This is a genomic window from uncultured Campylobacter sp., from assembly GCF_905372745.1.
Classification (GTDB): Bacteria; Campylobacterota; Campylobacteria; order Campylobacterales; family Campylobacteraceae; genus Campylobacter_A.
Genome location: NZ_CAJPQR010000006.1, coordinates 1 through 57,671, shown reverse-complemented (window position 1 = coordinate 57,671; position 57,671 = coordinate 1). Strand labels below are relative to the sequence as shown.

General features: G+C 48.3%; 54 protein-coding genes and 1 pseudogene (1 of these 55 running past the window's edge). 30 read left to right on the top strand and 25 right to left on the bottom strand.

Annotated elements, in window-relative coordinates; translation table 11 throughout:
- Both miaB and QZ157_RS02940 read right to left on the bottom strand, forming a co-directional pair.
- Positions 1-1,127: the 5' portion of a tRNA (N6-isopentenyl adenosine(37)-C2)-methylthiotransferase MiaB gene (miaB, locus tag QZ157_RS02945; RefSeq protein WP_295141657.1), read on the bottom strand. Its footprint begins 187 nt before the window's first position; only the first 1,127 of its 1,314 coding nucleotides appear in the window; the start codon lies at positions 1,125-1,127; its stop codon lies beyond the left edge, outside the window.
- On the bottom strand, positions 1,124-1,366 hold the full coding sequence (locus QZ157_RS02940; protein ID WP_122873392.1) for an HP0268 family nuclease: 243 nt from the start codon (positions 1,364-1,366) through the stop codon (positions 1,124-1,126). Before QZ157_RS02940 ends, miaB begins: the two co-directional genes overlap by 4 nt.
- Before the next feature lie 148 nt (positions 1,367-1,514).
- Here QZ157_RS02940 and nusA point away from each other — a divergent pair, with 148 nt between their 5' ends.
- The 5 genes from nusA to QZ157_RS02915 all read left to right on the top strand — a co-directional run bounded on the left by nusA (position 1,515) and on the right by QZ157_RS02915 (position 8,755).
- A complete protein-coding gene (nusA, locus tag QZ157_RS02935; RefSeq protein ID WP_295141576.1) occupies positions 1,515-2,615 on the top strand; it encodes a transcription termination factor NusA in 1,101 nt (366 codons plus the stop codon).
- Between the two features lie 338 nt (positions 2,616-2,953).
- Positions 2,954-3,928, top strand: coding sequence for a hypothetical protein (locus QZ157_RS02930; RefSeq protein ID WP_295141573.1), 975 nt, complete (start codon positions 2,954-2,956; stop codon positions 3,926-3,928).
- A gap of 526 nt (positions 3,929-4,454) precedes the next feature.
- Positions 4,455-7,055: a DNA polymerase III subunit gamma/tau gene (locus QZ157_RS02925; RefSeq protein ID WP_295141571.1), complete on the top strand. Its 2,601-nt coding sequence runs from the start codon at positions 4,455-4,457 to the stop codon at positions 7,053-7,055.
- Between the two features lie 343 nt (positions 7,056-7,398).
- Positions 7,399-7,941, top strand: coding sequence for a hypothetical protein (locus QZ157_RS02920; protein ID WP_295141568.1), 543 nt, complete (start codon positions 7,399-7,401; stop codon positions 7,939-7,941).
- Positions 7,942-8,380: 439 nt separating this feature from the next.
- The gene (locus tag QZ157_RS02915; protein WP_295141566.1) at positions 8,381-8,755 is read left to right on the top strand and encodes a hypothetical protein; all 375 of its coding nucleotides are present in this window, start codon (positions 8,381-8,383) and stop codon (positions 8,753-8,755) included.
- A 296-nt stretch (positions 8,756-9,051) separates the two neighbouring features.
- On the opposite strand, the gene rho is transcribed toward QZ157_RS02915, so the two are convergent.
- Entirely contained in the window at positions 9,052-10,401 is a 1,350-nt protein-coding gene (rho, locus tag QZ157_RS02910; RefSeq protein ID WP_295141563.1) for a transcription termination factor Rho, read from the bottom strand.
- Between the two features lie 122 nt (positions 10,402-10,523).
- On the opposite strand from rho, the pseudogene QZ157_RS10610 reads away from it, so the two are divergent.
- The 6 genes and pseudogenes from QZ157_RS10610 to QZ157_RS02880 form a co-directional block, all read left to right on the top strand.
- Positions 10,524-10,694 (top strand): annotated as a pseudogene (locus tag QZ157_RS10610) (cation transporter); the annotation flags it as partial.
- Positions 10,695-10,794: 100 nt separating this feature from the next.
- Positions 10,795-11,652 carry a cation diffusion facilitator family transporter gene (locus QZ157_RS02900; protein WP_315107341.1) on the top strand — a complete coding sequence of 286 codons (858 nt, stop codon included), beginning with the start codon at positions 10,795-10,797 and terminating at the stop codon, positions 11,650-11,652.
- Positions 11,653-11,812: 160 nt separating this feature from the next.
- Positions 11,813-12,205 carry a hypothetical protein gene (locus QZ157_RS02895; protein ID WP_295141560.1) on the top strand — a complete coding sequence of 131 codons (393 nt, stop codon included), beginning with the start codon at positions 11,813-11,815 and terminating at the stop codon, positions 12,203-12,205.
- Positions 12,206-12,532: 327 nt separating this feature from the next.
- Positions 12,533-14,935, top strand: coding sequence for a heavy metal translocating P-type ATPase (locus tag QZ157_RS02890; RefSeq protein WP_295141557.1), 2,403 nt, complete (start codon positions 12,533-12,535; stop codon positions 14,933-14,935).
- Positions 14,932-15,144: a cbb3-type cytochrome oxidase assembly protein CcoS gene (gene ccoS / locus QZ157_RS02885; RefSeq protein ID WP_002949952.1), complete on the top strand. Its 213-nt coding sequence runs from the start codon at positions 14,932-14,934 to the stop codon at positions 15,142-15,144. The genes QZ157_RS02890 and ccoS overlap by 4 nt, the downstream gene beginning before the upstream one ends.
- Before the next feature lie 879 nt (positions 15,145-16,023).
- The gene (locus QZ157_RS02880) at positions 16,024-16,572 is read left to right on the top strand and encodes an NAD(P)H-dependent oxidoreductase (protein WP_295141553.1); all 549 of its coding nucleotides are present in this window, start codon (positions 16,024-16,026) and stop codon (positions 16,570-16,572) included.
- Positions 16,573-16,979: 407 nt separating this feature from the next.
- On the opposite strand, the gene QZ157_RS02875 is transcribed toward QZ157_RS02880, so the two are convergent.
- On the bottom strand, positions 16,980-17,282 hold the full coding sequence (locus QZ157_RS02875; RefSeq protein WP_295141550.1) for a c-type cytochrome: 303 nt from the start codon (positions 17,280-17,282) through the stop codon (positions 16,980-16,982).
- A gap of 128 nt (positions 17,283-17,410) precedes the next feature.
- A complete protein-coding gene (locus tag QZ157_RS02870) occupies positions 17,411-17,716 on the bottom strand; it encodes a c-type cytochrome (protein WP_295141547.1) in 306 nt (101 codons plus the stop codon).
- Positions 17,717-17,856: 140 nt separating this feature from the next.
- On the opposite strand from QZ157_RS02870, the gene gmhB reads away from it, so the two are divergent.
- The 6 genes from gmhB (at position 17,857) to QZ157_RS02840 (ending at position 22,974) form a co-directional block, all read left to right on the top strand.
- Positions 17,857-18,381 (top strand): D-glycero-beta-D-manno-heptose 1,7-bisphosphate 7-phosphatase, encoded by a 525-nt coding sequence (gene gmhB / locus QZ157_RS02865; protein ID WP_295141545.1) that lies wholly within the window; start codon positions 17,857-17,859, stop codon positions 18,379-18,381.
- A complete protein-coding gene (gene rfaD, locus QZ157_RS02860; protein ID WP_295141542.1) occupies positions 18,378-19,364 on the top strand; it encodes an ADP-glyceromanno-heptose 6-epimerase in 987 nt (328 codons plus the stop codon). Before gmhB ends, rfaD begins: the two co-directional genes overlap by 4 nt.
- Complete coding sequence (gene rfaE1, locus QZ157_RS02855) at positions 19,357-20,763, top strand: D-glycero-beta-D-manno-heptose-7-phosphate kinase (protein ID WP_295141539.1); 1,407 nt, start codon at positions 19,357-19,359, stop codon at positions 20,761-20,763. The genes rfaD and rfaE1 overlap by 8 nt, the downstream gene beginning before the upstream one ends.
- Positions 20,750-21,316: a D-sedoheptulose 7-phosphate isomerase gene (gene gmhA, locus QZ157_RS02850; protein ID WP_295141536.1), complete on the top strand. Its 567-nt coding sequence runs from the start codon at positions 20,750-20,752 to the stop codon at positions 21,314-21,316. The genes rfaE1 and gmhA overlap by 14 nt, the downstream gene beginning before the upstream one ends.
- A 94-nt stretch (positions 21,317-21,410) precedes the next feature.
- Positions 21,411-22,673, top strand: a complete 1,263-nt coding sequence (locus QZ157_RS02845; protein ID WP_295141533.1) for a DNA repair protein — start codon at positions 21,411-21,413, stop codon at positions 22,671-22,673.
- Positions 22,666-22,974, top strand: coding sequence for a YolD-like family protein (locus QZ157_RS02840; RefSeq protein ID WP_295141531.1), 309 nt, complete (start codon positions 22,666-22,668; stop codon positions 22,972-22,974). Before QZ157_RS02845 ends, QZ157_RS02840 begins: the two co-directional genes overlap by 8 nt.
- A gap of 765 nt (positions 22,975-23,739) precedes the next feature.
- Here QZ157_RS02840 and QZ157_RS02835 read toward each other — a convergent pair.
- From QZ157_RS02835 to QZ157_RS02800, 8 genes are all read right to left on the bottom strand, one after another.
- A complete protein-coding gene (locus QZ157_RS02835; protein ID WP_295141528.1) occupies positions 23,740-24,423 on the bottom strand; it encodes an SMI1/KNR4 family protein in 684 nt (227 codons plus the stop codon).
- Positions 24,424-24,826: 403 nt separating this feature from the next.
- Positions 24,827-25,285 (bottom strand): DIP1984 family protein, encoded by a 459-nt coding sequence (locus QZ157_RS02830; RefSeq protein ID WP_295141525.1) that lies wholly within the window; start codon positions 25,283-25,285, stop codon positions 24,827-24,829.
- Positions 25,286-25,303: 18 nt separating this feature from the next.
- On the bottom strand, positions 25,304-25,984 hold the full coding sequence (locus QZ157_RS02825; RefSeq protein ID WP_295141523.1) for a GNA1162 family protein: 681 nt from the start codon (positions 25,982-25,984) through the stop codon (positions 25,304-25,306).
- Positions 25,974-26,528 (bottom strand): DUF4810 domain-containing protein, encoded by a 555-nt coding sequence (locus QZ157_RS02820; RefSeq protein WP_295141520.1) that lies wholly within the window; start codon positions 26,526-26,528, stop codon positions 25,974-25,976. Before QZ157_RS02820 ends, QZ157_RS02825 begins: the two co-directional genes overlap by 11 nt.
- A 9-nt stretch (positions 26,529-26,537) precedes the next feature.
- Positions 26,538-27,206 carry a CsgG/HfaB family protein gene (locus QZ157_RS02815; protein ID WP_295141518.1) on the bottom strand — a complete coding sequence of 223 codons (669 nt, stop codon included), beginning with the start codon at positions 27,204-27,206 and terminating at the stop codon, positions 26,538-26,540.
- 107 nt (positions 27,207-27,313) lie between these two features.
- Positions 27,314-28,477, bottom strand: coding sequence for an exodeoxyribonuclease VII large subunit (xseA, locus tag QZ157_RS02810; RefSeq protein ID WP_295141515.1), 1,164 nt, complete (start codon positions 28,475-28,477; stop codon positions 27,314-27,316).
- Positions 28,471-29,187, bottom strand: a complete 717-nt coding sequence (ubiE, locus tag QZ157_RS02805; RefSeq protein WP_295141513.1) for a bifunctional demethylmenaquinone methyltransferase/2-methoxy-6-polyprenyl-1,4-benzoquinol methylase UbiE — start codon at positions 29,185-29,187, stop codon at positions 28,471-28,473. Before ubiE ends, xseA begins: the two co-directional genes overlap by 7 nt.
- Positions 29,188-29,197: 10 nt before the next feature.
- The gene (locus QZ157_RS02800) at positions 29,198-30,616 is read right to left on the bottom strand and encodes a CHAD domain-containing protein (RefSeq protein ID WP_295141510.1); all 1,419 of its coding nucleotides are present in this window, start codon (positions 30,614-30,616) and stop codon (positions 29,198-29,200) included.
- Positions 30,617-30,759: 143 nt separating this feature from the next.
- On the opposite strand from QZ157_RS02800, the gene serC reads away from it, so the two are divergent.
- The 4 genes from serC to QZ157_RS02780 all read left to right on the top strand — a co-directional run bounded on the left by serC (position 30,760) and on the right by QZ157_RS02780 (position 34,039).
- Positions 30,760-31,836, top strand: a complete 1,077-nt coding sequence (serC, locus tag QZ157_RS02795; RefSeq protein ID WP_295141508.1) for a 3-phosphoserine/phosphohydroxythreonine transaminase — start codon at positions 30,760-30,762, stop codon at positions 31,834-31,836.
- A 245-nt stretch (positions 31,837-32,081) separates the two neighbouring features.
- Positions 32,082-32,879, top strand: coding sequence for a hypothetical protein (locus QZ157_RS02790; protein ID WP_295141506.1), 798 nt, complete (start codon positions 32,082-32,084; stop codon positions 32,877-32,879).
- A 201-nt stretch (positions 32,880-33,080) separates the two neighbouring features.
- Entirely contained in the window at positions 33,081-33,620 is a 540-nt protein-coding gene (locus QZ157_RS02785; RefSeq protein ID WP_295141503.1) for a hypothetical protein, read from the top strand.
- A 14-nt stretch (positions 33,621-33,634) separates the two neighbouring features.
- Positions 33,635-34,039: a hypothetical protein gene (locus tag QZ157_RS02780; protein WP_295141501.1), complete on the top strand. Its 405-nt coding sequence runs from the start codon at positions 33,635-33,637 to the stop codon at positions 34,037-34,039.
- 133 nt (positions 34,040-34,172) lie between these two features.
- On the opposite strand, the gene QZ157_RS02775 is transcribed toward QZ157_RS02780, so the two are convergent.
- From QZ157_RS02775 to dnaG, 3 genes are all read right to left on the bottom strand, one after another.
- Positions 34,173-34,769, bottom strand: coding sequence for a restriction endonuclease (locus QZ157_RS02775; protein WP_295141500.1), 597 nt, complete (start codon positions 34,767-34,769; stop codon positions 34,173-34,175).
- A gap of 1,163 nt (positions 34,770-35,932) precedes the next feature.
- Positions 35,933-36,919 carry an argininosuccinate synthase domain-containing protein gene (locus tag QZ157_RS02770; protein WP_295141498.1) on the bottom strand — a complete coding sequence of 329 codons (987 nt, stop codon included), beginning with the start codon at positions 36,917-36,919 and terminating at the stop codon, positions 35,933-35,935.
- Positions 36,916-38,589, bottom strand: coding sequence for a DNA primase (dnaG, locus tag QZ157_RS02765; protein WP_295141496.1), 1,674 nt, complete (start codon positions 38,587-38,589; stop codon positions 36,916-36,918). Before dnaG ends, QZ157_RS02770 begins: the two co-directional genes overlap by 4 nt.
- Positions 38,590-38,652: 63 nt before the next feature.
- On the opposite strand from dnaG, the gene QZ157_RS02760 reads away from it, so the two are divergent.
- From QZ157_RS02760 to QZ157_RS02720, 9 genes are all read left to right on the top strand, one after another.
- A complete protein-coding gene (locus QZ157_RS02760; RefSeq protein ID WP_295141493.1) occupies positions 38,653-39,678 on the top strand; it encodes a hypothetical protein in 1,026 nt (341 codons plus the stop codon).
- On the top strand, positions 39,656-40,093 hold the full coding sequence (gene rnhA / locus QZ157_RS02755) for a ribonuclease HI (RefSeq protein WP_295141490.1): 438 nt from the start codon (positions 39,656-39,658) through the stop codon (positions 40,091-40,093). Before QZ157_RS02760 ends, rnhA begins: the two co-directional genes overlap by 23 nt.
- Complete coding sequence (gene rnc / locus QZ157_RS02750) at positions 40,093-40,761, top strand: ribonuclease III (protein ID WP_002946070.1); 669 nt, start codon at positions 40,093-40,095, stop codon at positions 40,759-40,761. Before rnhA ends, rnc begins: the two co-directional genes overlap by 1 nt.
- Entirely contained in the window at positions 40,758-41,960 is a 1,203-nt protein-coding gene (aroC, locus tag QZ157_RS02745) for a chorismate synthase (protein ID WP_295141485.1), read from the top strand. Before rnc ends, aroC begins: the two co-directional genes overlap by 4 nt.
- Positions 41,961-42,011: 51 nt before the next feature.
- Entirely contained in the window at positions 42,012-42,179 is a 168-nt protein-coding gene (locus QZ157_RS02740; RefSeq protein WP_295141483.1) for a hypothetical protein, read from the top strand.
- A 488-nt stretch (positions 42,180-42,667) separates the two neighbouring features.
- Complete coding sequence (polA, locus tag QZ157_RS02735; protein ID WP_295141481.1) at positions 42,668-45,322, top strand: DNA polymerase I; 2,655 nt, start codon at positions 42,668-42,670, stop codon at positions 45,320-45,322.
- Between the two features lie 229 nt (positions 45,323-45,551).
- Positions 45,552-46,721: a sugar transporter gene (locus QZ157_RS02730; protein ID WP_295141479.1), complete on the top strand. Its 1,170-nt coding sequence runs from the start codon at positions 45,552-45,554 to the stop codon at positions 46,719-46,721.
- 602 nt (positions 46,722-47,323) lie between these two features.
- Positions 47,324-48,694 carry a GntP family permease gene (locus QZ157_RS02725; RefSeq protein ID WP_295141477.1) on the top strand — a complete coding sequence of 457 codons (1,371 nt, stop codon included), beginning with the start codon at positions 47,324-47,326 and terminating at the stop codon, positions 48,692-48,694.
- A 492-nt stretch (positions 48,695-49,186) separates the two neighbouring features.
- A complete protein-coding gene (locus QZ157_RS02720) occupies positions 49,187-50,329 on the top strand; it encodes a glycerate kinase (RefSeq protein WP_295141475.1) in 1,143 nt (380 codons plus the stop codon).
- A gap of 316 nt (positions 50,330-50,645) precedes the next feature.
- Here QZ157_RS02720 and QZ157_RS02715 read toward each other — a convergent pair whose 3' ends face one another.
- The 9 genes from QZ157_RS02715 to surE form a co-directional block, all read right to left on the bottom strand.
- Positions 50,646-51,215: a YceI family protein gene (locus QZ157_RS02715; protein ID WP_295141474.1), complete on the bottom strand. Its 570-nt coding sequence runs from the start codon at positions 51,213-51,215 to the stop codon at positions 50,646-50,648.
- A gap of 227 nt (positions 51,216-51,442) precedes the next feature.
- Entirely contained in the window at positions 51,443-52,345 is a 903-nt protein-coding gene (gene menA, locus QZ157_RS02710; protein WP_295141471.1) for a 1,4-dihydroxy-2-naphthoate octaprenyltransferase, read from the bottom strand.
- Positions 52,346-52,741: 396 nt separating this feature from the next.
- The gene (locus QZ157_RS02705) at positions 52,742-53,137 is read right to left on the bottom strand and encodes an SMI1/KNR4 family protein (protein WP_295141463.1); all 396 of its coding nucleotides are present in this window, start codon (positions 53,135-53,137) and stop codon (positions 52,742-52,744) included.
- 19 nt (positions 53,138-53,156) lie between these two features.
- A complete protein-coding gene (locus QZ157_RS02700) occupies positions 53,157-53,342 on the bottom strand; it encodes a hypothetical protein (RefSeq protein ID WP_295141460.1) in 186 nt (61 codons plus the stop codon).
- Between the two features lie 234 nt (positions 53,343-53,576).
- On the bottom strand, positions 53,577-53,705 hold the full coding sequence (locus QZ157_RS02695) for a hypothetical protein (protein ID WP_295141457.1): 129 nt from the start codon (positions 53,703-53,705) through the stop codon (positions 53,577-53,579).
- Between the two features lie 543 nt (positions 53,706-54,248).
- Positions 54,249-55,343 (bottom strand): phospholipase A, encoded by a 1,095-nt coding sequence (locus QZ157_RS02690; RefSeq protein ID WP_295141454.1) that lies wholly within the window; start codon positions 55,341-55,343, stop codon positions 54,249-54,251.
- Entirely contained in the window at positions 55,340-56,005 is a 666-nt protein-coding gene (locus QZ157_RS02685; RefSeq protein WP_295141450.1) for a molybdenum cofactor guanylyltransferase, read from the bottom strand. The genes QZ157_RS02690 and QZ157_RS02685 overlap by 4 nt, the downstream gene beginning before the upstream one ends.
- 73 nt (positions 56,006-56,078) lie before the next feature.
- Complete coding sequence (locus tag QZ157_RS02680) at positions 56,079-56,744, bottom strand: tRNA threonylcarbamoyladenosine dehydratase (protein WP_295141447.1); 666 nt, start codon at positions 56,742-56,744, stop codon at positions 56,079-56,081.
- Positions 56,741-57,523, bottom strand: a complete 783-nt coding sequence (gene surE, locus QZ157_RS02675; RefSeq protein ID WP_295141444.1) for a 5'/3'-nucleotidase SurE — start codon at positions 57,521-57,523, stop codon at positions 56,741-56,743. Before surE ends, QZ157_RS02680 begins: the two co-directional genes overlap by 4 nt.
- Positions 57,524-57,671: the final 148 nt, after the last annotated feature.

Here is a 57,671-nt window from a genome sequence, read left to right as displayed (position 1 = left end):
GCGACGATTTCGTCTAAAATCTCGTTGTGGCGGCTTTGTAGGCGGGTTAGGCGGGCGCTTGCGACGGCGTCCGGGATTTGATTGGTAAATTCCGCCGCTTTAGTCATCGGACGAGGCGAATACTTAAAGCTAAAAATTTGCTCGAAACGCACTTTTTCCAGCACGTCCATCGTGTCCTCAAACTCCTCTTCGCTCTCGCCCGGAAACGCCACGATGATGTCGGTCGAAATGCTAACCTCAGGGCACATCGCGCGCAGTCTAGCTGCTCTGTCTAAAAACCACTCTTTTGTATATCCGCGCTTCATCTCGCGCAGGACTTTGGTGTTTCCGCTTTGAAGCGGCATATGCATGGATTTGCAAATTTTGGGATTTTGACTAAAGATTTCTAAAAATTTATCGTCCATATGAAGCGGATGTGGGCTGGTAAATCGTATGCGCTCGACGCCCTCTATCTCGCTAATCTTTACGAGTAGGTCGCTAAAATCGATCTTCTCGTGCGCGCCTGAAAATCTCTTGCCGTAGTTGTTTACGTTTTGCCCGAGCAAGAAAATTTCCTTCGCTCCGCCCTCGGCGGCTTTTTTTACTTCGCGCAGGATCAAATTTGCCGGGATCGAGATCTCGTCGCCTCTGGTGTGCGGGACGATGCAGTAGGTGCATTTTTTATCGCAGCCGATCGAGATATTTATATGGCTTTTATACGGCGAGCCGCGAAATTCGCCGAATGCGTACTCGCTCTCGTCGTGATTTATGTCGGTGCTGATAAATTTAGGCGTCTTAACGGCGGCTGAAATTTTACTGACGTTTCGCGCGCCCAGGACGAAATCCACGTAAGGCGCTCGTTTAAAAATTTCGCTTCCCAGGTGGCTTGCCGTGCAGCCGCAAACTCCGATTTTAGCGCCCGCTTTTTTTACTTTTTCAAAGCTTCCGACTTCGCTAAAAAGCTTATGCACGGGCTTTTCGCGCACCGAGCAGGTGTTGATGAGGATGAGGTCGGCCTCGGAGATATCGTCCGTTAAATCGTAATTTTCCTTTTCTTTTAGTTCGGCGACGATATGCTCGCTGTCGCGGACGTTCATAGCGCATCCTAGCGTTTGGATAAATACCTTTTTGCTCAAAACTCGCCTTATAAAATATGCACTTCGTACATGTAGTCGTTTTCGTCTAGGCCGTAGCGAACGGTGCGGTGATAGACGCTAAGGCCTTTTTCCTCGAAAAATTCAACTAAAGCGATGAGTTGTTTGTGGCTATTTTCTCTGTCGAAATAGAAAATTTGTTGCGGATCTTTAGCGAATGCCGCTTCGATTTTTTCAAGAGAGATCGTTTTTGGTTTGGCGTCAAGTTGCGTTCTAGCGAGTTTTAGCTCCATTTTTAATCCTTTGAAATCTTTAATTTAATCTGTGAATATAGCAAAAACATCTTAAAAAACGCATTAAACTTCTTAAAAGTATAAAGCTTGTATAATACCCCTCTAACTCAAAAATTCCCCAAAAAATAAATAACGGAGCAAAAATAATATGGAAAAAATAGCGGATATCATAGAATCTATCGCAAATGAAAAAGGGCTCGAAATCGAGGACGTAAAAGAGCGCGTCATAAGAGCTATTATCAATACCGCAAAGAAAATTTACGGAGAAAACTACGAATACGACGCGGTTATCGATAATGCGACCAAGACTCTTCATCTATATCAAAAAATCACCGTCGTAGAGGATGGCGATGAGCGCTTGGCCGAGGATAACGAGCACTTTTTAAGCATAAGCGAAGCAAAAAAAGTAGACTCTGGTGTCGAGATCGGCGACGAGCTAACCTACGAGCTATCTACCGACAACCTCGGCCGCACCGCCGCGCAGACGCTTCACAAGGAGCTTGAGTACCACATCCAGCGCCTGATGGAGGAAAAAATCTTCCAAAAATATCAAGACATGGTCGGGCACATGGTTTTTGGCTCCGTCACGCGCGTGGATAGCGAAGAAAATACCTTCATCGAGATAGACGAGCTGCGAGCCGTGATGCCGCGCAAAAACCGTATAAAAGGCGAGAAATTTAAACCCGGCGACGTCGTAAAAGCCGTCATAAAAAGCGTCTATATCGACAAATCTATGGGCATCAAGGTCGAACTAAGCCGCACGTCGCCAAAGTTCCTCGAAGCCCTGCTAAAAGCCGAAGTGCCGGAAATCAAAGACGGACTAGTGCTGATCGCGGCAAGCGCTAGAATCCCGGGCGAACGAGCTAAGGTAGCGCTCGTAGCCACCTCGCCTAACGTCGATCCAGTGGGCGCGACAGTGGGCACCAAAGGCGTGCGCATAAACGCCGTCACAAAGGAGCTAAACGGCGAAAATATCGATGCGATCGAGTATTCGGCCGAGCCTGCGATCCTAATCACGCGAGCGATGGCGCCTGCGATCATCAGCTCGGTTAAAATCGGCGAGGATAATAAAGCCGTCGTGAGCCTAGTAACCGAGCAAAAGAGCAAAGCTATCGGCAAGAGCGGTATAAATATCAGGCTGGCCAGCATGCTAACCGGTCACGAGATCGAGCTAAACGAGCTTGGCGCTAGAGGCGAGGCTAAAGACGAGAATGCGAAGGATCTAAAAGCGCTATTTGGCGATTTGTAGTCAAATTTGAGCCCTTTGGTCGCATGCGTTTGGGGCGGTAAATTTAAGGCGCGACACCGGGGTCAAATTTGAGTAAATTAAATTTAGTTCAAATTTGATCCGTTTCGCGCACTAAAATTTGCCGCTTTTTATTTTCTACTTTAATGTGTTAAATTTTATCCATAAATCAACAAATTTGCCGCTTTTTTCTCGCAAACCCGCACTGCAAAAACCTGGCGCTAAATTTACAAAACCGCCGCACCCGTAAAGCAAATAAATCCGATATATTTAAATATAATTTTAAAAATGTTTAAGGACGCAATATGTAAAATACCCGCAACAACCTCGTAGGATCAAAAATGAACGCAAAATCGCCGAATCAAACCAAGCCCCTCAAAAAACTACTTTTGATAGCCTTGATCGCCCTCATCGTCGGCAATGCCCTGATGTACGTAAATCAAAGGAGCGAGTGGCTCTATGACGGGCAGCCGTATCCAAAAGCAAAAGAGTGGCTAATAGGCGCAAATTTTATGATGGTGTACGGCAATTTTCTAACCAAACTCCCCTTTGTCGATGAAAAAAGCCTTATCGTCCAGCCCGTGCTTGCCTTGCAGGATTATTTCATAAAAAGATGGAAAGAAAATTTACCAGACGACGATGCGGAAAAGTACGCGGACTGGTATGTTTTTAGGCTGATGATGTATATCGCATCCGACCGCATTTATCTGTTTATGAAGTACGATATGGACGAAGTCAAAAAAATAAACGAAAAAGCTTGGGAAACCATAGAAAATATGGTTAAATACGAAGCCAAAGACAAGATGTTTCAAGAGATCAGGTATGCCGCCTTTAACAACTCGTCCGTTATATTTTCAAAAAACGTACTCGCAAACTGGTCTGATATAAAAAATAAAAATGGGCAAAAGTTGGTAAATATAAAAAACGAAACAAAATCTCAAGACGTCAAACAACACGAAAGACTCATAAAGCTGCGCGAATATATAAAATATATGAACGCGCTTTACTCCTCAAAATACCCTGAAATCTACAATAAAGCCAAAAAGGCCGAAGCGGCTGAGTATTATGAAAACGCGAGGTTGCACTCCATCGTAAGCCAAATTTTGCACTGGCAAATACTGACAAATAGATACGCAAATATAGACGGCTTTTGCCAAACGGATAAAAACGAGTACCTAAAAGACTACATCGTGACCAGGGATTGGCTGGTAAAAAATAAAGAAGATTTGGACAAATACGACATAAATATCTATACGACCGTAATAAAATACGTTGACGACAAGATAAAAGAAGTTTGCGAGGACGTTAAATTTTAAAATGTGCTACGAAATCGTCAAATTTTATAAAACGTTAGCGAGATAAATTTAAGATTAAGGCGGCGAGTAACCGCCTGATTTGAAGTTATTTATTTTTAGTAGAGCGGTACATCGGGTGCTGGTAGTCGTTCCTCTCGCAACCGGCAGCCAATAATCCAAATACCAAAGCAAGCGCGCATAATATAACTTTTCTCATTTTCTACCTTTTTTGAATTTCATTTCCGCGCGATTATAGCAAATTTCGCGAAATTACCAAAATCTTCGCAGCTAAATTTGGCGGAATTTGGGCAGTGCAATTTGGCTTCAAATTTGTCGCCGTCCAGCGATAGTAAAAAGGCGGAAGCGTCAAATATGCTGGCCCGATTTTCGCTCTTGCTCGTCTAGCGCCCGCACACGATAAATTCGCGCTTGCAGGCAAATTTCCTCGCCGAAATTTATCCCGCCTCGCGACGCGCCGAGCCGCAATATATTAAATTTTTATCCAAAAAAAAGTAGAATATCACATCTTAAATTTAAGGAAAAATCCGTGTTGCAAGCATTAGCGCTTAGATATAGACCGCGAAATTTTAGCGAGCTCGTAGGCCAGGAGGCCGTCAGCACCAGCCTCACGCACGCTTTGGACGAGAGCCGCCTCACCCATGCCTACCTTTTTTCGGGGCTTCGCGGTAGCGGCAAGACATCAAGCGCTAGGATATTTTCAAAGGCGCTGGTTTGCGATCACGGCCCGACTAGCCAGCCATGCGAGCAGTGCGCCAACTGTATCGCCGCAAACGAAGGCCGACACATCGACATCATCGAGATGGACGCTGCCAGTCACCGCGGCATCGACGATATAAAGGGGCTCATCGAGCAGACCAAGTATGCTCCGGCGATCGCTCGCTTTAAGATTTTCATCATCGACGAGGTGCACATGCTCTCCACGCCCGCGTTTAATGCGCTGCTAAAGACGCTCGAGGAGCCGCCGCCCTACGTCAAATTTATCCTAGCCACGACCGATCCGCTCAAGCTCCCAGCCACGGTGCTATCGCGCACGCAGCATTTTAGATTTCGCCAGATCTCGCGCCCGGACGTCGTCGCGCATCTTGACTTTATCCTAAACCGCGAAAACGTCCCGCACGAAAAAGAGGCTCTCGAGATCCTCGCTCGTAGCGGTGCGGGTTCGCTGCGCGACACTCTCACGCTGCTAGATCAGGCCATCATCTACGCCAAGGGCGAGCTAACGCAAAGCGCCGTCGCGCAGATGTTAGGACTCCTTGATCCGCAGCGCATAGAGGAGATTTTATCGCTCGTTATGAGCGGCGATAAATCAGCCGTGAGCGCGGCGGTAGCGCAGCTGGAGAGCTACGATGCCGAGATGGTGATAGATGAGATAACGGCAAACCTAAAAGCAAATTTCCTCGCGCAAAGTCCGAAATACTCGCTACTTTTATACGAGAGATTTTTTAGGATCCTATCGCAGGCGCGCTCGATGCTAAGCGTCAGCAGCGACGGCGGATTTGTGCTTGGAGTGATGCTTTTTATGATGATCGAGGCGATAAATCTAAAATCGATCGACGAGATGATAGCCGTGGACGCGAGGGAAAAATTTGCGGATTCGCAGGCGCGAGCGGCTTCAAATTTTGCGGGCGGTCGAAGCGAAACGGCTAAGTTTAAGGCTCCTGTGCAGACGGGTCAAATTTCAGCCTCTACGGACGGATCAAATTTGACGGGCGCAAACGCGCCCAAACTCGCCTTGCAAAACGGCGCGACTCAGGGGCAAAATTTGAGCTCGCAGTCACTGGCCGGCTCGGTAAATTTGAGCGCCCAAGCGCACCAAGAGCTAGGCGGACAAACCGGCGCCGCGAAAACTCCAAATCCCGCTTACGAGGCGTTTTTGGCCAAAATTTACGACCGTAGCTTTGATCTTGGCGAGTGCTTTAAAAACTGCATCGAGTTTTTGGACTTCTCAAGCGGCTGCATGAGTCTAGCCTCAAGTGCGGTCGGCGACGATCAGCGGCGGCTTCGCGAGAGCTCGAAGGTGATTTTGCAGATTTTGCGCAGTCTTTTTGGCGAGAGCGCAAAGATAAAGATAACTCCCAAGCAAAGCCCGGATGTAGGGGTGCAAGAGCAAAAGGGTGCGGCGGCAAATTTGACGACGGAAAGCGCGGCAAATTTGGTCGATGAGCGCGGCAGTGCGGTGAAATCCGAGGCCGATGAGGCGACGTCAAACCAGGCTGGCTCCAAATTTTACTTGGACGGCGCGCAAGAAAATTTAAGCCAAAACGCCCAAACGCAAGAGCCCTCAAATTTGACTGGAAATTTGTTTGTGGGCGGTAGCGAGGAGAGGGCGGCTATGTCCTCGGAGCAAAATTTGGGCGCCGAATTTAAAAGCGGCGAGCAGGATGAGCAAACGCAAAATTTGACGCCACAAACGCAAGCGGATATTTTGCAAGCGGCAAACGACTCGGCTCCGAGCACGCAAGCTAATAGCGACTCGCCTATGGGCGAAACCGAGACCTTAAATTTAAACGAAAACGCGGCAAATTTGACGCAAAACTCGCAAACGCAGGCTGGTTTAAATCAGCCGACCGAGCCTAAATTTGCACCCGATCTTGAGAGTATGCGCGACGACACGCACGATTTTCATGAGGCGTATTCGCTGAAATTTAAGACCGATGACGGCGCCATAGCGGGGGCGGATCTGGCGTTTTTAGACGACGAACTAAGGCGACTAGAGAGTCAAAATGCCGCAAAAACGGAGCAAAAACCAAGCGGTACCATTAAATTTAACCAAAACAGTGTGCCGCAAACGGCTACCTTCGGCGAGCCGCCGTTTGATCCTGATGACGTGAGCGAGATGTTTAGCGAGGCGGCAGAGTATGACGACGGCCTTTTTGAGCGAGATGCGAACGAGCCTGCAAACGCCGATGCAAGTCAAAATTTAGATACTTCAAATTTAAGCGGCGATGAGCTCCAAAGCGAAGCGAATTTTGACGACTCGTCCTCAAGCGGGGCAAATTTGAACGCTCAAAATGCTACGCCAAATTTAGCTACAAAAACCCAAGCCGATCCCAAAGCCGCAAAAACTCAAGCGGTTTTAAAAGAAGCTAAACGACTGTTTGGAGAGCCTGAAGTTTTAGAAATTTGAGGCGTTTGATTTAGCTCGTTAAATTTGCATACCGTTTTGATATTTTTGGTAGGGCGCGATAGTAAGCGAAATTCGCCAAGCCTTTTTCGAGGCTAACGATGACGTCATAAAATGCTACAAATATCAAGCCACGCTAGATACTCGCACGTCAGAACTATGCAGAGCCTACGACGGGCTAATATGGGATAAAGACTACGAGCCTATCGGGCATAATTTTCCGTTTCGCAAGCCCCGCGTAAATACTCATTTTAATTGCCGTAGCACCATAATACCGGTAACTAAAAGCTGGGACGAGCTAGGCATCGAGGGAATGGACGAAGCAAGCGGTCGCACAAGGTCAAGCATGAACGGCTACGTGCCGCAGGATATGACGTTTAACGACTGGCTAAAAACCCAAAGCCCCGAAACGATAGAAAAGACGCTAGGCAAAGGCAGAGCCGAGCTATTTATGCAAGGCAAGATCACTATGCGGGATTTAATAACGCAGCAGGGGCGAGTATTGGATTTGGGCGAACTTGCCAAGAAAAAGAAAATTTGGGAATATTCAAAGGAAAATATTAAGCATTTTGATATACCTAAAGGCATTAAAAGCCGAATAGGGCTTAAGACTGATAAAATACGAGGTAGCTTGGAATATCTATTTAATAAACACCCTGAAATGTTTGACGGTAAAGCGGATATTGTAAATATAATAAAAGATGTTTTTAATGCCCCTGATATTATCAAACCCGCAACGCGTCGTAGCGGCGGCTTTATAATAGCGAAGTCGATAGACGATAAGAAAAAGAAAATGATTGACATCGGCATAAACCCTAACAACGGAGTGATTTTTCATCTTAACAAGCGCTCGTGGGATGCAGATATGAAGAAGTATAAAAAGCAATAAGTGGAGAGACCGCCCACCCCTCTCACGGACGAACATCCGCATAAAACGCGTGCCGAACGGGGCGATAATGCACTTGCTAAGAGTGCTAGGCTAATTTTTCAAACCTTTCACTTACTGCTGTTTGTATTATAGCATATTTTTCACTACAAAAATTATAAAGTTGCATCGTTTTTAGCGCAAGAAATTTTATTTTATACATCGTTTTTGATGTAAAAAATAAAATTATTTACAGCGATTTCGATGTAAACTTTGCTCTTGACTTTTTTGTTTTTTCGTGCTCTCAAAAAATCCTGCGAAAATGACAAAAAATAGTATATCCTGCCGGATTGTCTAAATTTGGTCTTTTTCAGAATATTTTCACCAAACCAAACCGCTTTAAAATTTAAGTTACTATTCTATCAAAGGCCGTGCCTTAAATTTAACTCTCGTGGAGGACGAAATGGATATTGAGGAGCTAAAAAAGCAAGTTAGTGATTTGCAAGCAGAAAAAGAAGCGATGAATGCTAAAAACAAAGAGCTTTTAAGCGAGGTAAAAAAGCTAAAAGCGAAAAATAGCGACGCGGTGGATGCCGAGAAATACGCCGAGCTTGAAGCTAAATACGACGAGCTAAAAGCAGAGAACGACAAGCTCGCTAAGAAATACGATACCGATACAAAAAAGCTAAACGCCGATCTAGCTAATGCTAACGGCTCGCTAAATAAGTATCTAATCGACGCGGGGCTAAGCGATAATCTCGCAAAAGCAGGCGTAAAGGCGGAGTTTTTAGAAGCGGCTAAGGCGCTACTGCGCGGCAATGCGGCAAAATTTAAGTAAAGCAAGCGTGCGTTAAGCAAATGTTTTTGTAAATTTGGCACAAGTCGCAATAATTGACGATATAAAAAAGCCTGCAAAGTTGTAGCAGCTAAGAAAAATTAGGGCGTTATACTTGTTTGTGAGTGCTTGGATTTTTAGGCGTAAATTTAGCAGAGTGACAAAAGGTAGAATATGCGAAGAAAGATAAGTCCATAAAATTATAAAATTTAGAGAGTTTTAAAACAAGTAGGCGAGCCGTGAACGACTCGCGCGTAAGATCAAGAGCGACCGTCAAATTTGGCCCAAAGGGCGCAAATTTACGACTCGTTTAATATCGAAAGCAACTCTTTATTGTCTTTGGTTTTTAGCATCTTGGCGTATAAAAACTTAAGCGCCTCTACGTCGTCCATCGTAGCTATCGCCGAGCGGATAGCCCAGATCTTTTGCAGTTCGTCGGGTTTTTGCAGTAGTTCTTCTTTTCTGGTGCCTGATTTTAGTACGTTGATGGCCGGGTAAATTCGGCGGTCGGAGATGTTGCGATCTAGTACGATCTCGCTGTTGCCCGTACCTTTAAATTCCTCGAAAATAACCTCGTCCATACGCGAGCCCGTGTCGATGAGCGCGGTGGCGATGATGGTGAGGCTGCCGCCGTGCTCGATGTTTCGCGCCGCGCCGAAAAAGCGCTTCGGTTTATGCAGGGCGTTTGCGTCCACGCCGCCCGTTAGCACCTTGCCGCTTGGCGGGGTTACGGTGTTGTACGCGCGCGCTAGGCGGGTGATGCTATCAAGCAGGATGATGACGTCCTTGCCCATTTCTACGAGGCGTTTGGCCTTTTCGATGACGAGTTCGGCGACGCGTACGTGGTTCATAGCAGGCAGGTCAAACGTCGAGCTAAATACCTCGCCCTTTACGCAGCGCTGCATGTCGGTGACCTCTTCTGGACGCTCGTCCACGAGAAGTACCATGAGATGCGACTCGGGGTGGTTGCGCGCGATGCCGTGGGCTAGCTCTTTCATGAGTTCGGTTTTACCGCTTCTAGGAGGTGCGACGATGAGGCCGCGCTGACCCTTGCCAAGAGGCGTAAAGAGATCTAGCACGCGGCCCGTTAGCTTCATCGGGTCGTATTCTAGGCGAAGTTTTTCCGTCGGGAAAAGCGGGGTTAGGTTGTCAAATAGCGGGCGCTCTTTGGCCTCGATTAGCGGCATATAGTTTAGCGCTTCGATTTTTAGCAGTGCGTAGTATTTTTCCTGATCTTTTGGTTCGCGCACTTGACCCGTCACGATGTCGCCCACGCGCAGGGCAAATTTGCGAATTTGAGAGTTTGAGACGTAGGCGTCGTTTGAGCTGTCGCTGATGTTTGCGTCCACGGCTCTTAAAAAGCCGTAGCCGTCGGGCATAATCTCTAAAATGCCCGTAAAAAGTATAAATCCGCCTTGTTTGGTTTGGGCTTTTAGTATCTCAAATATCAAATCCTGCCTGCGAAATTCGCGCGGATTTTCGACGCCGACGCTGTTTGCTATCTGCACTAGCTCGTCTAAGCTTAGCATTCTTAGTTCTTCGATTTTGTGGCCGTCGACGGGGATATGAGTGCGCGAGTTTGGATATTTTTTGGTCGTTTTTTGATTTTCCTGCGCCGAATTTGCAGGCTGGGTTGCGTTATTTTCCATCGTGTCCTCTTTAAAATTACGGAATAATTTTGTAGATAAATTTAAGTTTCAAAAGAAGTTTTGAAAGTCCGCATTTTATAAAATTTTGGCTTTGATGTCAAGACGTGGTATAATACGCCAAAATGAAAAGGAATCTCAAAATGATGGATTTTAAAGACGGTAAGCGCGAAAAAACGATAATAAAAACCGCGCTTATCGGTATAGTTACGAATTTTTTCTTAGCCGGAGCGAAAATCTTTATCGCTATGGTCTCAAACTCGGTCGCGCTGATATCAGACGCCGTAAATAACCTTAGCGATGCAGGCTCAAGTATCATCACGATATTTGGCTCAAAACTAGCTAGCAAGATACCGGGCGGAGCCCCACCCTTACGGCTACGGCAGGACCGAGTATATCGGCGGTCTTATAGTCTCGGTCATCGTGCTGATGCTGGGGTTTCAGTTTCTAAAAACTTCGGTAGAAAATATCTTCGCGCCCGAGCCTACAAATTTTACGATGCCGTTTTTGGCGTTTTTGTTTTGCGCGATATTCGTCAAATTTGCGCTAGGATTTTACTATAAAAAGATCGGCAAACAGACCAAATCTATCTCACTAAAAGCCGTAGGGCAGGAGGCTTTGGGCGATGCGATCATATCGTGCGTGATCTTGGTTTCGGCTGCGCTTTCGTACTTCGCCGACGTCCAGATAGACGGATATGCGGGCGCTTTGGCGTCGCTTTTTATTATCATAAATGGCGTACTTTTGATAAAAGAAACCTTCGATAAAATCATCGGTCAGCGCGTCGAAAAGGAGATCAGCGACGAAATTTACGCCGCAGTAAATCGCTGCGAGATCGTACGCGGCGCATATGATCTGATCCTTCATAACTACGGCGCGCAGCGATACGTCGGCTCGGTAAACGTCGAGATAGACGAGCATTTGCCCCTTAGCGAGGTTTCGCAGAGGCTAAACGAGCTTCAGATTAAGATTTATAAAATTTACAGTATTTACCTGGTTTTTGGCGTTTATAGCGTAAATTTGGGGCAGGATGAGAGCCGCGCCTGCGTGGCGAATCTACTCTCGCGATTTAGCAGCGTGCGCGGATTTCACGCATTTTTTATAGATACTAAGAAAAAGAGCGTGAGGTTTGACGTGGTGGTAGATTTTGCCGAGAAAAATCTAAGCCGTTTGCGCGCCGAGATAGAGCGCGAGATATCGCTAAACTTTCCGGGGTATAAAATTTTCATCGTGATAGATAGGGAGTTTGCGTGAGGGTTGAGGGACAAATCGGTAGCGCCTAGGACGTTTTAATGTGCTATAATCGTGCAGCTTAAAAATATAAAACTAGAGCGTAAAAATTTTAATCTAATCGTGAGAAAAAATGGCATTTTTAAAAATTTTGACTTGTGCATTTTCAATGAGTTTTTGCTTTATGAGTATCTACGGGCTTACGACTAGCGCGGTAGAGCTTGTGCTTTTTACAGAGTATAATCCGGCAGGAGATGCCGATCCTCTAGGCGATTTGGGCGATCCGCTTGATTGGCTTCAGTTAAATATCGCTTATTTGGTTGGTTTTTGGATATTTTTTAGTGGCGTGTGCGCGGTGCTTCATAAACGGCTAGGTTGTTTTGATGAAATGGCAAAATTTTTCGTAGATCTGTTTTTGCCTGCCGCTGCTACGATTATTTTAGCGCTTATTTTTGGTTCGATACTCCCGTTTGCGGTCGGGGCTCAGCGGGGAGATTTTGTTATTGCTCAAGGGGTTAGCATATTTTTAGCCCAAATACTTTTTATAATCATAATAGCTCGCTTGCTAAAAAGATAGCAAAAGTAGTAAATTTAGCGCTCAAGATGCCATTTATATTACTGCAAGTTTCCAAAGAGCGGTTATGGGTAAAAATTCTTTGTAAAATTCGAGGCCAAAATTTATGAGCATTAAAAACTCTCTCGTAAGTTTGCCGGCGTTTTCAAGGTGCGGGTTCTGCCAAATTCGGTCAAATTTACGGAGGTATTTTGACGTGAGCAAAATCTTTCAAATTTGCCGTCAAATTCGGACGCAAGCGAAATCCGCGCCAAAGCTTGCAAAATCAAGCGAGGCTTTAGAAATTTTACGTATAATCTAAAATCTTAAAACGAAAGAAAAAAGTAACCGATGGACAAATTTAAGTGCGCGCATTGCAGGGGCGAATTTGAGCGCGAGGCGCTGATAGAGCGCGGCGGGGAGCTGTTTTGCTGCGAGGGGTGCGCGGGAGTTTACGAGATACTTAACGCAAGCGGGCTTAATGAGTTTTACGAAAGACTCGGTAAAACTACGCTAAATTCTGCCCGCGGCGCGAAAAATACGGCGCAAAAGTCGCAAGAAGACCTCGCGGCTATTTATCAAAACTACGTCAAAAACGAGAACGGATTTAACAAAATCTCGCTCATCATCGAGGGCATCCACTGCTCGGCTTGCGTCTGGCTAAACGAGAAGGTTTTATTTGCGCAGAAGGGAATTTTAGAGGTAAATATAAACTCGGTTAATAACAAAGCCCTCATCGTCTGGGACGAAAACGAGGTAAATTTGGCCCAAATTTTCGCTCTCATCCGCTCTATCGGCTACGAGCCCTACCCATACGACGCACAGGCTCAGGAGCAAAGACTTTCGGGGCAGAGGCGAGAGTTTTACGCGAGGCTGCTTGTCGGGATATTTTGCACGATGAACATCATGTGGCTGGCCGTCGCGCAGTACGGCGGCTACTTCACGGGCATGCGCGCCGACGTGCGCTCTATCATAAATTTTGCCGAATTTATCCTCGCTACGCCGGTGCTTTTTTACACGGGAAGCGGGTTTTTTAGGGGCGCTTGGAGCGCACTAAAAAACAAAACGCAAAACATGGATAGCCTCATCTTAACGGGCACGCTCTCGGCTTATATTTTCTCGATATACGCCATGTTTTCTAGGCGCGGCGAGGTGTATTTCGACTCGGTTGCGATGATAATCACTTTCGTATTTATCGGCAAGTATCTGGAAATCTTGAGCAAGAAAAAGGCCGCCGACACGCTTGATAATCTAAACTCGTTAAATTTAAACTCCGTTAGTGTCAAAAACGGCGACGAAATAACCCTAAAAAGCGCGCAGGAGGTGCGAGCGGGCGAGCTCGTGATCGTGAGAGCGGGCGAGCGCGTGCTGCTAGACGGCATCGTCATGAGCGGCGCGGCGAGCTTTGATCTCTCTAGCCTTAACGGCGAGAGCGCACCTGCGTATCTGAGCGCGAAAGAGGGCGAAAACGAGATAAAAAGCGGCTCGGTTTGCATAGACGGCACGCTGGTTTATGAGGTCGGCACCGTCTTTAGCGAGTCGGTGCTAGCGCGTATCATAAATCTGCTAGAAACCGCCGCAGCCAAAAAGCCGCGTATTCAGGCGCTCGCAGACGCTATCGCAGCGAGGTTTTCGGCTGCTATCACGGCTCTAGCTCTAGCGACGTTTGCTTTTTGGTTCTGGCGCACTGGCGAGCTCTCCGCCGCGCTCATCGTCGCGATATCGGTCGTAGTGATCTCGTGCCCCTGCGCGCTGGGGCTTGCTACGCCGGTTAGCACGCTCGTTGCGCTTGGAGCGGGCTTTAGACGCGGGATACTTTTTAAAGAGGCGCGCATCATCGAAAGTCTAGCCAGGTGCGATACGGCCGTGTTTGACAAGACCGGCACGCTCACATCGGGGCGGCTTAGCGTGAGCAAATTTACGCACGCGGACAAATTTGATGCAAGCGCGCTTTTTTCGCTTGTTAGCGGCTCTACTCACCCAGTTAGCCGCGCCGTTAGCGAGTACCTGCGCGCAAATTTTAGAGATTTAAAACTTTTAGAGCTAAGCGGCTTTGAAAACATCGCGGCGCGCGGAGTAAGGGCTAAATTTGACGGCATAAATCTAGCCGGCGGTAGCGAAAAATTTATGCGAGAGCTTGGGCTTTATAACGGCGAAGCGGTGCGCGGCACTAGCTATTTTTTTGCCGCAGACGGGGAGATCGCGGCGGTATTTGAACTAGAAGAGAGCCTAAAAGAAGGCGCCAAAGAGTGCGTAGCCGCGCTAAAAAATGCTGACATGCGCGTGGCGATGCTAACGGGCGATAACGAATACGCCGCAAAGCGCGTGGCAAAGGAGCTAGGCGTGGGCGAAACGGTCGCAAGCGCTCTGCCCACGGACAAGGCCGCCTACGTAGAGAGACTGGCGCAGCAGGGGCGAAACGTGCTGATGGTAGGCGACGGGATCAACGACGCCGCCGCGCTCGCGCTCTCAAGCGTGGCCGTGTGCATGGGTAGCGGAGCGGCCGTGAGTATCGCAAAAAGCGACGTCGTGCTGATGAGAGATGACCCCGCCTCGCTCGCGGCTGCGGTAGCGCTCGCGCGTAAAACCTACCGCATCGTGCGGCAAAATTTGGCCTTTTCGCTCGTTTATAACGCCGTGACGATACCGTTAGCTATGGCCGGCTACGTAGCGCCTGCAGTGGCTGCGCTATCGATGTCGCTAAGCTCGGTCGCGGTCGTGCTAAACGCGATGCGGGCTAGGAGCGAGCGATGAGCGGGGCGGTCGTGGCGATGATGATCGGCGTCTCGACGCTGCTTGGCGCGTGCGGGCTGGCGGCACTGCTGTGGGGGCTTAAAACCAGGCAGTTTGACGACGAGCGTAAGTTTTTGGACGGGACGAAATTTGACGACGAAGATGCGCTAAATGATGCCTACGAGCTGGAGCTGCGTCGTAAAGAAAAGGGCTATAAGCCGCCTGAGTGAGGCGAATTTACGCCTGTGTTCGGTTCGTCTTTGCCGCTAAAATTTGGTTATTTTGGGTCGTAAAATTTGCCGCGAAATTTGATTTTGAGCGTGGGCGAGATTTGGGGTAAATTTGCGTTTTTAAATTTTACGGAGCGTATTTTTACGGCAAATTTAAGCGGTAATTTTCAATCCTAGGTAAGACTCGGCGTGAAATTTGACGAGCTACGCGGGCACGTCGCTGCGTAGCGCGGGTAAATTCGGGCAAAATCGGGCGTTTTTGCATCCGCCGCGGTTATTAAAATTCGTAGGCGGCGGGTTAAATTTCCCGTCGCGCTTAAAATTTCGGATTTTACGCAGCGGTCGTTAAATTTAAGTCGATGCGGCTTTACGTATCGGTTTTAGATATAGTCGTAATGCCGTAAACCTCGGCGCCACCAACTTTTTTTCGGGTCGCTTCGGCGGACTTTTGATTTTAATATGCTTTTTAGCGAAAGTTCGCCGTATATATTTTGAGGTATTGCCTACGATGCGCTCTTATTCGTACTTGCGATTATCGACGGCTAGTGCGCGGACGGGGCGAATTCGCGCCTAAAGCCTTTGCCCGCAAATGAGCGGGGCGGCGAAAATTTTATCCTTTTGTAAAAATCCCTTCGTAAATTTACTCGCTCTAACGATATTTTTGCGGCCGCTTGACGCACCAGCCGGGTATGCCGCCTGCTTGGAGTTTAGGCGGCTTGGAGCCGTTTAAATTTAATCGCTGTAATCACCTAGCGGGCGTGGCTTAGTCCTAATAATTTTTTGCTTTCTTGCTTGCAAAAGTTCGCTCTCACAAGCCCTTTTAATCCACTTTTAGCTTTTTAACGATATGATTCCGCAAATTTTAACAAAGGAAACAACATGAAAACGCTAGTTATCTTATCGCACCCAAATCTCGCCGCATCGCGCGTAAACAAAGCCTTGTCGCAGGTAGCAAAGGCTGCTGCAGACGCCAAGGTGCGCCATTTGGAGGGGCTTTACGGCTTAGATATCGCGCGCATAGACGCCCGCGCAGAGCAAGACGCGCTAGCGGCTGCCGAGCGAATCGTATTTTTGTACCCGATGCACTGGCTAAACGTGCCGCCTATGCTAAAAGCCTATATCGATATCGTCTTTTCGCACGAGCTGGTGGGTTCCGGCGCGCTTAAAGGCAAGGTCTTGCAGCTTGCGCTAAGCGTCAGTACCCCGCTTAGCGAATACTCTAAACAGGGCGCGATCGGCTTTAGCTTGGATGAAATTTTAACGCCGCTTAAGATCGCGGCAAACTACTGCGGGATGGACTTTGCCGTGCCGTTTATCAGCAGCGGATTTGAGCCCGGCGAGTTTGGCGACGATGCCGTAGATGCCGCAGCTGCGCGCTTTGGCAAGCTTTTACGAGGAGAGCTAAGCCCGGGCGAATATCAAATTTAGCCTCGTCTTTTGCGACCGCGAGTTAAAATTTCGCGACGGAGAATTTGGCTGCGAAATCCGCTTTTGCCGAGCCGACCGCTAAAAAGCTCGAATTTAGCTCGGTTTTGCATTAATACGGGCGTTTTTATGCCGCCGCTTACGGGCGTGCGATTTTGTAAACCAGCGCTACGGCGTGTATCTTAAATTTCTTTAAAGGCGCGCCCTAAATTTAACCTTAAGCCCGAAATTGTGGTATTAAATTTATCCGTCGATTTTCGCGCCTCGATGCAAGTATAAAATCAAATTTAAAGCCTGATTTAAGAGAGTAAATAAAACCTGCGCCAAAACAATCTCTCGCGATTATCGCAAATGCTTGCCGCTACTTGTTTTGTCTGCTTGCGGTAAATTTGCGAGCTTAAACCGCAAACTTATTTTAGGCCCTCTATATACTCGCTAACAGCCGCCATATCCTCGTCGCTTAGGTTTTTGGCGTGCAGTTGCATAACCTTACCCATGCCAAAGGCGTTGTTTGAGCCGTCTTTGTAGCCTTGTAGCGCTTTTATGCGATCTTCTTTGCTGATGCTAGTTAGCGCAGGCACTTTGTTTGCGTATTTTACCTCCGCTTTTTCGCCGTGACAGGCCGAGCATTTTTTGTAAATGGCTTCGCCGCTAGTCGCAAATAGAGATAAATTTAGCGCCAAAACGGCGGTAGCGATGCAATATATTTTCATTTTTCGTCCTTTTTGATAGAAATTTAGACGAGATTATAGTCTTAAAAAGTTAAAAGAAAAATTATAAAAAAGTTGCAAAAATGAAGCGTCAAAGAGAGAAAAATCGGCGGAAAACTCCGCCGAAGAGGTTATTTTAGAGTAGGGATGTACTCTGAAAGAGCGGCAATATCCTCGTCGTTAAGACCTTTTGCTAGAGGTTTCATCATCGCAGAAGACTTAAATTTATCTAGGCTGCCCTCTTTGTAACCTTTTAAAGCCTCAGCGATCTCTTCTTTAGAAAGAGACGAAAGCGCAGGAACTTTGTTTAGATACATTTTTTCGGCTTTGGCTCCGTGACAGGCTTTGCATTTGTTGTAAAGGGTCGCGCCGTCAGCGGCAAATAGGCTACCCGCTAGCAATGCGGCAGCTCCTGAAACAATGATAAGCTTTTTCATTTTCAATCCTTTTTGATAAAATTGTAGGCGTATTATAGTCTTAAAAGCTAAATTTTACATTATTTTTTTACATTAGTTTCTATCGCGGCGCGGGCGGCGATTTTCGGTTAAATTTAGATTTTTTTTGTATAATTTTCGCTATGGATAAAACAAAGCTTAAAACGCAGCCGCAAAAGGCGCTATTTCTTGATCGCGACGGCGTGATAAACGAGGATGCGGGCTATGTTTATAGACGCGAGGATTTCGTTTTTAAAGAGGGCATTTTTGCTGCTTTGAGGGAGTTTGCCAGGGCTGGCTACGCTCTAGTCGTAGTGACGAATCAATCAGGCATCGGGCGAGGCTACTACACGCTGGGGCAGTTTGATGAGCTTTGCAAATTTATGCTGGGCGAGTTTGAAAAAGAGGGCGTAAAGATAGAGAAAATTTACTTTTGCCCGCACGCGCCGGAAGCTGATTGCCTTTGCCGCAAACCAGAGCCAGGCATGCTGCTAAAGGCCGCAAGCGAGCTAAACATCGACCTTGCGCGCTCAATAATGATAGGCGATAAGGATAGCGACGTGCAGGCGGGACAGAGTGCTGGCGTCGGGGTAAATTTAAAGCTGGACGACCGGCTAAAAAGCGTGGCTGAGGCGCTAGAGTTTTTAAAAAAAGAAGGAAAAATATGAAAGATATAAAAAAGGTCGTAATCACGGGCGCGGCGGGCTTTATCGGCTCAAATTTGGCGCACTATTTTGACGAAAATTTAAAAGACGTAGAAGTGCTCGCCGTGGATAAATTTAGAAGCGACGAGAAATTTAGCAACGGCAATCTCAAAAGCTTCGGGCATTTTAAAAATTTGCTCGGCTTTTCAGGCGAAATTTACGAGGGCGACATAAACTGCGCTAAAACGCTAGCCATGATCGAGAAATTCGCTCCGGATGCGATATTTCACGAGGCGGCGATCTCGGATACCACGGTAACCGAGCAAGGCGAGCTAATGAGGACTAATCTAAATAGCTTTAAAGACCTGCTAGATATTTGCGAAAAAACGGGCGCTAGGATGATATACGCTAGCTCGGGCGCCACGTACGGCAACGCAAAAAGCCCGCAAAGAGTCGGCGAATGCGAAGCGCCAAATAACGTCTACGGCTTTTCAAAACTAAAAATGGACGATCTAGGACGAAAATATGCTAAAAGAGGCGTAGCGGTCGTGGGTCTAAGGTACTTTAACGTTTACGGCGCGAGGGAGTTTTATAAAAACAAGACCGCCTCGATGGTGCTGCAGTTTGGTCTGCAAATTTTGAGCGGGAAAAATCCGCGCCTCTTTGAGGGTAGCGATAAAATCAAACGCGACTTCGTCTATATAAAAGACATCGTGCAGGCAAACCTGCTCGCTCTAAACGCTGCTAGCGGCGTGTATAACGCGGCTACCGGCACGGCAAGAAGCTTTCAAGAGATCGTGGATATCTTGCAGCGCGAGCTGGGGTCAAATTTGCCTTGCGAATACATCCCAAACCCGTACGCGCGCTCATATCAGTTCCATACGCAAGCAGACATCGAGCCGACCAAAAAGGCGCTGGGCTACGAGCCTAAATTTAGCTTAGAAGATGGCATAAAAGACTACGCAGCCGAGATAAAAAGGATATATGAGGAAGAGATAAATGCGTGAAGTACGTGCTTTAGTCGTTGGCGATCTGATGCTCGATCACTACATCTGGGGCAGCTGCGAGCGTATCTCGCCCGAAGCTCCCGTGCAAGTAGTAAAGATAAAAAACGAAACCAAACGCCTAGGCGGAGCCGGCAACGTGGTGCTAAATTTGCTCTCGCTAGGCGCAAAAGTAGGCGTCATGAGCGTGCTAGGCGATGACGAGACGGGCGACGAGATAGAGCGGATCTTGCTGGAGCAGGGCGCTAGGGCTGAGTTTATAAAAAGAGAAAAAGGGCGCACGAGCTCGATAAAAAGCCGCGTGATGGCGACGCATCAGCAAGTCGTACGTATCGACAAAGAAAGCGTCGAAGCCGTAACGTGCGAGGACGAGCTGGCGGTAAATTTCGCCCGCGCGCTAGAGAGCTACGACGTCGCGCTGCTATCTGACTACGGCAAGGGCGTGCTGACGCCGTCGCTGTGTCAAAAGCTGATAAAAGCCTGCGCGGATGCGGGCAAGCCCGTGCTAATCGATCCAAAGGGCACAGACTACTCGAAGTACAAGGGTGCCACGCTACTAACGCCAAATAAAAAAGAAGCAGGCGAGGCCGTGGGCTTTAAAATAGAAAACGACGAGCAGCTTTTTGCGGCGCTAAATTTGCTAAAAAACGAGCTAAATTTGACCCATTCGCTGATCACGATTTCAGAGGAGGGCATCGCGCTTTTAGAGGACGCTCAGGCGGTTAAATTTCCTGCTCTGGCAAAAGAGGTCTTTGACGTCACGGGCGCTGGAGATACGGTGCTAGCGACGCTGGGCGTGATGCTGGGCGCCGGCGAAGGTATCAAAAAGGCGATCGAGACGGCAAATTTAGCCGCCGCAGTCGTCGTGGCTAAGGTCGGCTCGGCGGCGGCAAGCTTTGAGGAGATAAACGAGCTCGTGCGCCGTAAAAACGCGGCAGGCTTTGAGGAGAAAATCAAAAGCGCGGACGATCTGGCTGCGATGCTGGCAAACCGCGGCGAAAAACGGCTCGTTTTTACAAACGGCTGCTTTGATATCCTGCACACGGGGCACGTGAGCTATCTGGCTAAGGCGCGGGAATTCGGCGATATACTAGTCGTCGGGCTAAACTCTGACGCCTCGGTGCGCGCGCTAAAAGGCGATGCTCGCCCCGTAAACGCGCAGGCTGATCGCGCTACCGTGCTGGCGGCGCTTGGGGCGGTTGATTACGTGACGATATTTGACGAGCTAACGCCTCTAAATTTGATCGAAAAACTACGCCCCGACGTGCTCGTCAAGGGCGCGGACTATGAAGGTAAAGAGGTAGTGGGAAGCAGCGTCGTAAAAGACGTGCGGCTGGTGGAGTTTGTGGCTGGCAAAAGCACTAGCGCGACGATAAAAAGGATAAAAAGTGAACACTGTTGAGATGATAAAAAGCGAGCTAGAGGGGCATCTAGCTACGATAAAGGCGACCTTTGCGCTGGAAGCGGGTATCAAAAAAGCCTGCGAAACGGCGGTAGCGACGCTAAAGGCGGGCGGTAAAATTTTACTTTGCGGAAACGGCGGAAGTGCAGCAGACGCGCAGCATATCGCAGCCGAGCTAACGGGTCGCTATAAAACAGAGCGCGGCGCGCTAGCTGGCATCGCGCTAACGACCGATACCTCCGCGCTCACGGCGATCGGCAACGACTACGGATATGAGTTTGTTTTCTCGCGTCAGCTGGAGGCTCTGGGCCGCGAGGGCGATCTGCTCATCGCGATCTCTACTAGCGGAAACAGCGGTAACGTCGTAAAAGCGCTCGAGATAGCGCGAAAAATCGGTATCAAAACGATCGGGTTAAGCGGCCGCACGGGAGGCGCTATGAACGAGCTTTGCGAGCTAAATTTGGTCGTGCCGTCAAACGACACGCCGCGTATCCAAGAGATACACATAATGATAGGTCATATCATCTGCCAAGCCATCGACGATGCGTTTTAGGCTAAATTTAAAAGTATTTGCGGCGGCGGAGTCAAATTTAACCCGCCTTGCCGCTTTTTAACGCCGCCTAGCGCGCAAGTAAATTTAATCACCCATGAAAACCCAAACTCCCGCCTACGCCGTCATCGATCTAAAATCCTTCTATGCCTCGGTTGAGTGCGTGGAGCGAGGGCTTGATCCCTTTGAGGCGAATTTAGTCGTCGCAGACGCCAGCAGAGGCGAGGGCAGCGTGTGTCTAGCCGTTAGTCCCGCGCTAAAGGCTCTTGGCGTAAAAAACAGATGCAGGCTGTTTGAGATCCCTAAAAATATCAAATACATAATCGCTGCGCCCAGGATGCAGTTTTACATAGACTACGCGGCTAAAATTTACGGCATCTACCTAAAATACGTAGCCAAAGAGGACATCTACGTCTACTCCATCGACGAGGCCTTTATCGACCTCGCCTCGTATCTAAAATTTTATAAACTAGAAGCTAGAGCCATGGCAAAGATGATAATGGACGACATCCTAAAAACCACGGGCGTAACGCCGACCTGCGGCATGGGGACGAATCTATATCTAGCCAAAATAGCCCTTGACATCCTAGCCAAACACAGCGAGGATAATATCGCCTTTTTAGACGAAGCGCTCTATAAAGAAAAGCTCTGGACGCATCAGCCGCTAAATGATTTTTGGCGTATGGGCAAGCAAACTAGGGCAAAGCTTGAGAGATACGGGATATTTTGCATGAAGGATATGGCAAACGCCCCATTTAGCCTGCTAGAAAAGGTGTTTGGCATCGACGCCTATATAGCGCTAGATCACGCAAACGGTATCGAGCCCACCACCATAGCCGACATCAAGGCCTATAAACCCTCGACTAGGTCATACTTTAGCTCGGAAATTTTACCCAGAGACTACGAGAGGCTAGAAGCTCTAATCGTGCTAAAAGAGATGACCGATAGGCTGGCTCTAAAGATGATAAACGAGGAAGTGCGGGCTAGCGGACTCACGATAAATATCAAATTCGCGGGCAAAAACGAACCTGCGCAAAGAGCCACGGTTAGGTTTAAAACGCCTTGCAATATCGCTAGCGTACTTATGGACGCGGCGCAGGAGCTATATCTAAAAAAGATAAAAAACGCAGGCCTCATCAGGCAAATCGGCATATCGGCAAACGACGTCATAAAGGAGAGCAAAACCGAAAAAAGTCTCTTTGAAGAAGAGAATGCAAAAGAAAAAACGGTGCTAAAAACCCTAAATCAGATAAAAGAAAAATACGGCAAAAACTCCATCCTAAGAGCTATCGACCTGCTACCGGAGGCCACCGGACGAGATAGAAATAAAAAGATAGGAGGGCACAAAAGCGGTGAATAAGGACAGAGCCAAAATCTTTAGTTCGTTTAACCCTCTCTCGACCCTAGAAAAAGCCCTAAAGGCGCAGGAGCGAGAAAAGAGCGAAAAGCTAGAACTAGACGAATCAAAGATAGAAGAAATCCTAAATAAAATAAGCAAACTAAAACCCGCCGACAAGGTAAAAATCACATACCACGACGGGCAAGGATACGTGAGCATAGAGGGGTTGGTCTCAAACGTAAATTTGATGGATAAAAGCCTAACGGTAGTAAAAACGAGGGTCAAATTTGACGATATTTACGCGGTTGAAGTCGTTTTATAAACGGCGATTTTATATTTATGCTTCGTAGGACCGCTTTTTGGAAGATGAAACAACTTTGAAATTTTAGACAAGATAGAGTCTCGCGCTTGCCGTGAGGCGCGAAGCATTTGCGAGAATTTAGGCGCCGACAAAATATAGCTTTGAAGAAACAAGGGCGCTTTAAATAGCATTTGTGAAATCTCGGCGCGCGGTTATAAAAAGCCCTTTTGGATAAATTCGCAGCTGAGCCTAAGAAATGCTAAATTTATCGCCCAAGATAGCCTTAATAAAGCAACCGCTTAATAAAGAGGCATTTATACGCAAGGATAAAACTAGCAAAAGGTAAACAGGCCGGCTCGGCGGCTAGGAGTTTGCGGATCTAGCGGCGGTAGGGCGAGATTTGCGCTTGGTTGCGGATTTTTGGATTTATTTTGAGCCGTTTAAATTTGCGAGATTAAGCCAAGCGCTAGGATTAGCAAGAAGCGCTCCTCGGCATTAAATTTGGCCGATCTAAATTTAAATAAGCTTGGATGGGTGCCCGTAAATTTGGCCGTTTTGCGCCGCCTTTTTCGCGGTTAATCAGGCGCGGATTAACAGGGCGTCTACTGATTTTTGCGGCTTTGCCAAATTAAATCTAAATTTGCGTTTCGCTGCGGCTTTGTTTTTACGCGTCCGAGCGTTAAATTTACGGCCGAATTTAGGCGTATTTTTAAGGCGGAGTAAGGCTCCAAAAACCCGCCTTTCGTATCCGCAAAGGCTAAAACTCCGCCGAACTAGCGCCTGATTTTACTCCCAAAGCCTCCTTATCCAGATCAAAAATTCGTCCCTAGGTTTGTCGTCGTCCATATCTGCAGGCGTCGCGATCTCAAGCGCCGTTTGCGGGATCGTCGTTTTAAAGCGCTCCCGCACCCACCGCCTAAACGGCTCGTTTGGATGTACGAAAAGCTCGTCTTCGTCGCTATTTGGCGGCGAGCTAAAAGCCTCGCTCCAGCATATCTCGTCGTATCCTATCGCAAGTAGCCGTAAAAAATCAAGCCCGTTACGAGTCAAAACGCAAGTCATCGTCGAACCCGAACCGGAACCCATATGTACGATCTTGGTTTCGCCCGCATCATCCATCCACAGCGCGCACATCGAGCCGTCTTTGCCGCTACTTGCAAATACGCAAAGCCTATTTTTTATCTCTGCGTCTAGCTCGCGCTCTTTGCCGTAAAACCAGTAGCTAAGCCCCAGATCACTGCTCTCCGGCTCGCCGGCGAAAAATGAGATGTCCGTGCCGCCCTCGCGCTCATCATCGCTCCAGCTCTGCTTCAGCCGATCCTGCGGGTAGAGATAGCCGCGCCTGCGCCCATCCTCGTCGCTTACAAAACCGTTTGCCTCTATCCACGTATAAAGCGCCTCGATCTCGCTTGGTACTCGCATACCCTGCGGCAACGCCTCGCGTAGCTGCTTTAGTAATAAATTTTCCATTTTTCTCCTTGCGCGCTAAATTTAGCTTTGTTTTGATTTTTAAATTTATAGCGCTTGCAGCGAGTCTTATTTTTGGCTCAAATAAAAGTCATAAAACCAAGCGCGCTCAAAATCCGCCGTTAAATTTTGCGTTTTACTGCGGCGCTACTCTTTGGCCTTGAGGCAAGCCCGTAAATCGCGCCGTAAAATCAAAATTTCGTTTTAAATTTCCCCGTTCCCGCCCTCGGTATCGCTAGATCAGCATTAGGTAGTTACATTGCGCAGTCACATTGCCCCTGTAAATTTACTGAAAATAAATCGTAAAAGGGGTGCGCCCGTTTCCGCGAGCGGTAGGGTTCCGTTGTAGGGAAGGTTTCATGCTCGCCTCTTGCGATACTTACCCGAAATTTTAAATTTAACGGTTTTAGATTTCGATCAGATCGGTCTGCCAGTTCGCGCCTTGCAGCGTCGTGTCAAGCTGCCTGATCTGCCTTGCTAGCTCGTCCACCTGCTTTTGCAGCGCCGCGACGTCGACCGTGCTTAAAATTTTAATCTCGCTACGCGAATATGTATCGATCTTTTGCGCGGCAACTTGCGCGAATGTTCGCAGCGCACCCGCTTTTAGCGTGAGTACGTCGCGCTTGGCGATTAGCTCGGTTAGGCTTTTGCCGTCCGCTTTTGCGGTGCAGTTGGTTAAATTTATCCGAACTATCAGGCGCTCAAGCTCGCCCGTGAGCGTGTCTAGCTCGGCTAGTAGCGCCTTTGGCTCTTCGCTAGGCTTTTCTCCCTCTTGCACCTTTGCATTATCCGCGAGCCTTGATTTTAGCTGCTCGATGCGTTTTTGTATGTCGGCGCGCAGTATCAGCGCCTCGGCTAGTTTCATTTTCGTCCTTTTTAAAATTTATTTGCCGCTATTTAGCTGCCGGTCTTGTCCGTAGTGCGGCGAATACGGGCCGTAAAGCAAGCAGTCGCGGCAATCGGTGCTAAACAAAATAGCGTCCGCGTGCGCCGATAGATCAAAGCTCGCGTCCGAGACTGAGTCGGCGATCTGTTTAACTAGCGCGGAGACTAGCATGCCGATGAGATCGCCTCCGCCTCCGCCCGAGTCGTTTGCAGCGGTGGCGCTTTTTTGCCAGAGCACGGCGCCCGTGTTTAGATCCACTAGAGTCGCCGCTATGCTCACGCGCGTTACGCTGTTAATCAGCATGTACGAGGTGCCGTAGTCCGCGACGTTGAGGTAGAGCGCGGCATCGGCGCCAAATATCTGCTTAAGCTTGTGCGCAGAGATCTGCGCGATCTCTGCGGCGTCGTAGATGCCGTTGTTTTTAAAGGTTTCGTTTACGAGCGCGGGCGAAAATACGTAATACCCCGCCTCGCTAAGCGGATAGAGCGCGTTTGCCAGCACCGCCGCGGAGGCCTTTATCTCGGCTGAGTCGCTGGTGGGCATCACGACTACGATCGAGCGAGGCTTGGTCTGCAAAAACGCCGAATAGTCGTAAATCTCTGGCTGCGAGCTTGCGCACGCGCCCAGAAATAGCACCGCAAATGCGCAAAGAAGCGCCGATTTTATTTTATTTTTCATTTTGGCTTCCTTTTGCGGTTTTGCTAGTTTTGGCTTGTTTTACTTGCTTGTTTTTCAAATTTTGCTTGCTCGTTTGCTCGCTTAAATTTGAGCTTTTGTCATTTGAATTTGACTCGCTCGCGCCTGCTTTTTCCTTCGTCTGCTCGCCTAAATTTGCCTCGGTTTTGCCTGCTGCGCCCGCCGATTTGCCGTTTTGATTTAGCAAAAACATAGCGTAGTCGCGCGACTCGGGATAAAGCTCGGCTTCTTTTTCGACGTAGGCTTTAAATTTCGCCCCGTTTCCTTGCGAGAGATAGAGCAAACCCAGATGCGCGTGCAGTCCGGGCGGGACTTTGGCAGCTCTTTGATAGGCTTTTTGCAGGCTCTGCTCGAGCGCTGCGATCTGCGCGCCCGCGTCGCCCTCTTCGGTTAGATACTCGTAGACCGAGCTCGTGTAGGCGCCGTCCCAGTAGTATAGCTGCCTAGGCGAGTCGTCCGCGCAGCCGGATAGTAGCAGGGCGGCGGCGGAGGCGAGCGCGAAATCGGCTAGTGTTTTAAAGCGCAAAATTTATCCTTATTTCGCGTTAAAAGCGCCGCTTTCAAGCCCGCGCGTTAGGTTATTTACGGCCTCGATGATGGCTAGGCTTAGCACCTTGCCGTTTAGCGTCGAATCATACCCGGCGCTACCTCCAAAGCCCAGTACTTCGCGGTTTGAGAGCTCGTACTCGCCGGCACCTTGAGTAGAGTAGATCACCTCGGAGTTTTTCACGTCCACGACGTTAAGATTTACCTTCGCGTAGGCGGTTTGGGTTTTGCCTTTGCCAAGTATCCCAAAAAGCTGGTGATCGCCCGTAGTTTTACGGCCAAATTCCGTCACGTCGCCCGTGATGACGTATCTTGCGCCTTTGATATTTTGCGCCTCTTTGCTTAGCGCGCTTTCTTCTTTGATGGCGCGCATATTGCTGCGATCAAGCACCGAAAAGCGCCCGCTTTGCTGTAAATTTGAGATAAGGATGGTCTGAGCTTGGTTGCCTAGTCTGTCCTCGCCGTCTGAAAATACGCCGTTTTGGTATGAGGACTGGTTGCTAAAGCGGCCGATAGAAACGGCGATCTTTTGTCCTTGATAGGCGGCGCTTGGGGTTTGAACTTTTGGCGTTTCGACTACGCGAGAGCTCTCCGTCGCGCAGCCGGTTATCAGCATCGCGGCGCACGCGGCTAGTAAAAATTTTACGTTCGTTTTCATATCGCTCCTTTAAATTTTGATTTGCGTTATTATCTTACTATTTTTAGCTTAAAAATTTTTAACCTGCCTAAAATTTTGAATCGCGGCGTCGGCCGGATCAAATTTGGCTATAAAATTTCCGCCTCTTTGCTTGCGTTTACCGAGCTTAACGCGATGCGGTCGCCAGGTTTTAGCTCGCTTAGATTTACGGTTTTGCCGTCTTTTTGTACTCGGACGAAATTTGAAATCTGCGCGAAAAACGACTCTTGCTGCGCGTATGCGGCGCGGGCGAGCTTGAGCGCGTTTTCAAATTTGAGCAGTTTGGTTTGCACGGCGGCATCTAAAACCTGCCTTAAATTTAGCAAAATTTGCTCCTTGCGAGCGATTTTTTGTGTGAGGCTAGCTTGCGAAAATCTCGCTCTCATCATCGCCAGAGCGTTAAATTTACGCTCCCAAACGCGCGTAAAGGCCGCGTCCGCCACCTCGCTTAGCCTATCTATGCTTTGCATTAGCTCGCCCATATCAGGCAGTAGCGCAGCCATCGCAGCGCTTGGGGTCGGAGCGCGAAAGTCTGCTGCAAAGTCGCTGATCACGTAATCAATCTCGTGTCCGACGGCCGAGATCACGGGCGTGCGCACGGCGTAGATCTCGCGGGCTAGATTTTCGTCGTTAAAGCACCACAGATCCTCTCTGCTGCCGCCTCCTCGCGCTAGTACGATCGCGTCGGCTCCGCTGGCGCCCGCTCTTTTTAGCGCGCGTATGAGCGAGGCGGGCGCGGTTTCGCCTTGCGTTAGCGAGTCAAAAACTATGATTTCAGCTAGCGTCCAGCGCTGTGAAGCGATACGTAACATATCTTGCAGCGCGGCTGAGGTTTTTGAGGTAATAAGCGCGATCTTGCGGGGAAATTTGGGTAGCGGTTTTTTGCGCGAGATATCAAAAAGCCCTTCGCTCTCAAGCCGCGATTTTAGCTGTTTAAACGCAAGATCGAGCTCGCCCTCGCCGCTTGGGCGTATGAGAGTCGCGATAAACTGATAGCTACCGCTTGGCGAGTAGAGCGAAATTTTGCCGTAGAGAGCGACCTTCATGCCGTCTGCGACGTCAAATTTGAGCTTGGCGGCGTTAAATTTATAAATGACCGCCGAGATCGCGGCCTTTTCGTCTTTTAGCGTGAAGTACCAGTGGCCCGAGCCGTGCCTCACTAGCCGCGAGATCTCGCCCTCTACCTCTACGTACGAAAACGTCGTCTCAAGCAGCGTTTTGGCCTGCTCGTTTAGCTCGCTGACGCTTAGCACTCACGGGCCTTTTGCGCGATGAAAAGAGTAGAAATATCCATCGAAAAGCTCTTGCAAAGGCGCATCTCAAAGCCAGCGCTAGCGAGCTCCTCGGCAAAGCTAGCCGCGTCTAAAAAGCCCTCTATCGAGCTTGGCAGGTACTCGTAGGCTTCTTGGTTTTTGGAGATAAAGCCGCCTATTTTAGGCAAAATTTTACTTAGATAAAAGTCGCGAACGCCAGTTAAAAGCCCGCTTTTTTTGCGTTTGGTAAACTCTAGTACTACGACGTATCCGCCCGTTTTTAGCACTCTGTTAAACTCTCTTAGCGCGGCTTCTCGCTCGACTACGTTTCTGATGCCGTAGCTGATGCTTAGCACGTCCACCGAGCCGCTATCAAGCGTCGTTTGCGTCGCTAGCGCCTCGATAAATTTAAACTCGGGGAATTTTTGCTTGGCGACCGCGAGCATGCCGCTTGAGGGATCGACGCCGATTAGATTTTCGATTTTTGCGTTAAACTCGCCCGCCGTCTTTTGCCAAAAGCCCATCATATCGCCCGTGCCGCATGCGACGTCTACGATGTTTACGCTTGAGTCTTTGAAATTTGACAAAACCGTTTTGCACGCGATCTTGCGCCAACTCGCGTCCGCGCCCATGCTTAGCACGCGGTTTGCCAGGTCGTAGGTAGGCGCGATGTCGTTAAACATCTGAACTATTTTTTCTTGTTTTTCCATTTTTTTCTCTTTAGATATAGTAGATTTTTAAGCCGTGCGAAAGCTTTGTGAGGCTTTTTAAAATTTTAGGCTTTGAGTCTAAAATTTCGCTTCTTAGCTCGTATATTTTTTTGTAAATTTTAGCTTGGAGTTTGTCTATGCGCTTTTGCTCGGCGCCGCTTTTTACGTGCGCGAGCAGGCCTAGCCAGACGTCGGCGTCTTGCAACGAGCCAAAAACTTCTTGTAAAATTTTGGTCTTTTTAAAGCACTTTTTAGCTGCAGCAAAACCAAAACCGCCGCCGAAAATCTCGCTTAGATACCTTAGCCTTTTTATCTCGATGCGGCACTTGTGAAACTGCGCGTTTTCGGTGGTTTGGCTCAAATTTGAGAGAGATTTTTTAAGGCGTAAAATTTGAGCTCGCATGGATTTTGCGACGAGTTTTTTTATCGGCGCGTCTCCTAGCTCGCCTTTAAAAAAGTCGCTTCCCTCGCGTAAAAACACCTCCCAGTCGCGCAAAATTTCGTTTGCTTCGTCGCTTTGTAGCTCGGCCTGGACGCTTTGGGCTAGGGTTACGCTTAAAATTTCTAGCTCGCTAGCTAGCGCTTCAAAACCTTTTTGTTTTTGCAAAAACTCGCAAAATACGTCTATATCGCGTTTTTGGTTAGTTAGCTCGGCTAGTTTTTTAAAATTTAGCAGAAAATAGCAAGCTGTTTTTCGGTCGAAAACGGGAGTGAAAATTTTAAGTAGAGAGCGCGTTTTGCGCAAATTTATGCGGATCTGGTGCAGCGCCTCGGCATCGCTAGAGCTTGCGTACTCGTTTAGGTGCTTGCTAAGCAGCGTAAAGATCTGAAAAAACACCGTCCGAATCGCATCCATCGCGCCGATGTAGCTCGGTAAATTTAGCTCTAGCTCGGGACTGTTTTGTAAAATCTCAATGCTCTTTTGCGCGTCGAAACTGCCCTGCGGCAAGCCAAAAAGCGCTAAATTTTTATTTTTATAGCGTTCGTCTTCCGTGACTTCGCTGATTATGTGCGCGGCGATAAACTCAGGCGGGTTAAACTCTGCGGCCTCGCGCTCGCTAGCAAACTCGGCCTCAAAAGCAACAAGCCCCTCTAAGGCGCCGTGAAAAATATCAACGTTGCAAGGAGTGGTGTCAAGCCTAAATAAAAATCTCGTCTTTTTTATAGGAGCGGCGACTGCGTTTTTTAGGGCTTTTTTAAAGCTTTTGGCGTCCGTTTCGCTCTCATTTTCCTCACGCGCTAGACCGACGCCTGATTTTTGCGTGATCGTAAAAACGCCCGAAGTCTCGCGAAATCTAATCTCCTCAAGCGGAGTGATTTTGACGTAAATTTGCGTCACCTCTTTTTGCTCGGTGCCGATATCGCGGGCCTTTAGCTCGCTTATGACGGCGGCGTCACGCAGGATAAATTTACGCTCGATCTCTATCAAATTTCGCTCCTTAATATGAAAAATTGTATCAAAAGGTAGCTTAAAGTGTAAAATTTGCGTGCTTTTGCCGCCGACCTTGCGACGCGAAATGATTTTTTAACGCAAATAACGCTAAAATCAGCTCAAATTTGAAAGGAGTTTGGATGAATAGAAAGCTAAATTTTAGTGCGGGCCCTTCGGCTCTGCCTCTTAGCGTGCTTGAGCGCGCGCAAAACGAGCTCACCGACTATCAGGGCAAGGGCTTTTCGATAATGGAAATCAGCCACCGAAGCAAGATTTTTGAAGAGGTGCACTACGGCGCGATGGCTAAGGCGCGCGAGCTATACGGCATTGGCAAGGAATTTGACGTGCTATTTTTGCAAGGCGGCGCGCATTTGCAGTTTGCGATGATACCGCTAAATTTAGCCGCCAAAGGCGTCGCGCAGTACGCCGATACAGGCGTCTGGACGAGCAAAGCAATCAAAGAGGCCGCAAACGTGGGCATCGCTTACGAAGTGGTCGCTAGTAGCAAAGAGACCTCCTATGACCGCATCCCAGAGGTCAAATTTAGCGACGACGCCGCATACGGCTATGTCTGCACGAACAACACCATCTACGGCACGCAGTACCGCGCGCTGCCTCGCTCCAAGGCTCCGCTAGTCGTCGATGCGTCGAGCGATTTTTTCTCGCGGCCGGTTGATTTCACGGACGTGGGGCTGCTATACGGCGGCGCGCAGAAAAATGCCGGCCCAAGCGGCGTAACCGTTGTCATTATCCGCAAGGACCTGCTAGAGCGAGCTTGCATGGAGCGCACTCCGACGATGCTTCGCTATGATACGCACGCTGGCGCTGCGTCGCTATACAACACGCCGCCGACCTTTGGCATATATCTGCTAAATTTGACGCTGGGCTGGGTGCAGGAACAGGGCGGTCTAGCGGGCGTAAACCGGATCAACGAGCAAAAGGCGGCGCTGCTTTACGGCGCGATCGACGGTTCGGGAGGATTTTACAAAGGCCACGCGCAAAAAGATAGCCGCTCGCTGATGAACGTTAGCTTTACCATCGCAAACCGCGAGCTAGAGGCGGCCTTTATCTCCGAGTCCGAAAGTGCGGGCATGTTGGGCCTAAAAGGGCACCGTCACGTAGGCGGCATCAGAGCGTCTATCTACAACGCCGTGAGTGTCGAAAATGTGCGGACTTTGGCTGAGTTTATGAAAGAATTTGCTAGGAAAAACGGGTAAATTTAAAGGGGCGCGCCGCGCGAGTTTGGCTTTGCTTCGGGTAAATTTAAGCCCGAGGCTAAATTCGGCGGTGCATTAAATTTTGCTTTTTACCGAAATTTAAGCGGCTTTGGCTTGGGAGCGGCCGCTTAAATTTGCTTTGGTTTTACGGCGAGCCGGTCTAAATTTGCCGAGTTAAATTTGGCTCTCTCGCCTTTTGTTATGCATTTTAAATTTGACTGCGTGAAGCGAAATTTGGAGAAAATTTGAGAAACTACGACGAAAATCCGATAATCATAAACGACTACGGCGCGCTGTTTTTGATGGGATATTATATTATTCTTTACTCGATTATCGTTTTTGTATTTGCTTTTAGCGACTATGGGCTTTTATACCGTATTTATCTTATTGCTTTGCCTGCATCTTTTTTATTATTCTGCCTATACAATACATACGTTTTCGCGCTGCGAGTTTTTAAACAAAAACCGAGCTTTTTTAGATTTTCTAACGAGCAAATTTATCATATAGAGTATGTCTATGTAAACAAAGTAGAGAGCGAGGAGAAAATCACCCTCGTAAAAGACGTAGAAAAGGTCTATTTTTGCGTTATAAGCGAGCTTGATAGCAGATACGGCAGATTTCACTTTTTTACCCCGTATCAGCTCTATAAAAAGTCCTCGATCGGCGTGCATTTTAACAAAACGAAAGACTTTATAAGATATCTTTTAGTTTATCTGATATTTGCGCTGCCGTTTAAAATCTATAAACTCAAAAAATCCGGCGAACCGCTGTGGCTACTGCGTAAAAATTTCGTCATCAGGATGAAAAATAGAAATTATTTTTTGGTAAATTGCTATAGCAGAGATGATTATTTTGAGCTGTTGCGGTACTTTCAGGTAAACAAAATCCCCGTGGAGGACAAGACAAAATTTATGCCGCAAGCTCAAAGATCTGCGATATTTTTTGAAGACAAACACGAGGTTTGGAGCGACGATCCAAACGATACGGAAATACCAAAAGACGACTGGAAGCGCAAGATGAGGCGGTTTTTTAGTTTGGAGTAAATTAGGCTTGAGTTTTTTGTCAAATTTGCATATAAATTTGCTTTTAGTTTGCCGCTAAATTTTAACTACGTTTGGCTAAATTTACATATCTATTTTTAAAACGTAAATGCGCAGGCGAGAAGATTTTTGAAATTAAAAAGTATTTAATTAAGCAAAAAAACTATTTTATAAATGTACAATAAATAAAAAATAGGAAGAAATATGGAAAAAGAAAAATACGAAGAAAACGTAGAGAATGAATTTGACGAGGAATACGACAAAGAATTATACGACGTGATGCGTATAGAGACTGCCGACGGTAGCGGAGCGTATATAGAGATAATCATGCCCAAAACGCTTCTTAGCGTAGAACGAGCTAAATATATCGGCGGGTTATTTGAGATTTTATTTCAAATAGTTATGCTTAGCGCATCTATTTATTTGACGTTAATCGGTAATAATTATTCGTTTATCGGTATATTGGGTATTTTTTATTTTATAAGAGTTTACTTTTATTCGTATTTTATAAAAAAGATATCCTGCTACGATACTTTTTTAAGTATTTATTATTTGTTTAGAGAAAGAAGCGTGCATTATGAAGAAATACAATACGTTAAAATCATAAATAAATATATGATTATAAAAACCGTCGATTCCGTATTTTATTTTGCGAGAGTTAATTTATCGTTATTTAATGCTGGCGATATTAAAAATTTGGAAGAGTTTTTAATCAACAAAAACGTAAAGATAATGAAGCGATAAATTTAAGCGTAGATATGCCGACAAAAGGCGAAAAGTTTCTTAGATTTGCGATGTTTACGGCTCATATCGCATTTTCACTTTTCGCGACGTGGTTGGTCGCTGCGTGCTATTTGTATCATAGTTTTGCGCCGAGTTTGTCGGTACCTATGGGCGTTTTGAGCGAAATTTTAGGCGGCGTATTGATCGGTATCGCGATATTTCCGTCTCAATTTTACTCCGTAAATCTTGATTTTTGGGCAACGCCTAGATATGCGAATTTTAGTTTTAGTAAATTTATAATTGTAATTTTCGTTTTTCCTATCGTAATCGGAATTTTATTTGATATTGGGCTTTTATTAAAAATAATAATGTTTATAAAGCATTATATAGATCGCTTTGTTATTTTCGTAGATAACGAATGCGTCGCAAGCGCCGTTTGAATACTTGAGGCGGCAGTAGTTACGATATTTACCATCAAATATTTAATATATTATTTTTTGATTATATTTTCTTACTGCATATTGTTAAGTATAAATTTAATCATTCGCCTTCAAATGCTATGAAAGTTTAAATTTAGCCTAAAGTAGCCGTTTGCAGTCTTTTCTCGCGCCTGCGCCTTAGGATTTGAAAAGCCTCAAATGCGAGTTTAGCCGCCAAAACCGCGATAAAAATATGCCTAAAGGCATAAATTTTGCCTAAAATTTTATGTTTTTTAACGATTTTTAGCGCGAGCGATTTAAACGCCTGCATGGGTTTTGATTTTAACTCGCCGACTAATTTATCTTTTAGCTCGCAAAGCAAGGCTAAAGCGACGTCTTTTGCGTATTCTCGTATCTTGGGCGAGGAGCGTTTTAGCGCTTGCGATTTTTGCGCGGCGCCGTAAATTTCATCTAGTTTTCGCATAAAATTTTGCTGCGCGTCTTTGCCTTTTAGTATTTTTTCGCCGGCTTGGCTTATCTCGTATATCCCGCGTCCGATTTTTACGACTAGTCTTTGCGGAGGCGGCAAATTTAAAATCGCTGCGCTTGCGGCTAGCGCATTTATGAGTGCGTCGGCTTTGCTTTGCGAGGCGTTTATGCTTTTTGCTAAAAACGCCGTTATTTCCTTTCTGCTAGCCTTTTTTCTATCGTTTAGAAACTGCGCCGTTAAAAATAATCCTTGATAATCCATTGCAAAAACTTTCATATTATATTAAATTGATAATTATACTTAAAATATATCAAAATAAAATAAAATCTGAAAATATTTTAGTTTTATCACGATAAAGTGAAATTAAGGCTTGTTTTGGTTTAAGGTTACGAAACGGCAAACAGATTTGGGTCGTTGTCGTTTTAAAGCCCGTAAAATAAGAAAAGGCGGGTTTTTGCGGTGCTTTGTTGTAATTGGGATTTACGGTGCGCGGCAGCTATAAATTAACGGCAAAATACCGCAAGCACTCGTTTCAAGCTTTATTTTTTAGCGCGCAAGTAAGCAAAATCAAGGCTGTAAAATCGCTAAATTTGCATCCGAGTAGATAAATCTAAGGCTATTTCGCACTTTAAGGCATGAATTAAAATCGTAAAACCTCGTGCGGGTACGAGCCGCGCGGGCAAACTGGCGCAAGCAGCCGCATATAAATTTAGCCCCGATTAATAGCAAAAAATCTTACAAAGAGCGTTTTGGCGAAGTTGCAGGGCTTTAAAGAGCAAAACCTAGAGCTAAAAATTACTTAGACGCTCGGATTTACGGCGTTTATAAATTTAGGCGCTAGCAAACGAAAAATCGCCGCTATGCAAGCTAAATTTAGCTCAAAAAGTAAGCTAAATCTTAAAAATAAAACCCCGTCACCGGGTGCGTCCCCTAGCTAAATTTAGCTCAATAAATAAGCCAAATCAGCGCGCGATTGATATACCACTTAAAATCGCATCTTTTAAATCGCCGCCAAAAGCGTTTTGCAACCGAAATTTAGCTTTTACCGCAAGAGCGAGTTTTACGGCTCTGCTTGCTTTAAGCGCGCTATAAGGGTAAATTTAAGCCAAGAAGACATCTTTATCAATGCGTTTAAATTTGCGTCTAGCCTCTTTTTGCTTTAGTAGATTAAAGCCCAAAGTCCGGTTTTAGCGCCGATAGTTTTGGCTAAGTGACCGCGAGCTAAGGTAAAATTCGCTAATGCGGCTTACGGTTAAACCGCCCAATTTAGCCGCCAAATTTAGTCGATAGGTTGCTTTTTGCGGATGATTTTAAAACTTCAAGCTCTTAAATTTAGCTTACGATTTTAAACTATCTCGCGCATTTTTTAAATTTAATCCGCAAAATTTAACGAGGACACGCAGCTTTAATCTAAATGCTTAAATTTAATTTACAAAAAACCCCTGCGCGGGCTCTTTGCTCTCAAAAGGCTTCACGCAAATCTCGCGCTCGCCGATCCTAGCTCGCACCGCCGCGTCTTTATCCGCCTTGGTATAAGCAAGCGCCAGCCGCACGGCAAACTCGAGATCAGACTCGTTAAATTTAGCCTCCACGAGACTAGTCGCGCCCACGACGCTCTCGTCGAATTTGATCTGCGTAAATTTCGGATTATTTAGAGCTAGCAGTTTGGCGTTGTCGTTTTCGTCGCGGCCGATGACCATTTTGGTGCCGTTTGCCAGGCGCAGATGCCGCCCGATACGCAGCAGCTGCATATCTGCGCTAGTCATATCCGGGTCAAATTTGACGAAATCTTTGATTTTGTTTGAAAAGCTCTCGATCGTGAGCAAGCACCCGCCGCCTGGCGTCTCAAATTCGCTAAAGCCAAATTCCTTGGCAAGCGCGAGCTGTCTTTTGCGGTCGCGCCCGCTGATGCCTAGCAGCTTACTGCGATCGACCCAGCCCTCGCGCTCGGGTTTTGTGGGTTTCATCAGCTGCGCGGACATCGGGCGCAAGATGAGATCCTCCTCGTCGCCGGCGGCGTTTTTGACCTGCGCCATCGCGTCGCGCCTCTGGCTCATCGGACGCTGGCCGATCACCTCGCCCGTCGCGATAAAGCTAGCGCCCTCCGCGCTCATCATCGCAAGCGCCGTTTTAAACATATATCCGTGGCAGTCGATGCAGGGGTTAAAGTGCTTGCCGTAGCCGTGCTTTGGCGTAAAAAGCACCTCGCGCAGGTATTCGTTTCTGATATCTACGATCTTAAACTCGGCTCCGGCTTCGTTTGCGCGGCGGCGTAAAATTTCCGCCTTTTTCTCGTCGCCGCTAAAGCCGATGTCGATATGGATCGCCGTAACTTCGATGCCTTGGGTTGTCAGCAGCTTGATAGAGATCATACTATCAAGCCCGCCGCTAAATAAAACTAATGCTTTCATTTTTTAAGTTCCTTTAAAATTTCGTTGATTTTTTTTAGTATCGGTTGCTTTTCTTCTAGCGAGATTTGCGACGCCGAATACTTTTTGTATAAATTTTTGTAAAATCTTGTTTTAAAAAATTTTAGGTTTTGTAAAATTTCCTCCTCGTTTTTAAACGCCTCGTATTTTTCAAATATTATCTCGCGCACGGACGGATCGTTCGCGTCTGCTCCAGCCGCGATCGCTTCGTAGACTGCCCTGTGGCGCGCGAAATAATCGGGCTTTAAATTTTCTAAAATAAATTTTTTTAGACTCTCGTTTTCTATCATCGTTTTTAAAATTTGGATTTCTAGCGGGTCTTTGCGTCCCGAGTTTGCCCGTAAATTTTGCGTTTCGTAACCCTGCGCGTTTTGCTCCGTCCTGCCGTAGCCTTGCCGCGCCGCCGAATTTGATCCGCGAGAAAGCCAAAACGACCCCTCGGCTATCTTTAAAATTTTAGCCACGAGCGGCGCATAGGAGTTTGCGACGACGGGCTTTAGACTCGCGGTAAAGGCCTGGATCGTTTCTAGCGCCTTTTGCTTTTGTACGGGGCGCGAGAGGTCAAAGCCGCTAGCTAGATGCCTGATGTAAAATTCTCCGATCTCCGTGCCGCTTTCAAAAATTTGCCGCAGATACTCTATCTTTCCCGCGACGACCATATCTGCGGGGTCTGCGCCGCCCTCGATAATAACGACGCTGCCGTCGATTTCGTTTTGCGCGAGCAGCAGAGCGGACTTCGTCGCGGCGTTTATGCCCGCATCGTCGCCATCAAAGCACAAGATGACGCTAATCTCGCCGCGTTTTAAAAGCGGCAGGTGCTTGGTCGTGAGCGCGGTTCCAAGCACGGCTACGACGTTGTTAAAGCCAGCCTTGTGCAGCATGATGACGTCCATGTAGCCTTCGGTGATTATGATCTGATTTTTGGCGAAAATTTCGCGCTTTGCCAGGTGGTAGCCGTAAAAAAGCGTTGATTTATCAAAGACCGCGGACTGTGGCGAATTTACGTATTTAGCGGGGTTGCCGCTGATCGTGCGTCCGCCAAAGCCCACTAGCCGTCCCGCGTGCGTGTAGATAGGAAAGGTGATGCGGTTTATGAAACTCGCGTAAATGCCGTTTTCGTTTTGCTTTACGATGCCGATTTCTAGGGCTTCTTTGGGTTCGATTTGATCGTTTTGCAGTAGCCTTATCGTCTGCGCGCTCTCAGGCGCGAAACCTAGTTCAAATTTATCTATTAGCTCATCGGTGATACCGCGCGAATACAAATACTCGACGGCTGCTGGAGTTTTATAGAGCAGCGAGCGATAAAAGGCGTTTGCGTTTTCTAGGATGTGCTTGTTTTCCTTCGCCGGTTCGCCGCCGCGCACGTAGTTTAGGGTGAAATTTTGCAACCCCGCGATCTTTTCGACGGCTTCGGGGTAGCTTAGCTTTTCGTAGTCCATCACGAATTTGATCGCGTCGCCGCCGGCTTTGCACGAAAAGCAGTGAAATATTCCGCGCGACGGGCTCACGCTCATGCTTGGGTTTTTATCGTCGTGAAACGGGCATACGCACACGAAGTTCGCTCCGCTTTTTTTCAGCGGCAGATAGTGTCCGACGACATCGACGATATCGGTTTGCGCTTTTAGTCTTTCTATTGATTTTGGGTCGATCATAAGCGAGATTATACAATCGTTTTGCTATAATCGGCGTTAAATTTGACTTTAGAAAGCGGCATTTTGGATATATTTTTTATCGAATTTAGAGACCCGATTTTCGGTCTCGTGGTGCTAGTCGCCGCGGTGCTCGTGATCGCCGTTTTTAGCTATGCGTGGGGCGTTTTTAAGAGCAAGGACGAAAAGGCGGAGATCGCTGGATTTTTGAAAAAATTCGGCAAATCTCAAGGCCTGAGCGACGAAAACAAGCAGCTTTTGATAAACTCGGGCGCAGATACGGCTACGATGTGCTTTTTGGCGGGGACTTTTTCAAAAAGCGGATATTTTGAAAAGGCTATCAACGTCTATGCCGTGGCTTTGGAGCGGGCTAAAAACCGCGCGGCAAAGGAGCAAATTTTTACCGATCTTGGCCAGACTTATTTTAAGGCGGGCTTTTTAGAGCGCGCAAAAAGCGTCTTTTTAGAGGCGCTAAAAATCTCTCCGCGAAATCAAATCGCGCTAAAATCCCTAACGATAATTTTCGAAAAACTAAAAGATTATGTGGGCGCGCTACAGGCCTTGGACGCGCTGCAGGAGCTCGGCGATGGCGTGAGAGCGCAGACGGCCTACATAAAGGCGCTGCAAATTTTAGCGGATAAAAGCAAAGACGAAGCGGCCAAAATCAACGAAATTTTAGCGCTAAAGGACGAATTTGCGCTCGTGCGCCGAATGGCGATGGAGAGGCTAAATTTAAACGGTTCGGGGCTTAAGGATTTTAGCGATTTCCCGCCGTTAGGGGACGTTTTGGATTTGGTTTATTATCAAAATATGCCCGTAAATTTAGCCGATCCCGAGTACAAGAGCCTGTTTTTCGTCAAAGGCATGAGCGACGAGGACGGCGCGCCGCTTGGCTTTGAGTTAGAGGTTTTAAAGAAGCTAAAAGCGGCAAACTACGACAAGGCCGCGCTTAGCTTTAACTACGTCTGCAAGAGCTGCAAAAACGCCTTTCCGATGCATTTTTACCGCTGTCCGATGTGTAGCGAGCTAGGCAGCGTGCAAATTTTGCCTCACATCACGGAAAAACCCGATGAAAACAGTATGCCTTTTTAGCGACGGCTCGTGTCTGGATAACCCTGGGCCGGGCGGCTGGGCGTACATCCTAGAGTACGGCGAACACAAAAAAACGGCAAGCGGCGGCGAGGTACATACGACGAATAATCAAATGGAACTGCGCGCCGCGATCGAAGGGCTAAAGGCGCTAAAGCAGCCCTGCCGCGTGAAGCTCTACACCGATAGCTCATACGTCGCAAACGCCGTAAATGCGTGGCTAGAGGGCTGGGTCAAAAAAAACTTTAAAAACGTAAAAAACGTGCCGCTGTGGCAGGAGTATCTAAGCGCAAGCAAGCCGCACGAGGTCGAAGCGATCTGGGTCAAAGGCCACGCCGGACACCCGCAAAACGAGCTTTGCGACGAGATGGCGCGCGAGCAAGCCGTAAAGATAAAAAATAGCTTAAAAGGCGAATAATGCGAAATTTGGAAGAGAAATTAGGATATAAATTTAAAGACGAAAAGCTGCTAAAAACCGCGCTCACGCACAAAAGCGTAAAAGGCGGCGCAAACAACGAAAGGCTCGAGTTTTTGGGCGATGCGGTGATGGATCTGGTGATCGGAGATTATCTTTTTCACAAATTTTCGCGCCTAAGCGAAGGCGATCTAAGCAAACTAAGAGCCGCACTCGTAAACGAAAAAAGCTTTGCCGAGCTCGCCAAATATCTAAATTTGGGCCAGCTCATCAATATCTCGCCGGCTGAGGAGCACAACGGCGGACGGTTAAAAGCATCAATCTTATCAGACGCCTTTGAGGCGCTGATGGGCGCGATCTACCTAGAAAGCGGCTTTGACGCCGTGCGCGCGGCTAGCCTAAAAGCCTTTGAGAGATGCTACCCCGATATAAATTTCGACCGCATGGTCAAGGACTACAAAACCGCGCTGCAAGAGCTAACTCAAGCGCGCTTCGCCGAGATACCAAAATACGTGCTGGTCGGCTCAAAAGGCCCCGATCACAAGAAAGAATTTGAGATCGCGCTAATGCTAAACGAGCGCGAGATCTCGCGAGCCGCGGGCAAGAGCAAAAAAGAAGCCGAGCAAAAAGCCGCCAAAACCGCGCTTGAAATTTTAGGAGAGGGCAAGTGAATACCTTTGGGCGCAAACTAACGCTAACGACGTTTGGCGAGAGTCACGCAGCGGCGATCGGCGGCGTGCTAGACGGCTTTCCTGCTGGCGTGCGTATTGATTTAAAATTTATCCAAAGCGAGCTTGACAAACGAAAACCTGGCGGCTCGAAATTTGCCACGGCTAGGAGCGAAGGCGACCGTGTGGAGATTTTAAGCGGCGTGTTTGAAGGCGTCAGCACGGGCACTCCGATCGGTTTTATCATCCGAAACGAAAATCAAAAATCTGGCGATTACGAAAATTTACGCGAGCTCTTTCGTCCGGGGCACGCCGACTACGCCTACTACCGAAAATACGGCATCCGCGACCACCGAGGCGGTGGACGCAGCTCGGCTAGAGAGACGGCCGTGCGCGTGGCAGGCGGAGCGATAGCTCAAATTTTACTGGGCGAGTTTGGCGTCAGCGTGCAAAGCGGCGTGGCTAGCGTAGGTGAAATTTCGTGCGGCGGGCAGCTGGATTTTGAGCTGGCGGCGCGCTCGGAGATATTTTCGCTTGGTAACGAAGAGGCGATGAAAGAGGAAATCCTAAAAGCCAAGCAGGGGCACGACAGCGTCGGAGCTAGCGTCGCGACGGTTATCCGCGGCGCGTCGGCCGGGCTTGGCGAGGGGCTATACTATAAATTTGACGCGGCAATCGCGGCTGCGATGATGGGCATAAACGGAGTCAAAGCCGTAGAGATCGGCGAAGGCGTAAGTGCTAGCAAGATGCGCGGCAGCCAAAATAACGACTCGATGGGCGCGGCGCATGCGGGCGTAAATTTGTGTAGCTCTGACGACTCTACTCTTGACGGCGCGGGCGAGCTAGCAAATTTAAACGGCGGCAAATTTGACGAATTTAAAAGCGCTTGCCGCGGCTCAAATTCGGGCGAGAAATTCGGATTTGCCTCAAATCACGCGGGCGGAACGCTGGGCGGCATGACGAGCGGGCAAGAGGTCATGATAAAGACGCATTTTAAGCCGACCCCGTCGATATTTTTATCTCAACCGACGCAAAACGTGCGCGTAGAGGACGTCATCTGCGAGCTACGCGGGCGGCACGATCCGTGTATCGGAGTACGCGGCAGCGTCGTAGCCACTGCGATGGCTAGACTAGTAACGGCCGATATGCTGCTTTTAAATTTGAGCGCAAATCTTGCGAATTTAAAGAAAATTTACGGCTAACTCCAAGATAACCGCACTCCAAAGGAAGCTGAGGAAACGGACGCTGCGCGCGTGAAATTTGCAATGATTTTTGCGCGCGGCAAAGACGTTTGGCGAATTTATATTTACGATATAAACGGCGTAACGGACATATTTGATATAAAAAATATCTCGCACGCAGGCTTAGAAAATTTGCTCGCAGACGCCGCAAAACATCTAAAATTTATGCAAAAATCATAGAAAATAGAGCGCGGCGAGGAACTATAGGCGCGCAAATTTAGACTTTTACCCTAACGGCAAGAAAAATATATCCTAAAAAACTAGCCAAGTAGTGCCTCAAACAAACTACAAAGCGCTAAAATCTAAGCCTTGGCGCAATATTTATGAGGATAAGTCGGTTGATAGCGCCTGCGGGGATTTTTGTAGATTTTTAAAATATCTCGCGCAAAATAGGCTAAATTTGCCTCTTTTTTACGTTTAAATTTATGATTTTCGGGCTTAAAGCCCAAATTTAGTCGCCCAGCACGCAGGCGATTTTGCGGCTCTAGCGCGGACTATCGCGCGGAGCGCGGAGTGCTTGTAAAGCGGTTGCGAGATTAAATTTACGCCGATTTACGCGGGTATGCCGGTATCCGCGTTTTTATTTTCTCGTCCTTTTAAAATAAAATCAAAAATCAGCCTACTTTTTGCCTAAAATTTGTAAAATTAGCCCAAAAAAAGGATAAAAAATGAGCCAAAAGACGCTAACGATCATCGACACTTTCGGATTTTTTTTCAGACTTTACTACGCGATGAGCGGACTAAAAAACCGCGAGGGCAAGCCAAGCGGCATGGTGAGCGGCTTTGCTAGCTTTATCATGAATTTACGCCAGGAGTTTGCCAGCGACTATATCATCTTTGCGCTAGATAGCAAGGGCAAAACGCTGCGCCACGAGATCCTGGGCGAATACAAAGCCAACCGCTCCGAGCCGCCCGCCGCGCTAAAAGAGCAGCTGCCCGTGTGCATAGAAATGATAGAAAAAATGGGTCTAGCCGCGGTTAGCCGTGAAGGCTACGAGGCCGACGACATCATCGCTAGCGTCGTAAAGGAGTGCAAGCAGCGGGATATATTCGTACGTATCGTGACGCACGATAAGGACCTCTATCAGCTCATCGAGGACGGCAAGGTAAGCATCTACAGTCCCCAAAGCAAGATCGACCACGATAGCGCTAGCTGCATAGAAAAATACGGCGTTCCGCCAAGCTGCATACGCGATTTTCTCGCGATCGCGGGCGATAGCTCGGATAATATCCCCGGCGTCAAAGGCATAGGCGCAGTCGGCGCGAAAAAGCTGCTAAACGAGTTCGGCAATCTAGAAAATATCTACGAAAACCTGCCGCTAGTGCGAAACGAACGTATCCGCGGTATGCTTGCCGAGGGCCGAGAAAGCGCGTTTTTGAGCAAGCGCCTAACATCGCTCTTTGACGACGTGCCTGACGTGCTCGATCTAAAAAGGGCGGAATTTCCCGAGCAAAATCCGCTCGTAAAAGTCGCCGATACTCTGCGCGAATACGATCTAAACCGCCTTTTAAAAGCGCTGCAAAATGGCGAAAACACAGGCGAAAACGCGGAATTTAAGCTCGGCTTTAACGCGCGGCTCTTAACGGACGAGAATGAAATCGAGCGACTGCTGGCAAATATAGACGCAGACACGCTCGTGGCGTTTGACACCGAGACCACGGACGTCGATACGCAAAATGCCCGCCTGGTCGGCTTTAGCTTTTGCTTTAACGACGAGGAGGCCTACTACGTGCCGGTGGCTCACGAGTATTTGGGCGCGCCGAAGCAAGTAAGCGAGAAATTTGCCGCCTGGGCGATAGGGCAAATTTACAAAGGCTGCGTGATCGGGCAAAATTTAAAGTACGATTTTAAGGTCGTAAAGCGAAATCTGGGGCTTGAGCCGCCCGTAAATTTTAAAGATACGATGATACTAGCCTGGCTCATGGATCCGGGCTCAAGCGTGGGTATGGACGCGCTAGCCAAGCGGCTCTACGACTACGACACGATCAAATTTGAAGACGTGGTAAAGCGCGGCGAGACCTTCGCGTCCGTGGCGCTGGAAAACGCCGCAAAATACGCCGCCGAGGATGCTTGGATAACGCTGAAATTTTACAAAAGCTTTTTAAATTTGCTTGATCCCGAGCTGCTCGCGCTCGCCGATACGCACGAGTTTGCGTTCATCCTCACGCTTTTTGATATGGAGCGTGAGGGTATCGCGATAAATCAGGGGAAAATGCAAAATTTGATCCTAAAAAACGACGCTAAGATCAAGGCCTTGACAGCCGAAATTTACGAGCTAACGGGCGAAAATTTTAATATCAACTCCGTTAAACAGCTAGGAGAAGTGCTGTTTGAGCACCTAAAACTACCCGTAAAGAAAAAGACCAAAACGGGCTACAGCACCGACGAGGCAGTGCTAGCCGAGCTCATCGAGGAGCACCCCGTCATCTCTAAGCTGCTCGAGTACCGCGAGCTATACAAGCTGCAAAGCACATACTGCGAACCGCTGCTAAATTTGGCTAAAAAAGACGCTAATAGCAGGATATACACGAACTTTATCCAGACGGGAACGAGCACGGGCAGGCTATCGTCTAAAAATCCAAATTTGCAAAATATCCCGGCTCGCGGCAACCTAGCTAAGGACGTGCGAGGCTGCTTTGAGGCTAAAAGCGGCTTTAGCTTCGTGGGACTTGACTACTCGCAGATCGAGCTACGACTACTCGCGCATTTTAGCCGCGACGAGGCGCTTTTGCGGGCGTTTGCGAACGACGAGGACATCCACGCGCGCACGGCGATTAGTATATTCGGCAGTGCAGAGGGGCAAAACCGCGCGGTGGCAAAGAGTATAAATTTTGGCCTCATCTACGGCATGGGCTCGAGCAAGTTGGCAAATCAGGTAAGCATCACGCGTGCCGAGGCAAAGGAATATATCGAGCGCTATTTTAAAGCTTTCCCTACGATAAAGGGCTTTTTAGAAGGGATAAAAACCGCTGCCAAAAACGAGGGCTTCGTGCGCACGCTGCTGGGTAGGAAGCGGCTGTTTGACTTTACTACCGCGACGCCGATGCAAACTGCGATGTATGAGCGCGAGGCGGTAAATACGATATTTCAGGGCTCGGCTGCCGATATCATCAAGATGGCGATGGTAAAAATCCGTCCGCTTTTAAGCCCGCGCGCTAGGATGCTTTTGCAGATACACGACGAGCTGATTTTCGAGGTGCAGGACGGTTATGCCGAGGAGTTCGGCGCGGCGGCGCAAAAAATAATGCAAGAAATTTACAAACTAAACGTGCCGCTAAAAACGAGCCTAAACGTGGCGAAGGATTGGGGCGAGCTGAAGTAAAATTTGAGGCTTTGAGCGCTCAGTAAAGCGTATTTTATTTCGAGGCGTAAAAAGCGCATTTGGTCGAGTTTTATAGACTAGGCGGGGTTAAATTTAGCTATAATTTCCGCTTGAAATTTAACCCAAAAGCGATATAGGTCTGGAGTATAAATTTGAAACGATTCGGGCGCTAAAATCGCAAAATCGGTTAAATTTGAAGCAAAATTAAAAAGTTCAAGAAAGAAAACCGATGAACGTCCATAGAATCGCCTACGTAAGAGTTACCTTGCTAGCGGTTGCCGCCTTTATTTTTAACACGACGGAATTTATCCCCGTGGCTCTGCTAAGCGACATCGCGGCGGATTTTGAGATGGACGTTACAAGTACGGGGCTAATCATCACGATCTACGCGTGGGCGGTGAGCATCCTTTCGCTACCGCTGATGCTGCTAACCTCGAAGCTCGAACGCAAGAGGCTGCTTTTGCGGCTTTTTGTGCTATTTACGCTAAGCCACGTCCTGGCCGCCATTGCGTGGAATTTTGCCGTTTTGGTAATCGCGCGCCTTGGTATCGCGATTTCGCACGCGATCTTTTGGTCGATCATCTCATCGCTCGTCGTGCGCCTAGCGCCGATAAATAAAGGCTCGCAGGCCATCGGCATGCTGGCTTTGGGCACCTCGCTTGCGATGGTTTTAGGGCTTCCTTTGGGGCGCGTGGTCGGCGAGCTTTTGGGTTGGAGGATTACGTTTTTTGCGATCGGCGCGCTTGCGGCAGCGGAGGCGCTGTTTCTTTGGAAAATTTTACCGTTTTTACCGAGTCGCCGCGCGGGCTCTCTTGCGAGTTTGCCGATGCTTGCAAGGCGTCCGATGCTGCTTGCTTTGTATCTACTGACGTTTTTGATCGTAGGCGCGCATTTTACGACTTACAGCTACGTCGAGCCCTTCGTGGCGAAATTTAATACCGCAGGCGATCACTTTGTAACCTACGTCCTGCTAGCATTTGGCGCTTCGGGCATTCTTGCTAGCGTGCTTTTTTCAAAGCTTTACCGCTCTTTTCCAAACGCCTTTTTGATCTGCTCGATCCTCTTTATCCTAGCTTCGGCGCTGACGCTAAAGCTTTTTGTCGCAAATGACGTAGCGCTGCTGCTGGCGGCTTTCGTCTGGGGGATAGGTATTTCCGGCTTTGGACTCTGCTTGCAGATTAGGGTTTTGGCGCTAGCTCCCGACGCTACCGACGTCGCGATATCGATCTACTCGGCTATCTACAACGTAGGCATCGGCGGCGGAGCGCTTTTGGGGCATCAGATCGCAACGAGATTCGGGCTTGAACACATAGGCGAGGCGGGCGCGATACTGGGCGCGCTAGGGCTTGCAAGCTACCTCTACGCAAGCGTGAAATTCGCGCAGAAAAATAGTGCGTAGGCTAAATTTGCGAAAGAGCTTTGGCGAAATTAACGCACGCTTTTAATCGGCACTTTAAAACGGCCGCTTTGCGGGTTTAAATTTTTAAAATTTATCCATGCGACTAGCTAAATTTTGCAGATAAAATTTAATCTCGCGCTTGGCTCTGCCGGCTATTTTATTAATCACGCTATCTCTGCCCAAAGCCTCTTAAAATTTAGCGACAACACGCAAGAAATTAAAACAAGGGTCGCTTAAATTTAGCTACTTTATAAACCTGACCTGCGGTAAATTTTCAGCCAAAGCAGCGTAATTATATTTTCGTTTGCGCCGTAAAGATGCGGGTTTAAGGCGGCTGGCAAAAGACTAAACCTAGCCAAGTCGGTAAAATCGCCGCAAAGCCTAAATTTAGTATTCGTCGCTGCGAGCAAAGCGGAGGTCTGAGAGGAGATCGCTTTGCTTGTGCGCTTATGGGCTAAAACTAGCTTAAAACGAGACCGCTAATCTGCCGAATTTGCACACATTATAAAATGAAACTAAAATTTCAAATCTAATTTAGATATTTTAAAAACAAATTTAGGTAATATTGCGTTAAGTAAAAATTTTATCCGAAAGGAGCTGTTATGAGCGGTATTGCTCTCATCGTCTGCTTCGTCATAGCGGTCGTCGTTATGATCGTGCTGATTTCTAAGTTTGGGGTTCACCCCTTTATAGCGATCATGCTCGTCTCGCTGGCTCTTGCCGTCGTAGCGGGTATCGACCTGGTCAAGGTTCCCGCGATCATCGGAGAGGGATTTAGCGGGATATTTAAAAGCATAGGCATCGTCATTATCCTTGGCGCACTTATCGGTATGGCGCTAGAAAAGACGGGTGCGGCGCTAAAGCTGGCCGACATGGTCGTGCGCTGCGTAGGCGACAAACGCCCCGAGCTAGCCATGCTCATCATGGGCTGGATTGTCGGTATCCCGGTCTTTTGCGATAGCGGCTTTGTGGTACTAGATCCGATCCGTCGCGCAATAAAGGAAAAAATCGGCGCCAACCCCGTAGCGATGGCGGTCGCGCTCTCGTGCGGCCTATACACCTCGCACGTGTTTATACCGCCGACGCCGGGCCCGATAGCGGCTGCCGGACTCGTGGGCGTGGGCCACAACCTGCTACTAGTCATCGCCGTGGGTGTGGTCGTTTCGATACCGGTTCTCATCGCGGGCTATCTTTTTGCTAAAACTATCGGCGCAAAAGTGAGCCTAAAAGAGGATCTGGCCGAAGTGGGCAAGAGCTACGACGAGATCATCAAAGAGCACGGTAAGCTGCCTTGCGCGTTTTTGAGCTTGGCGCCGATTTTTATGCCGATTTTGCTGATGGCGCTGGGTTCGGTCGTCTCGATACTAAAGCTAAAAGGCTCGTTTGCGAATTTCGTTTTATTTTTAGGCAATCCGATCATCGCGCTCGGCGTTGGCGTGCTATTTGCCGTTATCTTGCTGGCTAAAACGGGCAAGCTTGGCGAATTTAACCTCATGACTAACGAGACGCTAAAGATCGTCGGACCGATCCTTTTCATCACGGCTGCGGGCGGCGTGCTAGGTAACGTCATCGCTAAGGCCGGATTTGTCGAGTTTATGAAGGCAAATGCCCATCTCATCGGCACCGTGGGTATATTTTTCCCATTTGTTATCTCGGCTATCATCAAGACAGCTCAGGGCAGCTCGACCGTGGCGCTCACTACGACGGCCTCTATCATGGGGCTTTTCACCGATAGCGGCTCGATGATGAGCGCGCTGGGGCTAACTAGCGAGATGGGCGCGGTGCTAACGGTGATGGCGATCGCCGCGGGCGCGATGACGGTTTCGCACGCTAACGATAGCTACTTCTGGGTCGTTACGAACTTTAGCAAGATGTCGCCGGAGCAGGGCTACAAGACTCAGACGATGCTTACTTTTATAATGGGTATCGTGGGTATGGCGAGCGTTTGGGTAGCGTCGCTTATTTTGCTGTAAATTTGACGGCTAAATTTGAGTGCGGTTTTGGCGCAACGAGACTGCACTCTTTACGGTATGAACGGTAAATTTTCAAATTTGTCCGCCCAGACCCGCATCTTGAAAATGCCAAATTTTATTTAATAAAATTTGGCATTACGCGCTAAGCTTTTTTGTTAAGGGGGAAGGGGCTTGAATTACGAAGTCGCTCCCTTCCCCCTTAACAATCCCCCAACCCCTACGACGTGAGAGGTTGCTGCACTGCGTGCAGGTTTATGTGGCGCTATCGCGCCGCACGTTTTTAAATTTGCAATGAAGCCAAATTTGGCTCGCGATTTAAAACTAAATTTGATAAAATCAGTCCGTAAAATTTAAGGCGAGGTATTTTTCCTTTAGACGAGGCGGAAATGAGCCGAGCGAGGGCGCATACACATAGTATGTAACCGAGTTTCGGCGAAATTTCTAACGATGTATAAAGAAAAAAGACGAGCCGCTAACAAAAAAGGAAAACAGATGAAAATTCTAATAGCAATCGACTCATTTAAAGGCTCCCTCAGCTCCCTCGAGGCCGGCAACGCCGTAAAAGAGGGCATAGAAGCCTTAGCCGGCGAGACCGACGAGGTGACGGTTAAGCCCATCGCGGACGGCGGCGAGGGTAGCGTGGTGGCGCTAGCAGACGCGCTAGATGGCGAGTTTATCGACGTCATCGTGCAAAATCCTCTCGGCGAAAAGATCCCCGCCAGATACGCGCTAGCGGGCGAACTGGGTATCCTTGAGATGGCGTCTTCTAGCGGGCTCATGCTGGTGGAAAAAGAGCACAGAAACCCGATGAAAACGAGCACTTACGGCTTTGGGCAGATGATTTTGCATGCTATTAGCAAGGGTGCGCGTAAATTTATCGTGGGTATCGGCGGCAGCGCTACGAACGACGCGGGCACGGGCATGCTAAGCGCGCTGGGATACGAGTTTTTTGACGAAAACGGCGAGCTGCTCGATGGTAAAGGCGAAAACCTCATAAAAATCACAAAAATCTCAAACAAAAACGTAGCGCCCGAGCTGCAAGAGTGCGAGTTTCTAGTGGCTTGCGACGTGGATAATCCTCTGTTTGGCAAAAACGGCGCGGCCTACGTTTACGGCCCGCAAAAAGGTGCGGACGAGCAGATGGTAAAGGATCTAGACGCTGGTCTTATTAGCTTTGCGAGCGCGACGAGCGAGCACTTTTCGAGCGAATTTTGGAACTTCAAGGGCGCGGGCGCGGCAGGCGGGCTAGGATACGGGTTCGTTAGCTACTTAAACGCCAAACTAAAGCCCGGCATCGATATCATCATGGAGGAAATCCGCCTCGAAGAAGACGTGAAAAACGCCGATCTAGTCATCACCGGCGAGGGGCGACTGGACTTTCAAAGCTCGATGGGCAAGACCCCGACCGGAGTGGCGAAGATCGCCAAAAAATACGGCAAACCCGTCATCGCGCTAGCTGGCAGCGTGTCGCCGTGCGCGGGCGGCTGTAACGAAAACGGCATCGACGCGTTTTTTAGCGTATTAAACGAACCTGTGAGTCTAGAAGAGGCGATGGATAAGCAAACAGCAACGCGCAATCTAAAAATGACGGCCCAGCAGGCTTTGAGGCTATATTTGCTAGGGCGTAAGGGGTAAATTTACGCTTTGTTACGGCGACGGGGCCGGCGAATTTATCGGTTTGCCGGCTTGGTCGCGTTTGATCGCTTAGTATGATTTGCGAGCTTGGGTGGATGCTTTGCATTTTGCCGCAAATTTACCTTTCGGTGCGGCAGTTTCGCGGATTTTAAATTTGTAAATTGATCTAGTAAATCAATTTCTAGTTTGAGTTTTGCTATGCGGATTTTGCGCCGAGTTGTAGCGCGAGCCTAAATTTACAAAAATCTAGGCCAAAAATCCAAAATTTAACAAGCCAAAGCCCGAAAAACAGGCTTTGGTTAAATTTGTTACAGGTTTATTTTTCCTTGGCTTCGACTTCGATTTCTAGCTCGACTTTGTCCGATAGCGTGATATCGGAGGTATCCAGCCCGATCTCAAAGAGCTTGCGTTTGGTCTCGCCCTCTAGGCTAAAGCCGATTTTTTCCTTACCGTTTTTATTCGCAGTAAAGCCGCCAAGCTCGAATTTTAGCACCACGGGCTTAGTGACGCCGTGCATCGTGAGCGTGCCCACGACCTTGCCTTCAGTGTCGCTTTCTTTTTCAAATTTGACCATCTTGTAGGTGATTTTGTCAAATTTGTCCGCGTTGAAAAAATCCGCGCTGCGTAGGTGCTCGTCGCGCTTGTCATTTTGCGTATTTACCGAGGCGGTTTCGATGGTGGCCTCGAGCGCTTTGAGCTCTTTGGCGTTTTTGTCGTAGTCGATCACGGCGTTAAATTTGCCGAAATTGCCGCTTACTTTTGATATGCTTAGGTGCTTGATCTTAAAGCCGACGCTGCTGTGCGCCGGGTCGATCTCATAGACTGCGGCGTTTGCGAAGCTCGCTGCTAGCGCTGCTGCTAGCGAAAATTTGATTAGTTTTTTCATTTTTTCTCCTTGTAAATTTTTGAAAGTGTATTTAAAAAAGGTAAATACATAGCTTTTGCCGCGTTTTGGACTAAATTTGCGCGACAAATCTATACCGAAAAACTCTGGCTAGTAAATAATAAAAACCGGGCGGTGCGACATGCTTGAGGGTTAAATTTAATGCTTAAAATCGGCAAAATCGCTCGCGATACGGTAAATTTGATAAACCGCGTGCGCCAAAGTAAATCTTAGCCCAAAATTTCCCCGATAAAAAACAGCACCGACATCGCAAACGTGCAGAGCGCGACGACCTTTAACTGCTCGTCGAAGTCGCGGCACTCCCTCACTTTTAAGACGAAAAAGAGATGCCAAATAAGCGGCGCAAAGCTAGCTACGTAGAGCAGTCTCACGCCCTGCTCACCGCGCAAAAGCGAGTAGCAGAGCATTAGACCCGCCCCGCCCGCGATCAGCGCATAGTGATAGAGCTTAGCCGCGCGCAGCCCGATACGAACGGGGATCGTGCGCTTGCCCTTGAGCGCGTCGTTTTGGACGTCGCGCATGTTGTTTAGATTTAGCACGGCGGTGCTTAGCATCCCGCACGCGCACGCAGGCAGCAGTAGCGCCGCATCGAGCGCGCGCGCGTATAAAAAGTACGAGCCCAGCACACTAAGTAACCCAAAAAATAAAAACACGAAAACGTCGCCAAGCCCCTTGTAGCCGTACGCGTCCGCGCCCACGGTGTAGCGGATCGCAGCAAATATCGACGCACCGCCAAGCGCCAAAAACAGCAACACGAGATAAAACCGCTCGCCAAACGCCAAAACGCTCAGCGCGAGGCTAGAAAATGCCGCAAGTAGCGCCGTAGCGACGATGACGCGCTTCATCTGCTCGGTGCTCATCTGCCCCGTTTGGATCGCTCGGCGCGGCCCCAGCCTACCATCGTCGTCGGTGCCTTTTACCGCGTCGCCGTAGTCGTTGGCGTAGTCGCTTAGTACCTGAAACAGCAACGTCGTAAGTAGCGCCAGCGCGAAAATATCGGCTCTAAATACGCCCGCGCCGTATGCCGCGCCGCTGCCCAGCAACACGCCCGAGACGCTAAGCGGTAGCGATCTAAGGCGAGCGGATGCGTAAAGAGCTTTTGCGGTTATCATTTTTTACCTTTTTAAATTTATATGCCGAATTTGCGGCAAATTTGAGCTCAAATTTAGCACCCAAATGCAAAAAGTAATATAAATTTAACCCGGTTTTCGGGTGAAATTTGTAAACTAGGAGTTAAAATTTGCAGCGGTTATCGCCGTATTTAGAGTTTTGAGGTTAGTTAAATTTGTCGCCAAAGCCGCTTGCGCTGAAATTTATCAAATTTCTGCCGTTTCTCGCCAAAACTCAAGCGCCTTATCGTCGTCAACCTGGACGAATTTAGCGATTTCTTCCGCGCAAGGTACGGCCTTTTTGCTTAGTCGCGCGATATCGATACCGGCAAGCGCTCTAAAAAATCTCTCAAAATCGCTCGCAACGCGCCTACCGCAAAGCTCTTCGTCTCCGAGTAGTCACGCATAAATCGCGCCGTCCGCGCAATCAAGCAAAAAAATCCACGGATCGCCCACGGTAAAAACTATCAAATTTGTAGGGCGCGTATCGCCCCGCCACCATTTACCGCCGTATTCGTCTGTGCTGTTTAGCCGCACAAGCTCACTAGCGTAGTCGCCGCCTGCGCCAAAGCGTACGTTGCAAACCTCAAATTTGCCCAAGTCAAATTTGCAAACTAGCCGCGAAAGCGCAAGCGGAAATTTGATGCCTAGAGCCTCTTGCGCATTTTCTAGCGCCCGCGTGGACGCGTCGGCATCGTTTTGTGCTAGCAGCCTCATGCCCGTTATGCCCTCTCGCTCCAGAGGTAGGTAGATATCGTCTAGCTTGCGAGCGATTTGGTCTAGCTCTAAAAACATGTCTTTGTCCGCATCTAGTTTATCTGAGTTTTTTTGTTTGGGTTTTTATGATTTCGCCGTTTTCGCCGTAAAATTTCGTAGTCGCCGCGCCCACTTTTGCGTCGGTTACGACCTCTTTTACGAGCTCACCTTTTTCGTTAGATTCTTTTTGTATTTTACCCGCCTCGCTAAGCGGCTTGCCGATCGTTTGGCGCTGGTCTATCACGCTTTTTAGCTTGCCGTTTGGGTAGAAAAACTCAAAATACGCAGACTCGCCCCCTATCTGGTATGCGCGGCTGTGCAGGCGACCGCTGTCGCCTTATTTTTCAAAAGTCGTTTCTTTTTTGCCCGTTCGAACGCTAACAAATTCCTTATACGACGGTTTGCCGTTTTTGCGGTATTCGGCTATGTTATTTTCGGTAAAAAAGCCCAAATTTGCGTCGAAGCGTTTGGTTTTTCGCTACAGTTTTAGCGCCTCGCCCGCGTCAAAAAGCTCCAGTAGCTCCTTTTCTAGCCCGCTCCACAGGCACCTTTCGGCCGTGAACGTAGGTGAGTTTCGGTGCTCTTTTGAGTAGACTTCGAGTAGCACCCAGCACTCGTTTTTGCGGACGACAAGCGAGATTTTTAGCTTCGTGGATGGGTTGTCCGGGATCTTGCGCTTGTACCGTTCGTCCGCCTCGTCGATGACGTAGCGATTTAGCTGCGCGCCGCTCGCATCTAGCTAGGTGACGTAGAGTCTGTTGCGTATTTTGCCGTTCTCGTCCTTTTCGCCGTTGCGCAGGTCGTACTAAAAAATATCTCATAGGTTGCGATTAGCTCGTCGTTTTGCTGCCGGGGTGCGTAGTTGCCGCCTGCTTACAGCGAGGTCGCGCAGGTCAAGACGATAAAAAGTCTTAATAAATTTTTCATCTATCTCCTTGGGTTTTGCGCTTATGTTGCGGCGGCGACCTTGCGTAAATTTAAAGATCGCGTCGCGTTTGTAATTTTTAAAATTTACTCTCGCGCTTTGCTATGCGCATTGCCTGCTCGTCAAATTTGCCGCGCTTGTTTGTTCGGGCAAATTTGACTTATCGCTTTGGGTTGTTTTGCCGCGATTTTTATTCTGTCGGCACCGCCTGAGCGCGGCAGCTTTTTATTTTAAAATCGCAAAGCCGATACCGACTTTATCGGTGTGGCGATTGTAGTCGATGAGGCTCTCGCCGTATCCCGTAAAGTACTTCACGTAGCCGTATACGCCGCTCTTGCCAAACGGAAATAGCCATCCAAGCTCGCCCGCGCCGCGGTTGGTTTTATCAAAATGCAGGTTGTTTCGCACCATCGCCGTAAAGACGTGGCCGCGGTATGGCAGGGCGAAATTTATATCCATGTTGCCGAGGTATTTTTCGATGTCTGGGTTATCGTCGCTGCCCTTGCTCTCAGGGATGCGCGCCCACGCTCGCGGGATCACGACGAGGCTGCCGGCGTAAAGTTTGGCCTCGAGATAGACGCGGTTCCACGAGCGAGACTTCTCGCCGCCCTGGCCGTTACTCTCGTGCAAAAGCCCCGCGCGTAGGTAGTCAAGACTCGGTAGCGCCTCAAATCTCATTGGGACGGTCACGAAAATCTCGGGGCGATAGTTGGTCTCGCGAAACGGCGTAGAACTCTTAGCCGTCTGCCACCACGAGCTTTGCGAGTAGCCCGCCGAGATCGTTTCGTTCATATCAAACACGTCGTAAAACAGCGGCTTTTGCAAGCTGATCTGAAAAGCAGTCTCAAATCTGCGCCTACCCTCAACGTCGTTAAACGCGTAGGTTGCGGGCAAGAGGTAGTTTAGATGGTGCATTTTTAAGCCCAAAATTTCATCCACGTCGTATGCCTCGCCGCTCTCAAATTTCGCTCCCGGGCGCTCTTTAGAGGCGATCTTTTGCTCCTCTACGGGCGCGTCCGCTACGCTATCTGAGGGCGCTATCACGGAGCGCTCCATGGCGGCCGTTTCGCCGTCCTCGTCCGTAAATATCGCCTTTTTAGCCGCCAGTTTATAAAGCTGAAGGGCTCTTGTTTTGTCGCCTTCATGCTCGAGCTTTGCGGCGGCTTCGTAGAGGCGTTTGGCTTCGTCTTTGGCTGTCGGCTCGGTTAAATTTTCGGCTGGATTTTCTGACTGCGGGGCTAAATTTTGCTTCGGCGTTTCCGCCTGGGCGACTAGGGCTAAATTTAACAAAATCGCCGATAAAACGATAATTTTTTTCATATTTTTCCTTCTTTTAAGGCTTGTTCGTAGTCTGCCTGGTAGTTGATGTTAAAAAACTCGTCTTCGCGCGCGAATTTTACGATCTTGCAGCGGCAGCGGCTACGCAAAAGTCCGATCTTGTGCTCGCCCGCGGCAAAAAGTTCGCCCGCGGCACCCGCTAAATCCCCGCTAAAAAACCCGCAAAGCGAGTGCGTATGCGACTCGTCCGCAGCGATGACCATGTCGTATTCGCCGGCAAATTTATATAGCTCGCGCACGCACTCTTCGCTAACGAACGGCATGTCGGCCGGGACAATAAAGACGCTTTCGTTTGGGAAATTTTTAAGGATACTATAAAGTGCTAGCATCGGAGAAAAGGCGTTTGGGTTCAAATTTGCCGTATCTTGCGAGCAAATTTGAGCAAAGCTTGCCTCTGCGCCCTCTTTGTCGCCCGCCTGGGTCAAATTTGACCACGAGATCTCCTCTGGGTTAGCGTCTTTTACGAGCGGTAGGGGCGGATTAAATTTGTCAAATTTGGAGCTAACGAATACGCGCTCGAAAATCCGCCCGAATTTATGCGCTCCGTAGTGCGTGAGCGTCGCAAATCCGCCAAAAGGCAGCAGCGTTTTGTCGCGGCCCATTCGCGAGCTTTTGCCTCCGGCTAAGATGACGCATGTTTTCATTTTTTTCCTTGATTTTAGGTGCGCTATGATAGCATAAATTTGGCTCGCCTAGGCAAGCTATCGGCAGATTATCTTATCTGCCGCCGATGATTTTTTTTACCGCCAGCGCGGCTAAATTTAGCCCAAAGCACGCCGTCACGCCCATAAAGCTGCCCAGTTTCACGCATTTTGGCAGCTCGGTCGAAAACACGACGTCAAATTTGCCTTTAAACCCCGCTTTTTTAAGCTCGGCTCGTATTTTCTTGGCAAACGGGTCGTTGCAGGTCTGCCAGATGGACGCGACTTTGATCTGCGTCGGATCGAGACGCTTTGCGCCGCCCATAGAGCTAATTAACTTTTCGTGCGTTTTTAGCGCGAGAGCGACTTTAGCCGGCACGTCGTCGATAGCGTCGATAATAAGATCAAACGGCGAAAAATCAAAATCCTCGACAAACTCCGGCGTCATTAGCTCTTGTAGCGCCGTCACGCACTCGTATCTTGCGGCAAATTCGCCGACTTTGACCGCGCCGACGGCTTCGCTGTAAATTTGGCGGTTTTGATTGGTTATATCAAAAACATCCTTATCTATGAGAGTGAGTTTGCCTACGCCTGTTCTAGCCAGCGCGTCCGCGCAGACGCCGCCTACGCCGCCTACGCCGCAGATTAGGACGTTTGCTTTTTGAAGCTTTTTAAAATCATCGCCTAATAGCCATTGAGACCTCGTAAAGCGGTCCGGTTTTTCTAAAATTTCTTCGTTCAAATTTGATCCTTTAGGGCGGTTTTTAGCGCGGCTAGACTCGCATGCGCCGTCATATCGAGCATAATGGGAGTAAGCGAGGCATAACCGTCGCTAAGCGCGCTGATATCGGACTCGCCGTTTTGCTCGTAGTCTAGGCTCGAGGCTTGTCCGAGCCAATAATACTCGACGCCTCGCGGGTTGCGGTGAAGCATCGCGTGCGTGGCGTAGCTGCGTTTGCCAGCAGGCACAACGCGGTAGCCTCTAAATTCGCGGGGCGAGACGGCTGGGATATTTACGTTTAAAAACTGGCGCGGCGGCAGCGCTATCTCGCCGTTTAGCACTCGAGAAACGATAAATTTAACGATATCTTCGGCGAGTAAAAAGCCCGTTTTTTCGATACCGTCGCTCTTATAAAATTGCGAAAACGCTATGCTTGGAACCCCTTGCAAAACGCCCTCCATAGCCGCTCCGCACGTACCCGAGTAAGTGATGTCCTCGCCTACGTTGGCGCCGTGGTTTATGCCGCTTACGACTAGGTCGGGCGGCCTTTTATAAAGCGCGTGAAGCGCGAGATAGACGCAATCAGCGGGCGTAGCGTCGTCGAGTTTGTAAAAATCGTCATCAAGCTTGATGAAACGAAGAGGCCTAGTTAGCGTAAGAGAGTGTGCGCAAGCCGATTTTTCGCTGCTTGGGGCTACTATCGTGACGCGCGTGTCCGGTAGTTCGCGCAGCGCGCTAGCTAAAGCGTGCAAGCCGCTAGCCTCGAACCCGTCGTCATTGGTTATCAAAATTTCTTTCAAATTTATCCTTAAAGCATTGCAAGAACTCAAATTTAGCGAGCTTTGCCGAGTAAAATTTAGATTTGGATTTTATCATAGCTTTATTTATTTGAAATTAAATTTTTCATAAGACATACAATATTTACTTAAAATTGTAACTCTAAAATTT

Excerpts from the sequence above, each read along its gene's own strand:
- QZ157_RS02940 (WP_122873392.1), bottom strand. The coding sequence starts at position 1,366 with ATGGAGCTAAAACTCGCTAGAACGCAACTTGACGCCAAACCAAAAACG.
- nusA (WP_295141576.1), top strand. The coding sequence starts at position 1,515 with ATGGAAAAAATAGCGGATATCATAGAATCTATCGCAAATGAAAAAGGG.
- QZ157_RS02930 (WP_295141573.1), top strand. The coding sequence starts at position 2,954 with ATGAACGCAAAATCGCCGAATCAAACCAAGCCCCTCAAAAAACTACTT.
- QZ157_RS02920 (WP_295141568.1), top strand. The coding sequence starts at position 7,399 with ATGAACGGCTACGTGCCGCAGGATATGACGTTTAACGACTGGCTAAAA.
- QZ157_RS02915 (WP_295141566.1), top strand. The coding sequence starts at position 8,381 with ATGGATATTGAGGAGCTAAAAAAGCAAGTTAGTGATTTGCAAGCAGAA.
- rho (WP_295141563.1), bottom strand. The coding sequence starts at position 10,401 with ATGGAAAATAACGCAACCCAGCCTGCAAATTCGGCGCAGGAAAATCAA.
- QZ157_RS02895 (WP_295141560.1), top strand. The coding sequence starts at position 11,813 with ATGAGTATCTACGGGCTTACGACTAGCGCGGTAGAGCTTGTGCTTTTT.
- QZ157_RS02890 (WP_295141557.1), top strand. The coding sequence starts at position 12,533 with ATGGACAAATTTAAGTGCGCGCATTGCAGGGGCGAATTTGAGCGCGAG.
- ccoS (WP_002949952.1), top strand. The coding sequence starts at position 14,932 with ATGAGCGGGGCGGTCGTGGCGATGATGATCGGCGTCTCGACGCTGCTT.
- QZ157_RS02880 (WP_295141553.1), top strand. The coding sequence starts at position 16,024 with ATGAAAACGCTAGTTATCTTATCGCACCCAAATCTCGCCGCATCGCGC.
- QZ157_RS02875 (WP_295141550.1), bottom strand. The coding sequence starts at position 17,282 with ATGAAAATATATTGCATCGCTACCGCCGTTTTGGCGCTAAATTTATCT.
- QZ157_RS02870 (WP_295141547.1), bottom strand. The coding sequence starts at position 17,716 with ATGAAAAAGCTTATCATTGTTTCAGGAGCTGCCGCATTGCTAGCGGGT.
- gmhB (WP_295141545.1), top strand. The coding sequence starts at position 17,857 with ATGGATAAAACAAAGCTTAAAACGCAGCCGCAAAAGGCGCTATTTCTT.
- rfaD (WP_295141542.1), top strand. The coding sequence starts at position 18,378 with ATGAAAGATATAAAAAAGGTCGTAATCACGGGCGCGGCGGGCTTTATC.
- rfaE1 (WP_295141539.1), top strand. The coding sequence starts at position 19,357 with ATGCGTGAAGTACGTGCTTTAGTCGTTGGCGATCTGATGCTCGATCAC.
- QZ157_RS02845 (WP_295141533.1), top strand. The coding sequence starts at position 21,411 with ATGAAAACCCAAACTCCCGCCTACGCCGTCATCGATCTAAAATCCTTC.
- QZ157_RS02835 (WP_295141528.1), bottom strand. The coding sequence starts at position 24,423 with ATGGAAAATTTATTACTAAAGCAGCTACGCGAGGCGTTGCCGCAGGGT.
- QZ157_RS02830 (WP_295141525.1), bottom strand. The coding sequence starts at position 25,285 with ATGAAACTAGCCGAGGCGCTGATACTGCGCGCCGACATACAAAAACGC.
- QZ157_RS02825 (WP_295141523.1), bottom strand. The coding sequence starts at position 25,984 with ATGAAAAATAAAATAAAATCGGCGCTTCTTTGCGCATTTGCGGTGCTA.
- QZ157_RS02815 (WP_295141518.1), bottom strand. The coding sequence starts at position 27,206 with ATGAAAACGAACGTAAAATTTTTACTAGCCGCGTGCGCCGCGATGCTG.
- ubiE (WP_295141513.1), bottom strand. The coding sequence starts at position 29,187 with ATGGAAAAACAAGAAAAAATAGTTCAGATGTTTAACGACATCGCGCCT.
- serC (WP_295141508.1), top strand. The coding sequence starts at position 30,760 with ATGAATAGAAAGCTAAATTTTAGTGCGGGCCCTTCGGCTCTGCCTCTT.
- QZ157_RS02785 (WP_295141503.1), top strand. The coding sequence starts at position 33,081 with ATGGAAAAAGAAAAATACGAAGAAAACGTAGAGAATGAATTTGACGAG.
- QZ157_RS02780 (WP_295141501.1), top strand. The coding sequence starts at position 33,635 with ATGCCGACAAAAGGCGAAAAGTTTCTTAGATTTGCGATGTTTACGGCT.
- QZ157_RS02775 (WP_295141500.1), bottom strand. The coding sequence starts at position 34,769 with ATGGATTATCAAGGATTATTTTTAACGGCGCAGTTTCTAAACGATAGA.
- QZ157_RS02770 (WP_295141498.1), bottom strand. The coding sequence starts at position 36,919 with ATGAAAGCATTAGTTTTATTTAGCGGCGGGCTTGATAGTATGATCTCT.
- dnaG (WP_295141496.1), bottom strand. The coding sequence starts at position 38,589 with ATGATCGACCCAAAATCAATAGAAAGACTAAAAGCGCAAACCGATATC.
- rnhA (WP_295141490.1), top strand. The coding sequence starts at position 39,656 with ATGAAAACAGTATGCCTTTTTAGCGACGGCTCGTGTCTGGATAACCCT.
- rnc (WP_002946070.1), top strand. The coding sequence starts at position 40,093 with ATGCGAAATTTGGAAGAGAAATTAGGATATAAATTTAAAGACGAAAAG.
- polA (WP_295141481.1), top strand. The coding sequence starts at position 42,668 with ATGAGCCAAAAGACGCTAACGATCATCGACACTTTCGGATTTTTTTTC.
- QZ157_RS02730 (WP_295141479.1), top strand. The coding sequence starts at position 45,552 with ATGAACGTCCATAGAATCGCCTACGTAAGAGTTACCTTGCTAGCGGTT.
- QZ157_RS02725 (WP_295141477.1), top strand. The coding sequence starts at position 47,324 with ATGAGCGGTATTGCTCTCATCGTCTGCTTCGTCATAGCGGTCGTCGTT.
- QZ157_RS02720 (WP_295141475.1), top strand. The coding sequence starts at position 49,187 with ATGAAAATTCTAATAGCAATCGACTCATTTAAAGGCTCCCTCAGCTCC.
- QZ157_RS02715 (WP_295141474.1), bottom strand. The coding sequence starts at position 51,215 with ATGAAAAAACTAATCAAATTTTCGCTAGCAGCAGCGCTAGCAGCGAGC.
- menA (WP_295141471.1), bottom strand. The coding sequence starts at position 52,345 with ATGATAACCGCAAAAGCTCTTTACGCATCCGCTCGCCTTAGATCGCTA.
- QZ157_RS02705 (WP_295141463.1), bottom strand. The coding sequence starts at position 53,137 with ATGTTTTTAGAGCTAGACCAAATCGCTCGCAAGCTAGACGATATCTAC.
- QZ157_RS02690 (WP_295141454.1), bottom strand. The coding sequence starts at position 55,343 with ATGAAAAAAATTATCGTTTTATCGGCGATTTTGTTAAATTTAGCCCTA.
- QZ157_RS02685 (WP_295141450.1), bottom strand. The coding sequence starts at position 56,005 with ATGAAAACATGCGTCATCTTAGCCGGAGGCAAAAGCTCGCGAATGGGC.